Here is a 57,671-nt window from a genome sequence, read left to right as displayed (position 1 = left end):
AAAGATTTCTTCCCATTCCTAAATAGGAGTTAAACGCACCGGGATAAACAAAAGCGACTTTACCCACTTTTCCTAACCGTTTAGGGGTAAAATAACTTCCTTGGGGACTTTTCCACGGCTTTCCTGTGTGAAAGGCTTTATCAATTCCTTTTTTAGCCTGTTTAATTTCCTTTTGCAAAGCTTCTTTGTTATTCCCAACAATTGCTAGAACATAAGGAGACTGAGAATTCTGTTGAAACTGAATAAAATTCTCTTTGGCAAGATGGGGTAAGGAGAAACTGTTTTCAATACTATGGGTTAAGTTATCAAGCTGACTTTGTAAAGATGAACTATCATTTCCAGCGAGGGGAAATAGATAAAATGGTGCATAGGGTAAATAGCCATTATTGGGTGTACTTTGAGGAGTTGCTTCCGATAAAATTAAATGACTATAAGTATTATTTTGATTGACTAAATTAAGCGCAGCATAGCGTTTTTCTTGTCCTTTTTCAAGAAACCAAGGAAGTGATACATCAGGTAGATAAAAAGAACTATTTTGCCATTCTTGAGTAAGATTAGAAGTTAACAGTTGAGCGGAAGCAGGAAGATAACGATTTTTTAAGCAAAGTGCTGTTTTAATTAAGCTAATTAAATCTTCAGTTATCCCTAAGTTATTATTATTCTCTTGGACTGTTCCAACTGCACAAGTTAGGTTATTATGATTAGCATAATAAGCTTCTAATAACCCTTGATCTATCTCTCTTGAGGAAACAGCTAAATAACCAATATTTGAGGGGTGAATCTTAGCATTTTTAAATGCTTGCTGACAACTTTGTTTAATCGCAACTGATGGAGAAGATAAGGGGTTAACTATTTTACTAAAGCTATCAATAATCCCGTAAAAAAGCGTACTATTATTGTTTTGGATTGTTTCATAATCTTTGAGGATTAAAGCTCCGCCAATAATAGACTCAGAATCCGTATTAAGCGCACTAATAATGACTGTATCAACTTCTTTGGCAGTTAAGAGAATTTGGGCTAATTCGAGAGACTTTAATAAAGAATCAGATACTTGGGTTAATTGAAAGGGAACAATGGAACAATTCCATAATCTTTCCAATTGATAACTAATATTTTTAAGCTCAGTTTCTTGATTGTTGCTAATATTATTAGCAGTAATTAAAGCGACTTTTTTTCCTATCTTACAAGTACAATCTTTTAACCCTTGATCAGACATCTTTGATAGGATAGACCAAGAATGATCACTGATCGGTTTGTTAGAATAATCAAGGGAGTTTCCTTGATAAATTAAAGCTGATAGTTGTTGACTGGTTAACAGTTGATTAAAGAAGCCACTTATTCCAGCGATCGCTAATTTGGAAGGTTTCATAATATCTCCTGTGAAAATGTAAATAGGGTATCAATTGAGAAAAAATTACAAGCAAACAGTATTCGATGAATTCACCGTATTGTTAAGAAACAAAACATTAAGACAAGAACTCAAAGTAACCTCCATATTAGTTGCTTCTAAATAAATTTTCCCTTGAGAATGATAAGCAAGTGCATTAGCAATTACCTTAGTATCACTATGTTCATTAATGGATAATTTTATCCAAAATTCTTGATTAAAAGGGAGGGAACTAAACTGCTCAAGCTCATTTAGTTTTAGGGGTAAACTACCCGAATTGTAGTGTTTTCTGACCCAAACTAAAAGACATTGAAACAAGAGATCAGCCGTATAAGAATTAAAGGATTGAACGCTAAACTGTCCTTGATCTTGTGTAGAAATTTTAGGTAAGTAACAGTTAAAAAGAAGTTCGTTGTTATTAATTTCTAAGATTTTCTTAATTCCTTGAAATCTGGGCTGATGAAAAAGAACTCCTGCTTGATAGGGTTGTAAATTAAGGAAAGATTCCGTGACAGGCTGAATACTTTCCTCAAGTTTTCTCTCAGCTATTACTTGTTTAGTAATATTAATAATCGCCCGATAATGATAAAGGGGAATTCCTTTAGCGGTTTCACTCCAAATTAAGGCTTCAAATTTAATTTCATCTTCTGTTTTCTCAACTTCAGTCAGATCCAAACAATACAAATTAGCTAAACTTTTATCAAAGACAACTCCTTTAAGCACCTGATAGTTATGACAACTTAAAAAACGATATCCTTGATAAAGTTGTTCGCAACTATTAGTGATCCATGCTAACGCACACATCGCAGGTAAAACTGCATTTCCCCCAATGACATGATCATAAACGAAAGGGTTTCCTCGTAACGTCAACCGACGATATAAACGGTAACTATGCTTTTGCGGTGTAACCAGTTTAGGAGAAGGAGAAATAGGGTTGCTCATGACAATAATCTGAGGGGTTTTAGCTTGAGTTTGGGTTAATTCTTCCGCTAACATTTGCGCCCCTGTTTGTTGAGGAATAACCTTAATATTTTGCTGCTCAAACAACTGTTTAAGCTGTGGTGTCACCATTCCCCCATCCCAAGGACCCCACCCAATAGAAACAACATGACATTTAGGATATTTTTGTTGAAGTAAATAAGCATATTTGTTCAAAATTTCGTTAGCTAAAGAATAGTCAGATTGACCGATATTGCCATAAAATGAAACAAAAGAAGAAAATAAGGCAATAAATTTTAATCGGTTAACTTCTAGGGAACCTAATAAACTATTTAACCCATCAATTTTGACACTATAAACCTTATCGAAATCCTGTTCAGTTTTGTTTTCAATTAATTTATCTGCTAACGTTCCCGCACCATGAATAATGCCCGTAATCTCTCCCCAACGTTGAATAATCGGTCTTAAAGTTGCTTTTAGTTGCTGTGAATCGGTAACATTAACACTGCAATACTCGGCTTTTCCTCCTACTTTTTCAATCTCTGATAAGGTTTGCTTAATTTCACGACTTTGACAGAGTTGTTGATACAGTGCTTGAACTTTTTTCGGAGTTGGTTTTTCATTTTGAGTTGTTAAATGTTGCATAATTTGCTTTTTTAACTGAGACTCATCTTGACAAGAAAGACTCCATTCAGGTTCAGGATATAAAATTTGCGAACGACCTAATAAAATAAATTTACAATGATATTGTTGCGCCAAATAGATAACGCATTGAGCCGTAATTCCTCGGCCACCACCACTGACAATAACCACCGAAGATGAATTAAGTTGAGTATCATTAATCATGGGTAACATACCGTGTTAGTTGATAGTTGATAGTTGATAGTTAATAGTTAGTATAGATTAGCTAAAAATCAGAATTTATACCGTAATTTATTTGAATAAATATAATTCTGTAGGGGCGCAATGCTCGCGCCCAGCTAATTTTATTCTAACTATTAACTTTTCCCTAATTACTGCTCAAAGAAGCTAATTCACAAGTCAAAGTCATTCGACCTTTTGGGGTATAACCCACCTCTTGAATTAAGCTATTAGGATCATGCAATTCAGCTAAAACAATTTGAGCCGTTGTCATTTCATCTAAGTCGGGACTAATATCTAGAGCGCGACAGAAGACCGATTCCCACTCTAGATTTAAGGTTTTCGTTAAGCCAAATAAACCGCCACTAATAGGGCTAAATTCTCGTTTTCCACTGAGACCAAATTCTCCATCTAAACGGGTTAAGCTGAGAAAACAACTGCGTCCTTGACTGGCCGCTTGCGTCAGAGAAGATTTAAGATGTTTGGCTAGTAAAAACACTTGTTTAACAATCGCTTGATCAGAATTAATTGAAGTCTCTTGATCTTGATTAAACCCCTGAAGGAGAGGATGTAAATGAATAAATGTGCCGATCAGTCCACAAGTTTTAAATATATCTCCCAATTGTGATTGTAAATGTTCTTCACTTAAATGATTGAGAACAAAATGTCGAACCCCCGCAGGAAGAGAAGAACAAGCAGGAATAAGGAATTGAGGGAAACTGAGAACCACAACTTGCCAGCCTTGGTTTAGCAAACTTTGAGCAACTTGGGCAGTAGTAGATGAACCATCATCGGTCACCAAACAGGTTTGATCAGGGGTTGAGGGAAAATCCCAATAATCTGGTGCAGCAAGGGGCTTCAGTTTCATTTGATAACGTCCAATATCACCGTGTTTTCGATGGTTAGACTGGGTAGAGGTAACAACTAAGCTATTTTTTTTTCTGTCACCATCATTTTCTCCCTCAAGTACTGAACAATGTGGGCTAGGGTACGTTTTTCTGCTAACGCTTCAGGGCTAAGTTTGGGCAACCCAGAGAAAGCTTCTTGCAGACTTCCCATGATTTCTACCCGTTTGATCGAGTCAATGCCTAAATCTGCCTCTAAATCCATTTCTAATGCCAACATTTCCGTAGGATAGCCTGTTTTTTCACTGACAACCTCTAATAAGGCTTGACTCAGTGCATCATCTTGAATGGAGTCTAAAGAAGGTTCGCTCACTCCTGACACAGGTTCAGGTGTAGAGATGGGTGCAATGGGTTGACGAGGTTCTAAATAGTTGACAATGGGGGAAATGTGAACGGGTTCAGGTTCGGGAGTCGGTAAGGGTTGAGGTGCAATGTTTAAAGGTTGAGGTTCTAGAGTTCGTAAGGGCTGAGGTTCAGACTTAAAAGGGGTAGGATCAGGAAAACTAACAGAGGAAACCTCTGAATTTGGCCGATCAAATTTTGAATTCTCCGAAGAAGCAGCAGGAGTAGAGAGTTCGTCAATTTGAGCAACTACTGTCATCTCTTTTTGTTTGAATAACTGCAACACTGATTGAAAACTCTGGGATTGATGTTTAATGTACTCTTCGTGAACCTTGGCAAGACTCTGTTGATATTGGTAGAATGCTTGTAAAATAGGGTTGATGTTGTTAGAAATAGCGTTGTTCATAGTCATGGTTACAGTTTGATCTTGAGAAACAATAGATAAATTGAGTGTTGGAATTTCCTCTGAAAGAGGCTGAGAATCAGAAGGATAAGGGTTGACGGAAGGAATAGAGGCTAAAATTTCCTCGTTTTCCGACCCTTTCACTTCCTCACACTTAGATTCAACCGTTTGGGAATCAACTGACGGTTCTATTTCCGCAGGTGAATCAGGTTGTAATGCAGCTCCGATCAAAGCTTTGGTTTTATCGCTGATGTAGTTGGTTGCATTCAGCTTAAGGGTCATACCTTTGCGTTTGCTTGAGGAAGTCTTCACCGTCAAAGCTGCATTTTCCAGATCGTTTAACGGTAAACCTAAAACTCGAAGCTGCATTACTCCTTGTGACAGTTGAATATCACTGTCCTTTTGCCGACTGGGGTTGAGCGCAATGGCCAGATGAGGGCGATCGCCTAATATCTGTTTAACTAAGTTAGTGAGAATTTGGCGCGGTCCAATTTCCACAAAGCAATATCCGCCTTGAGCATAAATATTTTCAATTTGTTGGACAAACTGAACCGAATTCAACAACTGAGCTTCTAAAAGCTGACGCATCCCTGATAAATCTTTGGGATAAGGGGCCGCCGTCACATTAGCATAAACCGGAAGTTGGGGCGCATGAAACGTCACTTGATCCAACGCTTTCCCAAAGGGTTGACTAGCATGACGTACTAGAGAAGTATGAAAAGCAGCAGACACGGGTAAAGGCGTAACCTGATAGCCTTGAGAGCTTAAAATCTTCTCAATAGTGGCAATTTCTGAGGCTAATCCCGATAATACCACCTGTTCAGGTGCATTATAGTTAGCAATCTGCACATTGGCCATTCCTTCAACCCATTGCGCTATCTGAGATACTTTCCCCGTCACCGCTAACATCGCCCCTTGAGGGGTGGCTCCTTTCGGTGCGGCCATGGCCTGGCCTCTAGCTTGGATCAAGTAATAATAATCGTCGTCTGTGAAAACGCCCGCGGACCAGAGTGCGGTTAATTCCCCAAAACTGTGACCGGCCACAAAATTTGGCTTAAATCCCGTCTTTTGCAACGTTTTATACAGTCCTACACTGAAAGCCCCGATCGCAGGTTGAGCATTTTCCGTCCGTTGCAGTAAAGAGGTTTGCCGTTTTTCGTCCACCTCGTTAAAGGTAGGAATCGGAAATACTCCTGCTGAAAGGGGCGTTAAACCCGCTTTAGCTCTCAATATGTCCAATTTTTGATAAGCGGTTTGGATTTCTGGCAAATTTAGGGCAATTTCTCGACCCATATTCAGGTATTGAGAACCTTGGCCGGGGAACAATGCTACGACTTTTCCCTCCAGTAATAACCCCGTCTTACGGTAATAAATACCTTGGGGATGTTCCCATGCCTCTGCTTGAGGCTGTTTTTGCAACTGTTTAACGGCTGCTTGCAGTAATTTAATAGCTTCCGCCAAGGAAGTCGCAACAAAGCCCACTCTAGCAACCTTTAAGGGAAGTTGAGCCGATTTGCTTTGATTTTGTAGTTCAATATAAACTTGTGACCCTTGGGGAGATTGCAACTGTTCTAGAGCTTTTTGACAAGTTTGTCTTAATTCTTCAGGATTTTGACCCCAGAGTAAAATTGATTGGGGACGGTGATGAATTCGATTTTCTCCTTGGGGTAATTTGGGCGTATATTCTTCTAACACCACATGATAATCAGTTCCCCCAAAACCAAAGGAACTAACCCCGGCTCGTCTCGGTGTCTCTCCTTTGGACAACCAAGGACGGGTTTCAGTATTGAGATAAAAAGGCGAGTCTTCAATCTTAAATTTAGGGTTGGGTTCGGTAATGTTAATGGTAGCAGGAAGAATTTTATGATGTAAGGCCAAAGTCGTTTTAATTAAACTTGCAGCACCCGCCGCCGCCTTGGTATGACCAATTTGAGATTTGACACTACCCAGAGCAATCGTTTGCTTTTCTGCGTTATTTTCGCTAAAAACCTCATTCAGGGCTGTAAATTCACAAAAATCTCCTGCTGGTGTTCCAGTACCATGGGCCTCAACTAACCCCAAGGTAGCGGGAGAAAATCCCGCCTCTTGATAGGCACGCCGTAAGGCTCTAACTTGACCTTCAGGACGCGGTGCATAGATACTTTTAAAACGACCATCACTAGCAGTCCCGATGCCTTTAATTACTGCATAGATGCGATCTCCGTCTCGTTCTGCATCCTCAAGCCGTTTAATCACCAGCATTCCCAATCCTTCCCCTACCATCATGCCATCGGAGGTAGCATCAAAGGGATTGAGACAATCTTTCTTAGAAAAAGCTGGAGTTTTGCTAAAACACATATAATTAAGGATGGAATTATCCGTGTCAAAGCCCCCTGTAAGCATCATGTCACAACGGCCTTCAATTAATTCACTGATCGCCATTTTTAAAGCACTTAAGGAACTCGCACAGGCTGCATCCACCACACAATTAGTTCCTCCTAAATCAAAGCGATTAGTAATACGACCTGCTACGACGTTTGGTAACATACCGGGGAAAGAATTTTCTTGCCAAGGCACATAGGCCGCCTTCATATTTTCGATAATTTTGTCGGTTTGTTCTTGAGATAAACCACTTTTTTGGCAAATTTTCTTCCAGAGAGGATATTGCAGACGACTGGTTAAGGGAGTAATGCTTTTCCAGAGTCCGCTTCCTCCTAAAATAACCCCTGTTGTTTCTCGATTAAACTCTTTTCCTTGGTTATAACCCGCATCTTCTAAAGCTTGTTTAGCCATCACTAAACCAAGTAAATGAGCCGAATCTAAAGCTTCTAACGTATCAGGTGGCAGACCAAATTCTAAGGGGTCAAAATCAATTTTAGGCAAAAAGCCCCCCCATTTACCATAGGTCTTATCTGGTGCTTTCGGGTCTGGATCATAGTAATCTTCTAAATTCCAGGCACTTTCTGGCACTTCAGTGATTCCATTCACTTTACCGAGAATATTTTGCCAATATTCCTGTAAATTCTTGGCTTTAGCAAATAAGGCCGACATTCCAATAATAGCGATCGGTGTTTTTTGTAAAGCAGTTAGGCTAGAGGTTGAGGATTGAGCAGACATTGTAGGTGTGTTCTCCAATCAATAATATAGCAGTCTGTAGAGACAACGAATAGTTCTTAAAGAATGAACAAAGAATTGTTTGATTCCCTTTAGCTTCAGTTTAGGCAGAGTTCCACGTTTATACAATGGATGATCTACTCTCACAAATGGATGATTTTTAGTAAGCGTTCGGGGGGAGAAAAAATCTGGTAACTAGGGCTTGCTGAATAAATCTAAAAACCTTGTTGGATAATATTTTTAGGCTTTTTTGAAATCAAAAAGTACCGGCCATTGGAGTGATCGGGGGGGAAATTTAGGGACTTTTTCCCTGAAAATGAGGTAATTGACCCCCTGAAAATGGGTAAAACCCTGCACCCTACACCCCACACCCCCCCCCAGGAAAAACTTTTTTAGCAACCCCTAACTAGAGTAGTCCATCACGCTCTTGGTAACGCCAATTCAAGCCTGAATTGCATCCCTGTCTGATCTACCTTTGGGGAATACCTCATTCGGAGTACGATAGTCAAGACATTTTCGAGGTAGTACTTTTGCCAAAATATTCTCCTGACTTAATCAAACGGATTTAATATGAGTCAATGCCACGGGCTGCTTGACACCCCCCCCTGAACGGTTACGAATCAGCAACGCCAATAGGCTCTAATTCCTCAAGAAGAATGAGATAATCTTGTCCGATTTTTTGAATGGTCGTAGGAAGATGGAAATTACGAGAATATTCAATTCTTATCTCTAACTGACCATCTATGATTAGGAAAAAGAATTCAATCAATGTGGTACGTTTTTGATCCAGTGGCGATAAACGACAATCGCGCTCGCCATAAACAAACTCAAACAAGTCAGAGAGAGGAACCGAACGATTTCCCAGATAATTAGCCCTTACTGGGGTTAAATTACTATCAGGATAGAGATATTCAGGTAAAGACTCACCTATCCAATCATAAGTTACGCCATTCATTGGTAAGCTTTCAAACTGCTCATTGATGGTACTGATAGTTTTTTGCCAAGTCGTAGAAGTGGATAAATTAATGCCTATGGGAAAATTTACAGCATAATTGCCCATACTTTCCATAAAAGACTGACCTTCGCCTAAATCTCGCCCATGACTACGATGACTGATAACCACCTGTTTGCGTTGACTCCAATCACCTAATAAACGGTATAAAGGAGCAAGGAGAATAGGATAAAAGTTAGACTGATAATAAGCCTTGCCTTGGCTTAATAACTGTTTAGTTTGCGCTTTACTTAGGACAAATCGCGCACTTTCGGCAGAAGCTTCAATATTTGGGCCTTTGACATGATCGACGGGGACTTCAAAGCGACTCTCTGCATCGGGAAATTGTTCCTTCCAATAATTCAAGTGTTCGTTCATTGTTCCTTTTTTCTCCTCATCCCTCAAGACTTGCACAAAATCTAAGTAAGACTGAGGATTAGGGTTAGGAAAAGTCGGATCACTTCCTACCAATAATTGATGATAGGCACTCCAAAGTTCCTTAAACAAGATGGTTGCACTTAACATATCGGCAATGATGTGGTGAGCGACCATCGTAATATCGTAGCAATAGGGACTAACTTTAACAACAAGAGTGGCAGTGAGTGGCCAACGGTCAATCTGGATTGTTTTAGCTAAATCTGACATTTGAGCTTTGATTTTAGCATTACGTTCTGCTTCTGTTAAGTGGCTTCCATCCCAATACTCTGCTAGGATAGGTTGAGGATCATTGATCAAGTATTGCTGCCATTTACCTTGATTTTGTAGGCAAACCGTCCGAAAAGCTTCATGACGTTGCACCAAAAGATTAGCGGCTTGATTGAAAATATCAAGATTCAAAGACTGATGATAGAGAAAACGAGTATAACCCAACCATTGATAGGGAGGTTCAAAATAGTTGACTAACCAACTTTGTGCCGGTCCAAGGGGTATAAGAGAAGGAGTAGGGGGAGCAGCGGGAGCAGCGGGAGCAGGAAGTAATTCGGCGGCTAATGCTTTACGGTCTAACTTTCCGTTATGATTCTTAGCAAGTTGTGGAAACCAAGCGAATCGTTGAGGAATCATGTAATGGGGGAGTTTCTGCTCTAAATGTGCTTTGAGAACTCGGTTTTTGATTTTATCCCCCGATAAACAAGCAATTAATCGTTTTTGTCCTTCACCGTAATCAATAGCTAAAACGGCGGCCTCGCGGACATTGGGATGAGTGGTTAAGATGCTCTCAATTTCCCCTAATTCAATGCGAAAACCCCGAATTTTGACCATATTATCGATACGTCCATGATATTCCAGCGTACCATCGGGTAATTCCTTGACTAGATCACCTGTCCGATAAATATAGTCACCAGAGACATCAGAAAAAGGATTAGAACAGAACGCTTTAGCGGTTTTTTCAGGATCTTTGAGGTATCCTAATGCTAATTGTACGCCACCAAGCCAAAGTTCTCCCATTTCCCCTTGTTTAACCGGTTGCATCTGATCATCCAACACTTTGAGATAGACATTATCGATCGCTTTTCCGATGGGAATTTGGCTGCTGGTGCGTTCGTCAGGACGTTCTGTAATAATATGGTAAGTCACATCAATTGAGGCTTCTGTCGGTCCATAAAGATTGGCTAAACCTGTCTTTAATCCATAACAATCAAGCCATTTTTGGATAAAAGACATGGGTAAGGCTTCCCCACTAAAGATTAACCAGCGTAGATCAGGAAATGTCCAAGATTCGTTTTCAATCGCACTGATAAATTCCCCAAAGAGGGAGGGAACAAAGTGCATTACATTAATTTTAGTCTTTTTAATCCATGCAGCAAATTCCCAAGGATTTAAGACTACTTCGCGTTTGACGGGACATATTGTTGCACCTTCCATTAACGTCCAGAAAATTTCCCATACGGAAATATCGAAGCAAAAAGAGGTGCGTTGTGCAACGCGATCGCCTGTTTTCAGGGAAAATGTCTTTTGCATCCATTCTAGACGATTCATATAACCGCGATGGTTTAACATTACCCCTTTTGGCCGTCCTGTTGATCCAGACGTATAAAGAATTACCATTAAATCCTCAGGACGATTACAAAGATTTATGGATTCTTTACTGTGTTTTTGCCAGATAGAAGTGGTAATCTGAGTTAAATCATTAATTTTGTTTAATCTTTCTCCTTCATCTAAAAAGAGGACGGTTTGCAAGGGTAAAGGTTCTGTCACACAGGAAATTAACTGTTCACTTACTTGATGTTCGGTAAGTAAAATCTCGATAGTGGCATGATCAAGAATATAACGCAATCTTTCGACGGGATAATCGGGATCTAAGGGTACATAACAGCCACCTGCTTTAAGAATTCCCAAAATACCAATAATCATGCCTGGATTTCGTTCCGTCATAATTCCTACTCTGGTATTGGGGTTAACACCTTGAGTCTGTAAATAAGCAGCAACTTGATTAGAAAGATGGTCTAATTGTTGATAAGTTAGGGGACAAGTCTCATCTAAAACAGCGATCGCATCAGGGGTTAATTGTGCTTGTTTAATAATTTTATAGTAGGGAATTTCGGGGGAAAAAGCCATAAGAATAATCCTCTATTAGATGTTAGGTGGTAGGGGCGCAAGGCTTGCGCCCATTGGTCTTTTAAAAGGTAGCCATTAAGGACTGATAACGAACCTTCGCTGATTGAGGTATAGCCGGACAAAAAAAGTTCAGGATATCATAAATATTTGTGGATTCCTACCTACCGCAGGAATGACATATTTTTCTTCGTCCTAACATTAATTTGTCGGGCTATATTTTACGAATAGCTGTTGACGATTGAAGGTTGAGATGGGGCTAAAATAGCAGCCATTTCTTGCAAGGTACGACAATTTAAAAGGTCTTGGCGATATTGTTTGCCATAAATCCCTTCTAGCTTGGTAACAAGGCGAATGCGTTCTAAAGAATCTAGTCCTAAATCTGCCTCCAAATCATCACTTATTTCGTCTTCTTCAATTGTCCAATGACAAATTTCGGAAGTTATTTGTCGTAGCATTTCTTCAATCTCTGTATTAAGAGAAATAGAGGAAGAATGAGAAATAATAACTTGATCTTGGACGGGTAAATTGGCTAGTTCTTCAATTTGGCTGACATAGGCTGTCATTAATTGATCTATTAGCAATAAGTCAAAGTGATGGTAATCGTAACTTGCAAATAAATGAAGACGATTATTAAATATTTCTTGCAAAATATCAATTGTTCCAGTTGCGTTCATTCCTCCTGCTTGATAGTCAGTAATTGATAAAGCATCATACTGAGGTTGCAGGTGAGTTTGTCCCGTATAAGGAAGGTATAAATTAGACTTTAAAGCCTCCTGTATTAAAGAAAGACTATGAGGGGGAATTTTACCCTTTTCTAGGGTAATATTGTCTCGAAAAATTGTTCCCATTTGACGAGTTTGCGCCCGATCTAAACCGGTGCCAATATGTTGTTGTACAGTTTGCTGAATTTGGCTTAAAAAGGTCGGCCAATCTTGCTCAGATTGAGGTTTAGCAAAACTTAATGCAAGATTTTGAGCAAAACTACTAACCACACCTGTTGCATCTACTTCGGGGTAAATTCGTCCACTGGTGGGAATCGAAATTCCGATATTTTCAGCTTTTGAATCTATTTGTGACATAGTTTTTATAAATGCACCTAATAATAGTGCATTCATCGGGACTCGCCATTGACGGGTTTTGTCGATTAATTGAGAGGTAGTTTCTGCTGAAAGTAGATACTTTTGATTGTAAAAGAGAGGAGATTTTTGAGCATTTTTCTGCTGTTTAGGTTGCCAACGATAGGACATTCCAGACACAGCATTATTGTATTCTGCTAAGGCTCGATCTTCCTCAATATCTTGCCAATCGTTCATTAATTGAACCTGTTTTCGATAATCTTCTACAGTCAATGTAGGGGGAAGATTTGGCGTTTCTTTAGCAACTATAGCCCGGTAAATTTCCAAGAATTCCCGCATCATGACATGGTTACTTAACCCATCCGAAATTAAGTGTTCATTCCCTAAAAATAATTGATGAATTTGATCAGATAATTTAAGAACAGAAAATCCATGCAACGGCCATTGCGTTAAGGACCAGTTATAGTTTAACCAATGATAGATTTCTTCTTCAATTTTCTCCCCTTGTTCCTCAGGAGTTAAAGTGGTGAAATCTTTAACAAGAATTTCAGGAGGAATGGGATTTTCTAGCACTTCTAATTGATAGTCTGCAAAGCAGGTTGCATCTTCTGGAATCTGAAATTGCGCCCGTAACATGGGATGTCGATTAATTAACAGTTTCCATGCTTGTTGAGCAATATTTAAGTCAAATTCTCCTGCAATTTTAACCTTAGTAAATAAACTATTAGAATTGAGACTCCAATAACTCATTAACAAGGGAATTTGACTATGGAGAATAGGAACCAGATTCGAGGGTTGTGGTTTGAGGTTTTTGGTTTGTGGTTTAGGGTTAGAGATTTGAGGTTTGGGGGATGAAGTATGAGATTGAATAATGGTTAATAATTCCTGAAGATTGGAGACTTGCATTAAATGGCGTAGGGAAAAGGTTTCACTAAATTGACTACGTTGCTCTTCAGGAATTAATGATAGTAACCCGTTCATTAATTGGGTCATCATAATAGAATCTAACCCTAAATCTGCTTCTAAGGAAACATTCAAACTCAATTGCTGAGGATTTAAACCCGTAATTTGACTTATTAAGGCAATTAATTGACTTTCTAAGCTTTCAGCCTTGGTTTCGTTTTGTTTTTGGGTTGGGCGCAAGCCTGGCGCCACTAGAGTTTCTCGTTCTTGACTTTGGTGTAAGTCTTGCCCTTCTACGGTTTCTGTCCCTTGGGTTGGGCGTAAACCAGGCGCCTCTACGGTTAACCAGTAGGGTTGTTTTTGGAAAGCATAAGTAGGTAAAGGAAGACGAAGACGAGCATAATCTTTATCAAAGCCATTCCAATCAATATTAACCCCAGAAACGGCTAATTTCGCCACACTTTGTAATAAAATTTGCCAATCATCCTGTCCTCGTTGTAGGGAAGATAACCACAGATAATCAGGGTTTGCTAAGGTTTTTTGACCCAATCTCGTTAAAATCGGATGAGAGCCGATTTCAATAAATAGATTATAACCTTGGCTGGCTAAGGTTTCTATTGCTGGGGCAAATTGGACGCATTGACGCACTTGTTGACACCAATAGTCCTCTGTTACTGCTTGGCTGATTTCTTCACCTGTTACGGTGGAAATCCAATCTAATTGGGGTGTTTTATAGCTAATTTTAGCAGCGATCACTTTAAATTCTGCTAATATCGGTTGCATCATCCCGGAATGAAAAGCATGAGATACCTTAAGCAGACGCACTTCAATGCTTTGTGATTCTAAATCTGCTTTAATCTGATTAATTGCTTCCTGATCACCCGAAATAACAATATTTTCCGAACTATTGATAGTTGCAATCTCAACTTGATCCCCATAAGGAGAAATAACAGATTTTACTGTTTCAATAGGGGCAAATATGGCTGCCATTGCGCCTTTTTGGGGTAAAGACTGCATTAAGCGTCCTCTTTCGGCAATTAACTTGATTCCCTCTTCGAGAGAATAAACCCCTGCAACACAAGCGGACACATATTCCCCCACACTATGACCTAAAACCCCATCAGGTTTAATGCCCCAAGACTGCCATAATTTATATAATGCGTATTCAATGGCGAATAAGGCGGGTTGAGTATAAGCAGTTTGGTCTAATAAGCTAGAATCACTGTATAAAACCTCTAATAAGGACTTTTCTAGGTAAGGTTGCAATAAGCGATCGCATTCCTCTAAGGCGTGACGAAAGGTGGGTTGAGTTTCATACAGTTGTCGTCCCATGTCTGCATACTGAGAACCTTGTCCTGTAAACAAGAAAGCAATCTTATTTTGACGACTTTTTGCAACTGCTTGGCTTAAAACATTCAAACAAGGTTGTTTTTGCGTAAATGCTGTTAAAGAGTCCTTGGCTTCAAGGGTTGATTTTGCCAAAATTGCCAGACGATGGTTAAATTGTCCTCGTCCCGTGTTGGCACTAAAAGCTAAGTCTGCTAGGTTTAATTGAGGATTTTTCTCTAAATAGTTGACCCATTTTTGCGCTAAATCATCTAAAGCATCGTCGCTTTTCGCTGATAGAGTGAGTAAATGAGCAGGACGATCCACTTCAGAAGGATTAAAGCTTAATTGAGGCGGTTCTTCGATGATAATGTGGGCATTTGTGCCACTTAATCCAAATGCACTAATTCCAGCCCTTCTAGGTTCTTCTGTTCGCTGCCAAGGCAGAGAAGCGGTAGGAATTTTGAGAGCGGTTGCAGCAGCCGCTAAATCAGGATTAAGTTCTTTAAAATGAAGATGGGGGGGGATTTCTTGATTTTTTAGGGATAAAATGACTTTTAATAGGCTGGCCATCCCTGCTGCAATTTCTAGGTGGCCGATATTCGTTTTTACTGAACCTACCATTAAGGGGTTATCAGTGGAACGATCTTTGCATAGGATATTGTTAATCCCCCGTACTTCAATAGGGTCGCCTAAGGCTGTTCCTGTCCCGTGTGCTTCTAAATAGCTAATTTGTTCGGGTTTTACTTTTGCATTCTCCAATGCTTGACGAATAACTGCCATTTGCGCTGATCCATTGGGAACCGTTAAACCACTACTGGGGCCATCTTGATTGACCGCCGAGCCTCTAATTACCCCTAAAATGTTATCTCCATCGCTTATAGCATCAGAAAAGCGTTTTAAGACCACCATTCCACAGCCTTCCCCTCTCACATAGCCATTTGCATCTTTATCAAAGGTTTTACAACGACCATCAGGGGACAAAGCGCGGGTTTTAGAAAGATATAACGTCACCTCCGGGGATAGCATTAAACTAACTCCCCCTGCTAAAGCTAAATTTGACTCTCTGTTGCGTAAGCTTTGACAAGCCAGATGTACCGTGACTAAAGAGGTAGAACAGGCGGTATCAATGGCTAAACTGGGTCCTTGTAGCCCTAAAAAATAGGATAAGCGACCTGAAGCGAAACAAAACGCATTTCCTGATCCCGTATAAGCATCAATGGGAATTTGTTGCTTAATTTGCCGTTTTGCGTAATCATCCAAGCCAATGCCCACAAATACGCCTGTTTGCGTCCCTGTCAGCTTCTGAGGTGCAATTCCGGCATTTTCTAACGCTTCCCAACTTACCTCTAATAATAATCGTTGTTGAGGGTCTAGTGCGATCGCCTCCCGGGGAGTCATCCCGAAAAATTGCGGATCAAATTGATCTACTGCGTCAAGAAACCCGCCATAACGAGCATAAGTTTTGTTAGGAAGATCGGGATTTTCGTCATAATAAGCCTCCGCATCCCATCTTTGGCTAGGAACAGGGACAATTGCTTCTTTTCCCCTTGATAATAGCTCCCAAAACGCCTCTGGACTATTTGCACCCCCCGGAAAACGACACCCCATGCCAATAATAGCGATCGGTTCATTTTTTTGCCGTTCTAAGGCTTCAATCTTGTTACGAGCTTCTTTAAGCGCAATAACTGCTTTTTGTAACGGCGTTAATTCTGTTTTCTGGTGATGAGAACCCATGATGTTAAAATGCTCCTTAGATATTAGGTGTGAGGTTGTTAGGTATTCAGATAACTGATAACTGTTAAAGTAATGCTTCTAATTCCGCCAATTCCTGTTCCATCAAAGCTTCTGTTTCTGCTTCTGAAAGTGACTCCAATTCAGCAAGGGCTTGGTTGAGTACTACAACATCCGTTGACTCGGTTTCCGAAGAAATCTGAGAATTTTCTGAATTATCTTGCCAAGCAAATACTTCTTGGACAAAATACTGCACCACATCACCAATAGTGGGATACTCAAAAGCAAAGGTAGAAGGTAAAGAGACAGAAAATAAGCCTTCTAGACGATGTTTCAGTTCTACGGACATTAAAGAATCCATTCCCATCTCAAAGAACCCTTGATCAGTATCTGGTAAAGTATCTCCGTGAATTCCTAAGACTTGCGCTACTTCTTGCTGTAAACGAGTGGTTAATAGGGTGACTCGTCGGTGAGGAGGGTTTTTTTGGATGGTTTGGGGGAAATTCTCGACCGTTTGCACAAAATTATCCTTATCTTGCTTGAATAACGCTTCTAAGAAAGCCACCCGTCCTTTTGCTGCAACAATCGTTTTAAACTTAGACCAATCAATCTCTGCTACCATTGTTTGAGTAACATTACCATTGATTAGAGCATCTAAAGTATCTAGGGCTAAATTAGGTTGTAATGGATTGATTCCCAGGCGTTTTAAGCCTTCTTCATAGCCTTGCGTGGCCATTCCCCCTTGAGCCCAAGGTCCCCAGTTAATGCTTAACCCTGTGAGTCCAGACTCCCGACGGTAGTGCATTAAACCATCTAAGAAATGGTTGGCAGCAGCATAGTGAATTTGACCTCGTGATCCGATTAAAGCAGACATGGAAGAGAAACAAACAAAGAAATCTAAGGATAAATCTTGAGAAAGTTGGTGTAAATTCCACGCTCCTGCTGCTTTAGGATTAAATACGCTCTCAAAACAATGGAAATCCATCTTGTCAATGGTGCGATCGCTCAAAACCCCTGCTGCGTGAATAATACCCTGTAAGGGAGGACAATTTTCTTGAATTTGGTGAAAAAGTTGACGGGTTTGTTGATGATCACTGACATCAGCGGCAATTACTTGAATAGTAGCCCCTTTATCCTCTAAAGCTTTGATTTTTACCTGTTTATCCGTTGAATGGTCAGCTAAGGCTCGCCGACTGGTTAAGATTAAATGATTGGCACCTTTTTCAATTAACCAATCTGCTAAACTTAATCCTAAAGAGCCTAAGCCACCAGTAATGAGATAACTGGCTTCTGTCTTCTTAAAATTGATGTTTGAGCTTTTTATTGCTTTATTAGGTACTAAACGGGCAACATATCGTTGATGATCCCGAAAAGCGATGCGATCTTCTCCTAGATTTTCTGTTATTTCAGCAATAATTGCTTGAGACGATGGTTGTTTTTCTTCTAAATCAATCAATCCTCCCCATAAATTAGGATATTCAAGGGCAATGACTTGACCCATTCCCCATAAGGACGTTTGCGCTATTTTAAGCGGTTTAACAGCATCATTCACCGGTTGTGCTTGTTGTGTTATGACCCAAAGTTTAGGGGGTTCTTTAGTTTTAAATTGAGCTAAAGCTTGTGTTAGATACAATAAACTGGCATAAGAACGAGTTTGAGAGGGTTGGGAGTTAATATCGCTGTCTAACCCCCATAAATAGACCACTTTGGTGATTGGTTCAGTTAGATCTTGTAACAACCGTTGAAAATCCTTAACATTATTAGGATTAATTTGATAATGACCTGACACCAACTTCTGATAAGTTTGACCAGAAGACACCAAAACATAAGCATCATTTAGGGTTGTTGCTAAGGCTTTACCGACTACTTGATTATCATTAAAAATTAACCACCGTTCTCCTTGAGAAGGCTTATTTTTTAAGTTTAAAGGACTGAGTTGCCATTCCACTTTGTAACAGTTTTTACTCACATCCTGTAGGATAGGCATCTGGCCTGCTATTGTTGTATCTTCTCCCACCAATAACTGTAATAATTGCGGTAAAAACTGCTTGACTTCAGGTGATAATTGATCACTTTGATTTAACTGTTCCGTTAGTTGTTCAGTTTTGCCTTCAACTAATAAATTAAGTAAACTAGAAGCAGACGAAACAGACTTAAATTGAGGTTTAGCATCACTTACCCAATAAGATTCATGTTGCCAAGGATAAAGCGGTAACTTAACAAACTGACAATTTTCGGGATATAATTTTTCCCAATTAATCGAATGTCCCCAAGTGTAGAGCTTTCCTAAAGAATTTAATAGCGTTCCCCGTTCAGAATGTTCTCGTCTTAGAGAGGGTAAAACAAATCCCTCAGTATCTTGTTCTCGTAAGGTACTTTTAATATATCCCAATAAAACAGGATGGGGGCTGATTTCAACAAAGATAGTATGACGAGATTTAATCATTGCTTCAATAGCAGGGTTAAAACGTACCGTCTGACGCATATTTTGTCCCCAATAAGCGGCATTAAATAATGTCCCCTCTTGTTGATCACCTGTTACGGTTGAGAAAATTGGTATGGTGCTTTTTTGAGGCTGAAGCTCTCCTAATTTTTTAACTAAATTATCCGCAAAAGTAGTCATTTGTTGACTATGAAAAGCATAATTAACAGGTAGTTCTTTGGAAAAAATATCGGGACGGTTTTGGGACAATTCAGCAATTAATTGATCGATCGATTGAGACTCCCCAGATACAACCGTTGAATAGGGACTATTAATGGCAGCAATTTCTAATTTATTTTCCCAAGCAGCCATTAAATTTTCTACCTCATTAACAGGTAATTCAATCGCAAGCATTTTTCCATTTCCTGTTGCTTGCTGCATCAACTGTCCGCGCTGACAAATCAAATGAATGGCTTCCTCAAGAGTTAGAATTCCCGCAAAATGGGCGGCTGCAACTTCTCCCAAGCTGTGACCAACCACAGATTTAGGATTAATCCCCCAAGATTGCCATAATTTAGCTAATCCAACTTGTAAAGCGAATAAAGCAGGTTGAGAAACTTCTGTTTCTTGTAAACGAGATTGAGCTTCAGACGCATTAAATTCCGCTAATAATGACCAGTTAGCATACTTTTGAATCAAAGTATCACATTGTTTAATAACAGAGCGAAAAACCGGTTCTGTTGCTAATAATTCCCGTCCCATTGCCCACCATTGAGGTCCTTGGCCAGAAAAGACAAAAGCAATGTTTGTTTTACGTTTTGAAGGCTTAGATTGAGTCGATAAATCAATCGTTTCTAACTCTTTTAAACCCTTCAATAATTCCTCATGAGAATGAACCACAACCGCCTGACGATGAGCATGATGAGTCCGTCTTGCACTAGCACTATAGCAAAGATTCTGGACAAATTCAGCGGTTAAAGCTTGATCTTTCAGGAAATCTTCATAATTTTGAGCTAAATCTCTAACCGCTTCTTGACTATGGGCAGATAAAGGGAGTAAATGAGGGAAAGTTAAGGAAATTGGTTCTGGGTGAGATAAATTAGCTTCTTCTAAGATAAGATGAGCGTTTGTTCCCGAAAATCCAAAAGAACTAATTCCCCCCTTGGCGGTTGTTTCCTGTTGTGGCCAGGTAATTAAAGATGATTGAAGCTTAAGGGGTAACTTATCAAAGGGAATATAAGGATTCGGCTTGTTAAAATGCAGACTGGGCGGAATTTGCTTGTTTTTCAGGGAAAGTGCCATCTTAATCACACTGGCAATTCCTGCCGCTGCTTCGAGATGTCCTATATTACTTTTTACCGATCCCACCAAACAAGGATTATCCTTGTCTCGTCCTTCTTCTAACACAGCTCCCAAGGCCATCGCTTCGATGGGATCGCCTAAAGATGTTCCCGTCCCGTGTAATTCCACATAATTAAGCTCTTTTGGCTCAATTTCGGCATTTTTCAAGGCTGATCGAATCAAGCTTTCTTGTGCCGGTCCATAGGGAACCGTTAACCCCTTGCTGCGTCCATCATGATTAATAGCAGTTCCTCTAATTAACGCATAAATGGAATCCTTATCTGCGATCGCTTGAGCCAACGGTTTGAGAATAATACAACCGACTCCCTCACTTCGCACATATCCATTGGCGCTTTCATCAAAGGTTTTGCAACGTCCATCAGGAGACAAGGCTTTCAATTTGCTTAACGCAATATGACCAATAGGGGATAAAATCAGGTTAACCCCTGCTGCGATCGCCATTGAAGACTCATCATTCCATAAACTTTGACAAGCGAGATGCACTGCGACCAAAGAGGAAGAACAAGCCGTATCTACCGCTAAACTAGGACCTTTTAAGTTAAAAAGATAGGAAAGACGACCGGCTGCGATATTTGTGCAGTTTCCTGTTAAATCATAGCCTTGGGGATGGTGGCTATATCCTGCATGAATGCGACTATAATCGTTTGTGGCAATTCCCACAAATACACCTGTTTTCGATCCTGCCAATTGTTCCCGTGTTATTCCTGCATCTTCAATGGTTTCCCAAGCTACTTCTAAGAGTAAGCGTTGCTGAGGGTCCATTAATAAGGCTTCTCTAGGAGAAATCCCGAAAAAATTAGGATCAAACCCATCAACTTGCGATAAAAATCCCCCATGACGAGAATTCATTTTCCCCTGTGTTTCGGGATTCTCATCATAATATTCATCAATATTCCAGCGCTCCTTAGGAATTTCGGTGATGCCGTCAATTCCCTTTGATAATAATTGCCAGAATTCATGATAATTATTCGCTTTAGGAAAACGACAGCCAATTCCAATAATTGCAATAGGTTTCATAGTTGAGATATCCGTAATTAATAGACAGTAATTGCGTAGGGTTAAAGGTAAAAGATGCTATCTTGTGATTTTTGATGTTATCTTTTACCTATGCCTAAGTGATTAACCCAAATTTAGACAATAATAGGTATTTTTTCGGGCGATCTTTTTACTTCTTTTTTTACCCAAGGATTTAGTTGAGGACGATAACGATAGTTGGTAAATTCTTGGCGAGTTTGTTCAATTTGGCTATTATCAGAAAGCTTACGAGTCAAATATTTATAGACCATTTCCGTAATGGCAGATTGAACTGCGCCATTAAGATGTCCAAACAGATAGGACAGATTTTTTGGATTGAGAAAAGCTGAAAAACCAAATCCTTTCCAGAGGAACTTTGCATACCAAACTGCTGTATAAAAACTGGTCGCTTTAATTCCAGCGAAAACATTGCACCGTCTTGGTTCAAATTTAGTGTTTTCGATAAAGTCATCGAAGTGTTTGAGGGTATGATAACCCCAGATTAATTGATCAGTACGATGAGCATCCATAAAACCAATATTTTTATTCTGCTCAACTAATTGGTTAAATTGTTCATAGAGATGATGCCAATATCCTTTTATATCCGCTTGAACTTTTGGCACATAACGGGAAATAAAGCCAGTATCTAAATGCCATTTGCCGACATAAAGGGGAATTTGAATCCCAAACCACCACATATATTCGGCATAAATACGCCAACTCATGATACTAGCATGACCTAATTGTTTATCATGGTGTTCAATGAGATGATTATTCAATCGAGTATAGGTAAGGTTAAAGTCATTGTAAGCAGCCCGTTTTTCTTCTGTATCCGCTTCTCCTGCAAGTTGAGAACGAATAATTTCCGTGATACTTTCAATCGCAAAAGCAATCATACTTGTTCCCAAAGAGTAAAAGGGATCAAAAATACAAGCAGCATCTCCAACTACATACCAATTATCTTGAGAAAACATCGTTTTGCTAGTATGGGAAACTCTAGGAAGATAATGAAAATCGACATTTTCGCCAGAGGTGACTAAGCGATAAAGTAGATTGTGATTGGCTTTTAGGAAAGCATAAAACTTCTCTTGAGTATTAATTTGGTCGTTGGCGATAACACTGCGATGTTGAGCAATTCCAATAGAGATTTCTTGGGAGTCTTTTTCTGTGGGAATCATCCATAACCAATGACCATGACCAAACCAATGATTGGTTGCATAGTAATGGCTACAAGTTGCTCCATAAGGGTCATAACCATCATGAAAAATGGTGCGATCTATATTTTTAACCCGTACCCAAGCCGATCCCGTATCAACTCCAAATAAATTATCTGCACCTACAATAACGTTATCAGTTTTATGGCCAATAATAAACTTACGTCCTGCTGCATCAACAAGGTGTTTTGCTCTCAGTTCGTGATAATTTCCGTCAATCATTTTAACTTTGACGGTGTGCATCTCATCAGTAGGAGTAATGTCCACATCAACCACACGCCCTTGATAGAAACTTGCTCCCATTTTCTTATTCATTTTGAGCAAATCCCGTTCAAACTTTGCCCGATTCATTTGAAACGTGCCAAGGGGAAATTGTCGATTCGCCCAAATATGATAATAATCATCAATGGTGTCAGTTTTATCTGCATCTTTTGCCCAATGAAAATTAAGAGCATATTTAGGGGGATGATTTTCGATCATATATTCGTATAACCCCAATTCTTTGCAAACAAATAAGGTGGCAATTTCCACCATTGATTCGCCAATTTTGAGGTCTTTATTAGTTCTTTCTTCTGGACGAGGATCGATCAGTGCAATTTTAATGTTGGGAACATTTAGAAGTAAGTGTCTTGCTTGACAGACCCCAGCAAAACCTGCTCCCATAATCACAACATCATACTCATTAGTGTTAGTAGCAACCATTGTTCAAATTCTCCTGATACGAAATGAAATAAGTAATTTAGCAAAGACTCGATGAATTTCCAAACGATTAAACAGTAACTGTAATTTTTTGAGAAGCTAAAGGTGCTGTTTCTTGTTCCCACGAATTAAGTTCTGGCTGATAGTGATAGGTGGTAAACTCTTGACGCATTTCCGCAATTTTGCGATTGGAGGGAATTCCTTTGGTGAAATGTTTATAAACTCTTTCTGCGATGTCCGCTTGTATTACCCCTTGTAAGTGCTTCAGTAAGTAGAAAAGATTCTTCGGTTTAACAAAAGCAGTGACTCCAAACCCTTTCCAGAGAAAATTAGCATACCAAATGGCTGTATAAAAATTAGTGGTTTTCATACAAGCAAAAACATTACACCGTCTGGGTTCAAGTTTGGCATTTTCAACAAAATCATCAAAATGTTTTAAGGTATGATAATCACCCCAAAGTTGATCTCCTCGATGACAATCCATAAACCCTAAATTTTTGCCCTGAGCGATGACTTCGTTAAATTGCTGATAAAGATGTTCACAATACCCCATTTGATGTTCTTTTAAACCAGGAGTATATCGGGTGAGAAAATCTAAATCTAAAAACCATTTTCCCGTGTACATCGGAACTTGGACACCAAACCACCAGATATAATCATGATAGATCCGCCAACTCATAATACTGGCATCTCCTAACTGTTGATCATGATGTTTGATTAGATGGTTATTAAACCGCGTGTAAGTTAGGATAAAATCATTGTACGCCGCTTGTTTTTTCTCGCCAATAGCTTCTCCTACTAATTTACTGCGAATAATTTCTGTCGTACATTCAATTTGATAGGAAATCATGCTAGATCCCAAAGAATAAAAAGGATCAAAAATACAAGCTGCATCTCCAATTACATACCAATTATCGGCTGAAAACATGGTTTTGCTTGTATGAGAAGGTCGCGGTAAATAATGGAAATCAATATTTTCACCACTATTAACTAAACGATAAAGAATTTCATGATTGGCTTTTAAGAAAGCATAGAATTTCTCTTTTGTATTAATTTGCTTATCAGCGATCGCTGAACGATGATAAGCAATGCCAATGGAAATTTCTTGACTATCCTTCTCGGTAGGAATCATCCATAACCAATGACCATGACCGAACCAATGATTGGTTGCATAGTAATGGCTACAAGTTGTACCATAAGGATCATAACCATCGTGAAAAATGGTGCGATCAATATTGTTAACTCTAACCCAAACAGAACCGGTATCAAGTCCAAAAAGATTATCTGCTCCAAATAGGAGATTATCGGTTTTTTGACCAATAATAAACTTCCGTCCTGCGGCATCAATAACGTGCTTTGCTTTGAGAGTTATCTGTTCATTTTCGACTTTAGCGATAACGGTTTTGAGTTCATCTTTTGAGGTTAAATCAACATCTACAACTCGACCTTGATAAAAAGTTGCTCCCATCGCTTTATTCATTTTTAGGAGATCCCGTTCAAATTTTGCCCGGTTCATTTGAAAGGAAGCCAAAGGCGGTTGACGATTATTCCAAATATGATAATAATCATCAGTGGTAGTCGTTTTGTCCTTCTTTTTCGGCCAATGGAAGTTTAGTCCAAATTTGGGAGGATGATTTTCGATCATATATTCGTATAACCCCAATTCTTTGCAAACAAATAGGGTGGCAATTTCCACCATTGATTCGCCAATTTTGAGGTCTTTATTAGTTCTTTCTTCTGGACGAGGATCGATCAGTGCAATTTTAATGTTGGGAACATTTAGAAGTAAGTGTCTTGCTTGACAGACCCCGGCGAAACCTGCTCCCATAATCACAACATCATAAACTTTTGTGTCAGTCGTAACCATTGGTGAAATTCTCCTAAAATGTGATGAGGAATAGAGTGAATAAGAAAGAATACAAGAAAAAGTTAAAGATATAATTCCCCTAATCGGGTTGCTAATTCAGCAATGGTGGGATAGTTAAAAATGACCACAGGATTTAATTCCTTTCCGAGCCATTTTTCTAAGCGTCCTAATAAAACTAACGCTTTTCGTGAGTCGAGTTCATAATTATCAAAAGGTTCTTCAATATCAATGTCATCAAGGTCAACATCGAGTTGTTGAGCAAACTGATCAACGAGCCAGTTTTGAATGTCTTCAACGGTACAAGGAGATTGAACAGTTGTCATCATGGGTTAAGTTCCTTTAACGTGAAAAAAGTGTTGTAGCAACCTAAGATTGCTTAACTTATATTCCTAGTTTATTCCTCTACCCATTGATCAGCCATGTTTTATTTTTCGCCAAAACTGGATTTTTTTTATTCCTATTTTTTATGGCCAAATTTAGTACATTTTTACCATATAAATATAATCGAAAAACCTAGCAGACAATACAAAATATTATCCATTAAATTTCAACTCCTTTTTTCTTACAATAAAAGGTAACAAAGTTAAGTTGCTAGTTACTAGGTAAAAATTATGATAGAGACTCATGTTCTTAACCCATCTGTTACAGAGATTTATTCCACTACTCAACCGATTGAAACCGCTCATAAATCTCCGCAAATGCTCCAAGAATTATTAACTTCAGCCGTTGTACAGCTTGAAACAGAACTGCAAGATAAGCTAGAAAAACTGTTATCTAAACAGGAGTATCAACTGTTGGAAGTTGGTGAGAAGATTAATGCCTTGACACAGGAATTAGAGCAAGCAATTTCTGAATTTCTCCACATTGCCCAACAAGCAAATAAAACCTGTAGCTCTCTCCAGTTTTTAGGTGAATCTGTTCAAAAAAAACCTAATAATTTACCCAATAAAGGAAGCAAAGATACCGTTAGAGTGGTTTATAGTCATGCCGCCAAATTACCGCTTCCTGTGGTAGAAAAATATGGCTTAGGGTTTATCCTAAAAGATAAAATGGTTGATTTATCCCAACTAGGTATTACCCTTTCACTCTCTCGTCAATCTCCTTATCTTTCTGCCATCAAACAGGGATAATTTAAGCACTACTAAGGTGGGCATTGCCCACCTCAATCATGATTATGTAAGGTGTAAAGTTTAAATACTTAGAACCTAAAACCTAAAACTCAGCCATCATTTAAGCTACTTGAGTTTGATATTTTTCTCGCCAACGTTTAGGAGATACTTTATGTAACTGACTAAAGCGACGGGAAAAATAATAGGGGTCAGTAAACCCAACGGTGGCGGCAATTTTGGTAATTGACTCATGGGTTTTCAGTAACAAGGATTGGGCTTCTAGCATTCTTCGTTCCACAATCCAATGAATAATCGTTTTGCCGGTGCGACGCTTAACTAAATTGGTTAAATAAGCAGGAGAATAACCAGCCGATCCAGCCACATCATTGAGGGTAATGGGTTGACTATAATTTGCCTCAATAAACTCAAAAACTGGTTTTAATTGAGAACTATCAGGGTAGAAAGAAGCCAAAGAATCAAAGAAATTCGGTTGAGGGTTAGAAGAACGCTGTATCAACGATTGAGGAGCTTGTTTTGAGTTAACAGAAGGATGAATTCTGCAAGCGTAGCCATCTTTTTCAGATTCTAGAAAATTTAAAGAACGAGCTACTATGCTTATATAATCCTGATCTCCATATTTGAGAAAGTTAACCGTAATATCGAGGGATTGATGATCCTCATAATAAGGATGGTGTGTGATCAAACGTCCAAAACCTCGACGTTGAATTAATTTCCAGTATCTGGACCAATCTGAGTTTAAAAAATCTTGAGCAGCTTCTTCTATAGTCAAATTAGATAACTGTTCTCTGGAATGTCCCAATAAAGCACAAGCCGCATCATTGTAATGCTTAATCCGTCCTTGGGAATCGATCCACAATACAGATTCAGGGATTTGATTGATTAAATATTGAATAACAGATATGGATTCAGCTATTTCTTGCTGAGGGACGGAATTAAGAAAGTTAGTCGTAGAATGAGAGAAGTTAAGGGAGTTAAGAGGGTTACAGTTTGGAGTTAAAAGCATGAGACTGTTCCTATAATTTTCAAAATAGATAATTTTTTGACAAAAGATGGTTTTCACTCCATCACAGACAAAACTGATTTCCTGATCTTCTTAATTCTTGATAAGGAAATTACAGCACTTGGCTGATCGCTCAAGTACAACTACTAGGGTTGAAGTGCTTATACAGTAAGCCTTTCGGTGATTGCATGGGATGTTCCGTCTCGGAAAGTGTTGTATTGAGCTTGTCTTTGATCTACAAGCGGAGATGCGTCTTTCCGCAAATTTTTAAAACCCACATTCCGCACTTCAAATTATAGTAAGTAGTCATGCAAGGCGTTGCTGATTTGAGATATGAATCTTCTTGGGCGGAATTTCTTAAAACCTAGACCCGAACTAACTTTTGCATCGGTGTCATCAACGCCCTATTTTACGTCCTCTGTAGGTAATGCGCGTGGCGGTGGCTGCCCCAGGACTACCCGCCTGACGGGACAGTATAAGCTGCCCGCGCATTTAAATTGCTTGTTGAGATGAGGCACTCTTGCACTCTTGCACTCTTGCAAGAGGCAAAAGTAAAGGGATTAGGGGAGATTTAGCTAATCTAAGGATAGGCGGTTAAGATGCGTCTTAGCTTACTACTACTTGAGAAAGTGGACTCAAGACGGAACATGGCTGAAAATCCATAACTGTCTCCGGGATTACGTCAGGACGATGGAAGGTCATCTAACGGCGGCGAGCGCGGGAGTTTTAGACAGCCAATCGGTCAAAACCGCCACGATGATTAATCAAGAGGTGGGTTATGATGCGGGGAAACGGATTAAAGGAAGAAAGAGATTCACATTAGTCGATACCTTCGGGCTGTTAATCGCAGTCAAAGTCGTCTTCTGCCAAAGATTCTCCATTTTGCTGAGGACTTTCCTATTTTAAACTAGATATAGATGATGTCTAGATAGATTGAACTTAAAAAAACTTAATCATCAAATCTAAAATTAATCTATCTAAATCTCTAATCTTCAGCAATTTAGAAATATGCTGAGCAGCAAAAACCACAAAAGGTTTTTCAGAATCTCTCTATTTTGAATTAGGAAAAAACTCATGTCTATGCGTCATTTTGCTTTATTACTCGGACTCGGACTGACAATGATCAGCACAGTCATGCTACCGTCTCCTTCCGTACAAGCTGAACCTGTCATTTATATCGAAACAGGTGGAAAAGAAAGTCTTAGCTTTGATCCCGATGGATTAGCCGTCTTAGAAAGTATTGGTTTATCTTTGGCATCGGTTGAGAATACTGATACTCCCGCACAGGGATACGATTATGCTTTTAATATTCTTCCTCCTAGTTCTGATCCCAATATACGAGGAACTGACTGGGTATTTAGTTACGATCAAGAAACAGGCAATTATGAAGTGATTAGTGGAACAACTGAATTTACGGGAAGTATATTTTTTAACGTTGATCAAAATAAGTTGAGTCTTCCCTCGGTTTTAGAAATAGGAAATTTTTCCGCATCCTTCCAAACAAACACTAATCCAGATATTCCCTTACCCTTTTTGGTTTTTATAACCGATACGCTCAATACAGGTCTTAAAGTTCTCAGTCCGATCGAACCCGGATTACCTAATGTTGACCTCAATAATAATACTTGGTCACTGGAACCTGTTCCTTTTCTTTTCACTAAAGAATTTAGTGATTTTTTAGTAAAAGCTGGAGCGACTCAATCGGTGGAAGGGCTACAAATTGCTATCGGTAGAGCAGATCGTTCATTTGTGCCTTTATCGACTCAAAGTGTCCCTGAACCAAGCAGTATATTAGGATTATTAATGGTTGTATTAGCTGCAGGTTATTCTAAATTTTTATGTATTAAATAAAACTACTATAGCAATTCCCATAGTTGTGAGGTGCAAAGTCTTAGGTTTTGAGAATTCAGGAGCCAGGAGTTAAGATTTTAATGTACCTCATGAGATTGGGAAACGCTATAATTTTTTACTAAATCATTTAACTAGACTCCTCAACAAAAACAAAGAATTGACAAATTGTGCCAAAGATTCTCCATTTTGCTGAGGACTTTCCTATTTTAAACTAGATATAAGTGGGTGGGTGGAATTAAATATAAGATGAACGTAGGTTGGGTTGAAGCATGAAACCCAACGCCCGATTATGTTACGCTACCGCTAACCCATCCTACAAATAATTGTGCCTCCCTACTTAGATGATGTCTAGATAGATTGAACTTAAAAAAACTTAATCATCAAATCTAAAATTAATCTATCTAAATCTCTAATCTTCAGCAATTTAGAAGTATGCTGATCAGCAAAAACCACAAAAGGTTTTTCAGAATCTCTCTATTTTGAATTAGGAAAAAACTCATGTCTATGCGTCATTTTGCTTTATTGCTTGGGCTAACTACCGCTGGAACAGCCACTTTATTAGCTCCCCTTCCCACTCGTGCTGCTAGTTGTGAAACAGGTGATTTATTTGATTTTAGTTCCATCCAATTTATTGCAACTCGGCCTATTGCTTCTAATAACTGTTTGCGGTTATTTGGAAAACGAACAGACCCGACTCCTCAAGGATTTGTGGGCTATGGCGCCGGTCACACTGAAACCGCTTTAAATTCACCCGGAAATCCAGCCCCCTATTATGCTGCGGGGATTGATTTTAGTCCCGAAAATTTGGTTAATCCTTTAGGAGCAACCCGATCCGCCACATTGTTAAATAATATTACAGGATTTTCTAACTTTGCGACTTTCCTCACCAATAACAGTATTAATGTCGATCGTATTGGGTTTAGTTTTGGTCCTAAAAACGGGGATTTTACCAAGAGTTGGAATTTAGGAAATGATATTAATGGAGAGAACTATTTTTCCTCTCCTACGTCTTCTCTAGAAGAACGCATTTATGCCGCTAATTCTAAGGAAGTGGAAAGCTTTTTATTGTTGGACAACACTAAAATTCTTAGCTTTGGTTATAGCGATATTTATTCATTCTTAGAATATGGTGCAACCACCGCTCCTGATGATGACTCTGAAGCGATTATTAGTGATCCCTTTAGTGTTTCTAAGGTAGCTGGCCTGCTCGGAGAATTTGACGGATTAGCCAATGCTTTCTTAGCCGATGTGGGTTCTAATAAAGTACAATTAGTCAGTGAAGATGCCGCCGTTGTCCCAGATGACGTTTTTATCGATCCCTCAATTGGCCCATTAAATCCCGTGGTTTCTATTCAATTTCCCCTGCAACTGAGAATTGTTTCGACTCCCGACCCCTCTGTTACCCTTGGCTTAATGAGTTTAGGCATTATTGCCGTGGGGTGTCGTTTGAAAAATAAAATTCGGAAAGAATAAGACAGCAGTTGTAGATAAGCTGAGACCCATCCCCGTCTTCACGTTAAATTCTTTAATGAATAGACTTATGCCAGATAGCCATCCTATGTCACCCCCTATGTCGGAAGATCCCCTAAAAATCACTGCCACCTCTTCTGAACCTCAAAAACACTCAAAACGCCGTTTCCAAGGGGCTCGGCGATGGTATCTTGGGGGACTTTTATTGTTAGGAGTCGGTTATGGGATTGGGTCAATCAGTCAACCAACTCAACCAATCGCCCCTTCTGTTGCTGAAAATGAACATTTTCTCCCCGTTGAAATCGACCAGCTAGTACAGGTCAATGCTTATCAACAGTCTCGAACTTACACTGGGGAAATTGTCGCTCAAAACACCAGTGATTTAGGGTTTGAACGAGGAGGAACAATGACTCAACTGCTGGTGACAGAAGGACAATGGGTGAATCAAGGAACGCCCCTTGCTCGTTTAGATGACCGTCAATTAATCGCCCAAACACAAGACTTATTAGCCCAAAAACAACAGGCTTTAGCACAATTAAAAGAAATGGAGGCGGGTTCTCGTGCTGAAACCATTGCCGCAGCCCAAGCAAATTTGGCTCAAGAAAAAGCTCAACTACAAGAGATGGAAGTGGGACCTCGCACTGAAACCATTGCGGCAGCCCAAGCGCGTTTGAAAACCCTCCAAGCACAATTAGCTTTGGCTCGTAGTAAACGGGAGCGACGACAGAATCTTTATACGCAAGGGGCTATTTCTCTTGAACAGTTTGACGAAGTCGTCACAGATATGGATAGTCAACAGGCAAGGGTTAATGAAGCCCAGAGCCAATTAGATGAGCTATTAGCAGGAACACGCCCTGAAATCTTAACTCAACAGCAAGCAAGGGTTAAACAGGCTCAAAGTCAACTGGATGAGTTGTTAGCAGGGACTCGCAGGGAAGTGATTGAAGCCCAAAAAGCAGCTATTAAACAGCTAGATAGTCGTTTAGCTAGTATTGAACTTGATTTAGAAAAGACCGTTCTTAAAGCCCCTTTTTCGGGCAAAATTCAAAAACGTTATCTCGATCAAGGAACGGCGGTACAAGCGGGTCAAGGGGTGGTGCGTTTGGTGCAATTAGACGGCGTTAAAGCCCATATTGGTGTTCCTACGTCCCTGACTTCTGAGATTAAGATCGGACAATCACAAACCCTAAAAATTGACCAAAAATCTTATTCAGCGACCGTTAAGGCAATTTTACCTGAACTAGATGCTGCTAGTCGTACCGTGACGGTGGTTTTTCAAGTTAAAGGAGCAGGAAGTAGCGGCGAGGCTACCTCACCGCTGCTAACCACTGGACAAATTGTCACCTGGAAATGGCAACAAAACATTAATACTTCGGGTTATTGGCTACCTAGTACCGCTCTTGTTAAGGGAATTCGAGGATTATGGTCGATTTATGTCCTAGGAGATGGGAATGCAGCCCAAGGATTTGTCGTAGAACGTCGGGATGTGGAGGTTTTATACACCGATGGGGAGCGAGTTCTCGTGCGAGGAACATTAGACGGAACCGAAAAAGTGATTAGTAATGGCACAAATCGCATTATTTCGGGGCAAAAGGTAAAAATCAGTAAACAGTAAACAGTGAGCAGTTATCAGTTAACAGTGAACAGTGAACAGTAAACAGTGAGCAGTTATCAATGAAAAGCTGAACACCTATTACTTATTACTTATTACTTAAGTGGGTGGGTGGAATTAAATATAAGATGAACGTAGGTTGGGCTTCGGCCGTGAGATCAGCCGAACGGTTGAAGCATGAAACCCAACCCCCGATTATGTTAAGCTACCGCTAACCCATCCTACAAATAATTGTGCCTCCCTACTTATTACTTTCTCCCCCGAACTTCATAATTCTCAATTCTTAATTCATCATTCTCCTATGTCTTCTATCTTTTATAAAAACGTCCGATTATTAGTTTTAACTATTTTAGCGATCGCAGTTTGGGGCTTATCTTCCTTTTTCAGTTTACCTCGTATGGAAGATCCCGAATTAACCCCTCGTTTTGCGGTCATTAACACCCAATTTCCTGGCGCAACCCCTGAACGAGTAGAAACGCTAGTTACTGATAAATTAGAACAAGCTTTACTAGAAGTCGAAGAAATTAAAAATATTGATTCTACCTCTCAGCTTGGCTTCTCCAGCATTACCATTGAATTAAATGACCAAATTACCGATGTTGATCCCGTTTGGTCACAAATTCGTGATAAAGTCAATGATGCTGTTTCTCAATTACCATCGGGAACTTCTCTCCCTGAATTTGAAGAATCAAAACCGAAAGCCAACGCCTTAATTGTTGCTTTAACTTGGCAATTATCAAGCCCTCCGAATTATGGCATTTTGAGCCGTTGGGCGCAAGAATTAGAAGATGATTTACGGTTAATTGAAGGAACAGAAAAAGTTGAATTATTTGGCAATCCTACGGAGGAAATTCGAGTTGAAGTTTCTCCCCAACAATTAACCCATTTAGGATTAACCATACAGTCCCTATCTCAACAAATCTTAGAAAGTGATGCCAAAGTTGCTGCCGGCCAATTACGAAGCGAACAAAGTAGCTTATTGCTGGAAATTGAAGGAGAATTAGATTCTTTAGACCGTTTAAATCGTTTATCAATTAAATCAGGTTCGTCTAGTCAAGTAGTGCGATTAGGTGATATTGCAAATATTAGTAAAGGAATTGAAGATCCCCCCAGAGAAGTCGCGATGATTAAGGGAAAACGGGCGATCGCAATTGCTGCTTTTGTGGAATCTGATAGACGCTTAGATTCTTGGATGACAGTCGCCAAGGCTAAGTTAGAAAGATTTGAAAAAAACCTTCCTCAAGGAATTGGCCTACACATTATCTTTAATCAAAGTCGTTATGTGCAGCAACAACTAGACTCGGTTTTATCAAACCTGATCATGGGTGCTGTCTTAGTTTTTGGGATCACCTTTGTGATCATGGGCTGGAAATCATCTTTAATCGTGGGAACATCACTTCCTTTATCAGTTTTGATGGTTTTTGGCAGTATGAAGGTGTTAGGCATTCCCCTACATCAAATTTCGGTAACAGGACTAATCATTGCTTTGGGATTATTAATTGATAATGCGATTATTGTGGTTGATGAGGTGCAAATGGCTTTAAAAGAAGAAGAAGGTATATCACCGCTCAAAGCCGTTGCTACTACCGTACATCATATTTTTATTCCCTTACTCGCTTCTACCTTTACCAGTGTTATCGCTTTTTTGCCCATTGCTACCGCTTCAGGAGCAACTGGAGAATTTACCGGAACGATTGGAGTAACCGTAATTTTAGCCCTAATTAGCTCGTTTATTCTATCTGTCACCGTGATTCCCGCCTTAGCGGGAAGATTACATCATTGGCAACCAACCCCCACAAATGGATATTGGTGGCAAAGCGGATTTACCCATTCTCGTTTAACCTATCTTTATAAGTGGAGTTTAGATCGCACTTTTCAACGTCCCTTATTAGCGATCGCCCTTATTCTTATTCTTCCCTTATGGGGTTTTATTAGCTTTCCTACCCTACAACAACAGTTTTTCCCCCCCACCGATCGCGAACAATTTCATTTAACCTTTGAATTACCCATCAGTGTGTCTTTACCCGAAACCCAGTCTCAAGTGATGCAAGCCCGAAAGTTAATCTTACAGCATCCTGAAATTCAAGACGTTCAATGGTTTATTGGGAAAAGTGCGCCCTCTTTTTACTACAATGTCTTACAAAATCGAGAACAATCTCCTAATTATGCTCAAGGAATTGTTCAACTTCAGAAAAACGTCAAGTCGGGTGCGTTAATTCGCACCTTACAGCAAGAATTAGATCAAGCCTTTCCCCAAGCGCAAATTATTGTCCGACAATTAGAACAGGGTCCTCCTTTTGATGCACCGATTGAATTACGCTTATATGGGTCAGATTTAGCCCAATTACAGGCTTTAGGCGATCAAGTTCGCGCCGAATTAGCTAAAACCCCTGATATTATCCATACTCGCGCCACTTTAAGCGAAAGTTTGCCCAAATTAGCTGTCAATCTTAATGAAGAAAAGCTACGTTTAGCAGGGTTAGATAAAAGAGCCGTTGCTCGTCAATTAGACACCAGTTTAGAGGGAACAGTCGGAGGCTCGATTTTAGAAGGAACAAAAGAACTACCTGTGAGAGTTCGGACTTCTAATAGTCAACGGAGCAATCTAGCTGAAATTAGCTCATTAAACCTCTTATCTTCAGGAAATTCTGCAACTTCATCGACAATTGTTCCCTTATCAGCGGTGGGAAATGTGGAAATTGTCCCCGATATTGTTGCTATTTCACGTCGTAATGGCCAAAGGATGAATACCATACAGGGTTTTATTCCGGCTGGTGTATTACCGGAACAAGTACTCTCTGAGTTTGAAAAACGATTAGAAATGAGTAATTTTCAGTTACCCTATGGTTATTCATGGGATTTTGGCGGAGAACAAGGAGAACGTCAGGATGCTTTAAGTAATTTGATTGCAACTCTTGGGGTTTTAGCGATCGTTATGGTGGCCAGTTTAGTCCTCACTTTTAATTCTTTCCGTATGGCTAGTATTATTATCATAGTTGCCATTTTATCTTTAGGACTAGGCTTAGGATCATTGGCCTTGTTTAATTATCCTTTTGGGTTTACAGCGATTTTAGGGATCATTGGACTGTTAGGAATCTGTGTTAATGATTCAATCGTAATTCTTGACGCTTTGCGTCATGATGCTCAAGCCAGCCTTGGTTCACGTCGAGCAACTCGAAATGTGGTTATGCGAGCTACTCGTCATGTGGTAGCAACCACCTTAACCACGATTATCGGGTTTATCCCTTTATTATTTGATCCCAGTGGTTTTTGGCCACCTCTTGCGATTAGTATTGTTGGTGGGTTAGGTGGCGCCACTTTAATAGCGTTATATTTTGTTCCTTCCGTATATGTACTCTTATGTCGTAAAAATCTTGCACAGAGTGCTAAACCGCAGTAACGGTATGATTATCGCAGTCATCGAAAATTTGGGTCTGAAACCCCGTCGTTCTACGACGGCTTTACTGTTAAATATTAGAACATTTACGAAATATATGCTAGAATGTGAGACATGGAAAAAGCCTATTCGTTTCGATTTTACCCCACACCCGAACAAGAGTCGCTATTGCGGCGCACTTTGGGCTGTGTAAGATTGGTTTACAATAAAGCTCTCCACGAACGAACACAAGCTTGGTATGAAAGACAAGAAAGAGTAGGCTACGCTCAAACTTCTTCAATGTTGACCGATTGGAAAAAACAAGAAGAATTAGACTTTTTAAACGAAGTTAGCTGTGTACCTTTACCACAAGGGTTAAGACACCTACAAACAGCTTTCACTAATTTCTTTGCTGGTCGTACTAAGTAGGGTCTGCTGAAAAAGTTTTTCCTGGGGGTAGGAGTCAGGAGTCAGGAGTCAGGAGTCGGTCGTTTCAGGCTTTGTTGCCCTTGTTTTTTGTACCAAGCGATGTACCACAAGAAGGATAATGCAAGGTTTTTGAAAGTCCCAATCCTATTTTCTTGCACTAACATCGGACTTTAACAGGTCAAAAGCCTTATTTTAAAAGGGTTTTACCATTATTCAGCAAGCCCTAAGTATCCTAACTTTAAGAAAAAACATCAGGGAGGAAGTGCCGAATTTACCAAATCTGCTTTTAAATTCAAAGACAGACAAATCTATTTAGCTAAATGCACAGAACCTTTACCTATTCGATGGTCAAGACAAATACCAGACGGATGTGAACCAAGTACAGTAACAGTCAGATTACATCCCTCAGGACGTTGGCATATTTCAATAAGATTTGATGACCCAACGATTAAGCCATTACCCCCAACCGATAAAGCCATCGGAATTGACTTAGGAATTAGTAGCCTCGTGATTACCAGCGATGGCGATAAAGTGTCTAATCCCAAGCATTTTAAAAAGCATTATCGGAGACTGCGAAGAGCATCGAAAAATCTTTCTCGAAAACAGAAAGGCTCAAAGAATCGAGAAAAAGCGAGAATCAAAGTAGCCAAGATTCACGCTCAAATCACCGATAGCAGAAAAGACCATTTACATAAGCTAACCACTCAATTAGTTCGTGAAAACCAAACGATTGTGGTTGAGAATTTAGCCGTGAAGAATATGGTCAAAAACCCGAAATTATCTCAGGCAATATCTGATGTAAGCTGGGGAGAAATAACCCGACAATTAGCCTATAAATGCCGTTGGTATGGGAGAAATTACATCGAAATAGATAGATGGTTTCCTAGTGGGACTTAAACGCCAAATAAAGATCAAATCGAGTATAATCGTTAAAGAGTAAGCACTTTACGTTGAAAGATCAGCGATGAAAGAGACAACCCCAGCCGCGATGCCCCCATGCTTTGACCGATGGTGTCGGCGGTTTGACAATTGCTTCAAAAACGAAGCGCAAAAAAACGGCTTCAGACAATATTTAGGAGGATTATTAGGGGAAAGTGAGAGGAAAAACCTCACTCAAATGGCCAATAATGCCGTCGGAGTAGTTTATAACCGATTACATCACTTTTTGACCGAATCTCCCTGGTCAGACCGTCAGGTGAATGAATGTCGGTTGCAAGTGATGAACCAATGCCGCCAGACGCAAATCCCCCGAGGATTTTCCCTGATTGTCGATGACTCAGGACATCGAAAAAGTGGCAATCTGACCGCCGGAGTTGGCAGGCAGTACCTAGGAGAAATTGGCAAGACAGACAACGGAATAGTCGCCGTCACTACCCATCTCTACGACGGCAAAAAAAGTGTCCCCCTAGACATTGAAATTTATCAACCGGCTAGTTCCTTAGCCGAGGGGAAAGAAGACAAAGAATTTAAGAAGAAACCAGAGATAGCGATAGATTTAATTGACCGGAGCTTAACCAGAGGCTATCGACCGAAAATCGTCTTAATAGATGCTGGTTATGGCAACAACACAAATTTTCTCAAAGCCCTGGAAGAAAGAAAGCTAAAATACTTAGGAGGATTGGCAAAAAATCGAAAAGTAATTATTGAAAAAGAAGGGGGTGTGGAAGAAACAATCCAGCTTGAGCAACTAGCAAAAAGCCTATCAGAAAAGGATTGGGAGAAAATCACCCTAAATCTAGATAAAGAAAAAACGGTTTGGGTAGCGGTATTCAGAGCGAAAATATCTCAACTAGAAGGAGAAAGGAACTTGGCGATCGTCATGAATGCAAGTTCAATGGAAAAAGCCACAGAGGTGGACTATTTCATCACCAATGTAGTTGAGGCAGATACAGTAACAGCTTCGTGGATAGTGAGGACTTACACCGAAAGAAATTGGGTGGAAGTATTCTACCGAGAAGCCAAAGGATGGTTAGGGTTAAGGGAATATCAAGTCAGGGATAAACGAAGCTTACTTCGTCATTTTATCCTGGTGTTTTGTGCCTATACATTTATCCTGTGGCATAAGTTAACTGGGGGATTGCAAAGGCAGTGGGCGAATCGACCTTTAAACACTTTTGTGGAAGCCTTGGAAGCTTTTCGGACAGCGATGTCTTTCCGTTTCTTTGAGTGGCTGACCGAGAATCGGGATGTGTTTGCCGCTTACAAAGCCAGTTTAGGCTTTGTTTGGGCTTGAAATTTGTTTAAGTCCCACTAGCTCTAAAAGGTGTAGTAATTGCGGGTATATTGCCCTTGAAAATGCCGTTAAATGTTCGAGAATGGGACTGTCCAGACTGTGGGACTCACCATGACCGAGATATTAACGCCAGTAAAAATATTTTGGCCGCAGGGCTTGCGGTGTCAGTCTGTAGAGCGACCATAAGACCAGAACAGAGTAAATCTGTTAAGGCAGGTGCGAAAAATCCTTCGGGACCCCAAGCAGAAACCCAAATCGTGAGGTTTGGGAATCGCCGTCCGTTTTACGGCGGCGAGGATGTCAATTTGTCCTGCCATCAAGAGTGAGGAAGAGTCTTAACTCATCGTCCGCTCATTTTTGGGAGCAAGATGGGGTCGAAGAGGTGGAAAGGCGTTGTCAAATTGAAAGATGATCCGAATCAGCACCGGAACTGAAATTACTTTGATAGCAAGGATTGCATTGCATCTTTCATATTCTGATCTGACAACGCCAACTACTGAGCGTTCGACAAAAGCTCACGCCGAAGTCTCACACCGAAGTCTCACGCCGAGGTCCGAACGGGTGTGGGGTTTTAAGCTAAGAGGCATTTTAATCGCCTATCCGATTAGCTGAATCTCTCCCCATCCCTTTACTGTTGCCTCTTGTTTCATCTAAACAAGCAATTTAACTGCGCGGGCAGCCCCGGATCTTACCTAGGGTCTGCTGAAAAAGTTTTTCCTGGGGGTAGGAGTCAGGAGTCAGGAGTCAGGAGTCGGTCGTTTCAGGCTTTGTTGCCCTTGTTTTTTGTACCAAGCGATGTACCACAAGAAGGATAATGCAAGGTTTTTGAAAGTCCCAATCCTATTTTCTTGCACTAACATCGGACTTTAACAGGTCAAAAGCCTTATTTTAAAAGGGTTTTACCATTATTCAGCAAGCCCTACCTAAAATGTCGAATGAATGCCCCCGCTAGATTTTTCGACAAGATACTCACCTTTGCGGGGGATGAAATCCGACCAGAATATCAATGACCCTGAGCGAAGCCGAAGGGTCAACCCCAGAGCATCGGTTTAATTCCACCATCTGTGGGTAAACTCTGTTATCGAAAAAATCGGGTCTAAAACCTCGCCTTAAGGCGAAAAGTTTTGGGAGCGGGGCATAAATCCCCGTTACAAAAACGGCCGACCGCCCCCTGCCGACCGCCCCCTGCCTTCGTTAATCCCACATTCCGCACCCTCAACTGTCACATAAGCTGTCCCCCTCCAGAGACTTGAGTAAAAATACCTAGCTGGTGAAGGTTTTCTCGGTGGCCGCTAGGGGGGTCTTGAGACCCCTAATTATGAAAAAATAGGAATTGTTGGAAAACTGAGGCGAGTGGACTGTTCGACCATGAATCAATCAACAGAAATTGAAGTCAAAAATCTAGACCATCTGGGATTAGTAGCCGGAATTATCGATGAAATAGGAATCGTTGAAATTATCAACGAACAAGTCTCAATTGAGCGAGGAGAAATTGTCACAGCGGGGCAAGTCGTGAAAGCAATTATCCTGAATGGATTGGGATTTGTCTCCCGAGCCTTGTATTTATTTCCTCAATTTTTTGAAGATAAAGCAACCGAACATCTGCTGGGAGAGGGCATCGAACCCAAGCACTTGAATGATGATAAAATTGGTCGAGTAATGGACAAACTTTATCAACTTAATGTTTCGGTCATTTTCCTACTCATCAGTTTAGCCGCCGTGAAAAAATTTGGTGTAGCAACCGAGAACTCCCATTTAGATTCGACTTCTCTATCAGTAGAAGGAGAATATAAAAAGGAATACCCAACAGTAGAAATCCTGAAATCAGGAGCAGTGGGAGAAGAAATTGAAACCAGACAACAGCCAATAAAAATTACCTACGGATACTCCCGCGACCGACGACCTGACTTAAAACAATTTATGATTGACTTAATCGTAAGTGGGGATGGAGATGTACCTTTATTCCTGAAAGTAGGGGACGGAAATGAAGCGGACAAAGCGGTTTTTGGTCAAATCGCCCGAGAATTTAAAAAACAAGTTGACTTTGACAGTTTAATAGTCGGCGATAGCGCCCTCTATAGCAAAGAGAATTTAAAACTAATGAAAGAAATGCGTTGGTTGTCTCGAGTACCATTAAGCATTAAAGAGGCTCAAGAGTTAGTCGATAGCATCTCAGAAAAAGAGTTAACCGATTCAGAAATACCGGGTTATTCCTGGCGGGAAACAAGCTCTAACTATGGGGGGATAGAACAAAGATGGTTGCTAGTTGAAAGTCAAGCTAGACAAGAATCAGACTTGAAAAAATTAGAGAAAAAAATCGAGCAGGAAAAGAATTCTGCCCAAGAAAAAATCCGGCAACTATCCCGAAGAGAATTTGAGAATAGAGCGGTGGCGTTGGCGATAGCCAAAGGATTATCTGACTCCTTAAAATCTCATCAGTTAACGGAGATTAAAGTCAATCTCATTCCGCCTGAGTCCCAGGGGTCAAAACTCAAATCAAAAGACGATTTACCCTCTCAAAGCTATCAAGTTCAAGCCAAATTAGAGTTGAATTTGACCGCCATTGAGAGGCTAAAGAAACGAGCAGGACGATTCGTTTTAGCAACTAACGATTTGGAGAAACAACGATTAAGCAGTGAGGATATACTCAAAAAATATAAAGGGCAACAAGCTCCGGAAAGAGGATTTTCTTTTCTCAAAGACCCCTGCTTTTTTGCCCACAGTGTCTTTCTCAAATCTCCCCATAGAATCGAGGTCATGGCCATGCTCATGGGCTTGTGCCTGCTGGTTTATACTATTGGTCAAAGACAACTTCGTTTAAGTTTAAAACAGCAGGAGACGGGACTGAAAAATCCGTTGGGTAAGTTAACTGACCGACCGACGTTACGCTGGATATTTCAGTGCTTTCAAGGGATTCATCTCCTACGTATTCAAGACAATCAAAAGATTAGCAACTTAACGGATGAGAGGCGCAACATTTTGAGATTTTTTCCCAAACCTTGCCAGGAATATTATCTCTTATCTTGACCAGATGGATTGACTTCAAGGGGTGACAAAACTTAAGCACTACTCGAACATCTCGACGCTAGATGTTAAGTCTGATTGCCCAGCCATTCTCAACAAGCACTGTTTATTGAGAATGACCGGGGGAACTCTGAAATTTTCGGCTTAGTTGCCGGCAGCTTGCCGCCAACTCACTCCTCTAGATAAGTATTTTGACTCGCGCCCCTTCCTCTTTTGAGACGTTGTGACACTTAGGGTGCGGAATGTGGGGTTAATGATGTCTGCCATCCCCAAGCTCAAATTATCTGGCAATTAGCGATTAATTAGGCTACTATAACTAATATCCCCCCCCATTGGCCTCGATTTAGAACTGGCTTTTATCCGTCCCCACCTTATCATCGATTTTTTTCCAGAATCTTATGTCTGAAACTATCACTCCCGCCATTAGCGATCGCATCTGTAAACACAGGAACAAAGATCACGGTGATGCCGTGCTTTTCTACTTAGGTCTATCGGCGGTATTATTAAGCTTACATCTACCGGCAGCGGCGCAAAATTGTCGGCCACTTTCTCTATTAGGCGGTGAAGGTAGTGAAGTTACGAAAACTGTCTCACAACCCACTGTTCCAGGGCCTTTCGGTGTCACCATAACTCGTAATAATTGGAATACCGATTGGGCAGTGCCGGGGGGTAGAAGTTTTCAGAGGTTTATCGTTACGGTTTCTGTCCCCCGGGCTGCCTCCTTTGATATCCGGCTGTTTCTCAAGTATAGCGATCAAACTAACGAGGAATTTTTTAATACTAATGGAGTACGAATCGAACCCGATAAACCCTTAACAATTACTGCCACAGTACGGGCAAATGATCAACCTTTTTTAGTCAATCTTTTTGTCAATGGTATTCAGCACATCGGTAATACCTACACCGCTTCTGTTGTCGGTTGTGAACGATAAAATATATAGGGTGTGCTGAAAAAGTTTTTCCCGGGGGCAGGGTGTGGGGTTTTAAGCTAAGAGGCATTTTAATCGCCTCTCCTTAGATTAGCTGAATCTCTCCCAATCCCTTTACTGTTGCCTCTTGTTTCATCTCAACAGGCAATTTATACTAAATCCAGTTATTAAAGACTGATTCTCTATTCCTCCTTTTGCCTCTTGCCTCTTGCCTATCCTCATAAGTAGCCTATACTCAACGGATTTAGTATTAAATGCGCGGGCAGCCCCGGGATCTTACTCTCTACCCCGATTGACCTTCAGTGGGACAATTAGGGTTTGCGGCAAAAAGCTTTTCGGTGGTGGCAGGGTGTGGGGTGTGGGGTGTGGGGTGTGGGGTTTTATCGATTTTCAGGTGGTCAACTACCTAATTTTCTGGGAAAAAGTCCAGGAATTTTCCCCCCGATCCCCGCAATGGCTGGCACTTTTTGAGGGGAAAAAAGTCCAAAAGTCTTATCCAACAAGGTTTTTAGATTTATTCAGCAGACCCCAATTAGATCGATGCACAATTAAGGATTTTTGTCAAGAAAATAATATTAAACTTATTATTGATGTCTGCCATGCCCACGCCCAAATTATCTGGCAATTAGCGATTAATTAAGCTACCCTAACTAATATCCCCCCCATTGGCCTCGATTTAGAACTGGCTTTTATCCGTCCCCACCTTATTATCGATTTTTTTCGGGAATATTATGTCTGAAACTATCACTCCCGCCCTTAGCGATCGCATCTGTAAACACATGAACAAAGATCACGGTGATGCCGTGCTTTTCTACGCTCAAGTTTACGGTAATATTACCGATGCAGAAACCGCTCAAATGCTCTCCATAGATCCCCAAGGCATGGATTTAGCCGTAGAAAAATTAGGGGAGAGTCAAACAATTAGAATACCTTTTGAGCGCACCCTAGAATCAGCCAAGGATGCCCATAATATCCTCGTTGAGATGCTAAAAGTTAATCAAACTACCCCTTGACAAAGCCCGATTTTGCGACTATCACCGAAAAAGACCAACCTAGAGAAGTAGCCCATGAATCAGGTTAATAGTACGGGAATAAAAATACCCAAGTCTGGCTGGCGTTTACTGCCTTTTTTAGTCTTGGGTGTGCTAGTTTTTGCCTTTAATTCCTCCCTAGAATTAAATTATCTAGTTAAGGGTTATATTACTCTCTTGGAATTACAGACAGGCATCGTGGTTTTATACTTTCTTTTGGCTAAATTAGGGAAATCTCAAAAATTATGAGAAATAGAACTATAGCGGCTTTACTAGCCTTTTTTCTTGGTTATCTTGGCATCCATAAGTTTTATCTAGGGGAGAATTTGGCAGGTGTTCTCTATCTACTTTTCTTCTGGACTTTTATCCCCGGCATCATTGCTTTTTTTGAATTTATTGGTTTAATCATCATGTCAGATCAAGCTTTTGATGCTAAATACAATCCTAACTATCTCCCCAGCAGTACAGAGCGAGGACTGCCGGAATCAGGTCAGCAAAAAACCGCTACTTTACTCCAGCTTAAAAAACTTTACGATCAGGGAATTATTACTGCTGAAGAATACGAAGAAAAACGCAGAAAATATTTAGATTCTCTTTAAAAAAATATGTCTAATCTCTCTCCTCGCCCTCCCGAATCTTCCGAGTGGATCTGGCTATCCTTAGTCCCAGTTTTCGGTGGGCTTGCCATTGCTAATGCTGGCAAAAAAACTAATAACCAAAGCTGGTTATCCGTCGGCATTGCTTTGACAATTATCTCCCTTATTTTCCTTACACAAGAGTCTTTTATCGTAATTTGGTTTGCCCAAATCGGCCTGGGTTTATACATCCGTCAACAGCTTAATTCCCATCCAATAGCTTCGGCAAATAGAACCGATTCCAGACAGTCATCCTCTCCTCTCGAAAAAATTGATATTAACAGCTGTTCCACCAACGATCTGGTTTATAAATTAGGGTTGCCGATTGTCTATGCCAATGATATCGTTTCTGTCCGTAATGAAGGACATATTTTTACCCATTTAGAAGAATTACACTTCCTGGCTGGTTTACCAGAAAATTATCTCAAAAAATTGGAACCTTTGATTATCTTTGCCTACGATATTCGCCAAGAAGTTGACGTTTCTTGGCGTTGTTTAAACTACTACTCCGTTGCGGAATTAGTCAATCTCGGTCTTGACTTTTCCCTGGCTGATAAAATTGTCGCCGAAAGAGAAAAAAACGGTGTCTATCGTTCGGCGATCGAAGTGAGAAACCGGACAGGTATTCCCTTAAAATCCTATCAGCAATTGCTCTAATTGGCGTGATTCTAGTTATAGCTTAAATTGCTTTTCTATCAAAGACACGATCCAACTTCTAGGTAAAAAACGGGGCAGATTGACGATAATTTTATTACTGAACTTCCCCTGTATAAATATACTAGCTATGGCTCAAAGTCTTACAGAGCCTGAGTTAAAGCAATGTAATACTAATAAACTACTGGGTACAAACTCCTGAAATCCTTACGCAGACAGGGTTTGAGGCAAAATTTTTCAAATTTGACCCTTCGACCATTATAGCTTGTTTCCGGGCAGAAAACCATCAAAAACATGGCTACAGAGGGAATCGCTGACTCTAGAGATTAATGACCCCATCTGTTACAATAAGGTTAGCGATCACTATACAGCCAACTCTACGGAATCGCTCTACTCTAGATACAGTCAACGGTACAGCCATTTTCAAAGGGAAAATGTACCCAGTAGCGTCTTTTCAATTTTTTCTGAGAAGCTCCAGGCAGTAAGGGTTTTGTTAATTTTTTAGTATTTCTGTATGGGGGAAGTCCAGTTATTAGCAAATTTACCGGCTAAGCTAAACGGCGCTTAACCTGCATGATCCAACAGCTATAACCCTTTTGGAGTCTATATCGGTGATCCGAAGTAAAAGCCGTTTAGCTTACCACGTTGGGGCGCTTGTTTGCCAAGGCAGTTAAAGCCTCTTGTACTACCACTTCCGCCGAATCTAACCGGCCGTTTTTGCCCATAAAGGCACTGGGAAATCGGGCCACCTCAAAAAAATTCGATTCCGTCGGACCGGGGCAAAGAGCAAGGATTTCAACGCCTTTGTCTTTATTTTCTGCCCAGAGAGACTCGCTAAAACTGAGGACAAAAGCTTTTGTCGCCGCATAGACGGAAAGATAGGGCAGCGGTTGAAACCCAGCAATGGAAGCAACATTGATAATTGCCCCCCCAGCACCAGCAAGCATCGGACGGAGAAAATAGTGGCTTAATTCCACCAATACCAGATTATTTAACTGGATCATTTCTAACTGTCGGGCTAAATCCTGCTCGCTAAAAGCACCATAATCACCAAAACCGGCATTATTGACCAGTAAATCAACGTTGATTCCTTTTTGGTTCATCGTATCATATACAAGCTTTCCCGCCCCGGCAACGGTCAGATCTTGAACGATAACTGTCACTTTTACCCCGTATTGTTCCTCTAATTCCGCTGCTAATTGTTCTAGTTTATCTCTGGATCTAGCGACTAAAATTAGCTCCATTTGCCGTTGGGCAAGTTGACGGGCAAAGACGACACCGATACCAGTGGAAGCACCGGTAATGAGGGCTGTTTTCATAGAAGATCAATCAAAAATAGCTTTTTTGCTGGAATTGTACCACAATTACCCTTCCATTTACAGTTCTTAACTTGGCGGGGAAGGCATTTTTTCAACTCAGAATATATGTTAGGCTAGAAATAGAACAAAGGTCGAGGGAGGTGCAGAAATGACAGTTATAAGCTTCACTGATCAAGATATTGCCAAGTATACCGCCGCTGATATTGCGTCTTTGGCCGAACGACTAGAAAAAGATGAGTATAGTAACCCCTTCGAGGCTTTGCGGGATTGGCATCTGCTGCGAGCGATCGCTTTTCAAAGGCAGGAATTAGCCGAATCTTATCTTTATCTGTTGGATCTAGAAGCCTACGATGAGGCTTAAAGTGGCTTAGTTAAACAAAACTTAACACAAATTACTGGGGGTGTGAGACTAGCACACCCATTATTTTTGATTATGATATTCTCCGGCTGAAAAAAGCCCCTAGCTTTTTGCCCCTTCTTTCCCTACTATCAATAACAAAGTATTTTTAGGCGATCGACTAAATTATGGGCAAACAATACAACGTTTATGGGATCGGTAACGCGCTCGTCGATATGGAATTTCAAGTCTCTCCTGAATTACTGCAAGAATTGGGCATCGATAAAGGAGTGATGACGCTGGTGGACGAAAATCGTCAAACCCAGTTGATGGAAAAATTGGCTCTTGATTGTAAACGCAGCGGTGGCGGATCGGCGGCGAATACCCTAGTAGCGATCGCTCAGTTGGGGGGTAGAGGTTTCTATTCCTGTAAAGTGGGCAATGACGAATTGGGCAAGTTTTATCTGCAAGATCTGCGCGCCTGTGGTTTGCATACCAATGAACACGGCGGCGAAAAAGAGGTGGGAATCACGGGAAAATGTCTAGTTTTTGTGACTCCCGATGCCGATCGCACCATGAATACTTTTCTCGGCATCACCGGGGAAATTTCCGAACGGGAATTAGTCCCTTCAGCGATCGTTAATGCCGATTATCTCTATCTCGAAGGTTATCTCGTCACCTCTCCCACTGCCAAAGCTGCCGCTATTAAAGGGCGAGAAATTGCTCAGGCTGCTGGAGTCAAAACCGCTTTATCCCTGTCGGATCCCAATATGGCGATCTTCTTCCGGGAGGGATTACTGGAAATGATCGGAACGGGGTTAGATTTCGTTTTCGCTAATGAGTCGGAAGCTTTGACTATTTCCGGCAGCGAGGAAATTGAGTCAGCGATCGCCTATTTTAAAACCATTGCCAAAGGATTCGCTATCACCCGGGGTGCCAATGGTTCTTTGATCTATGATGGCGAAAATCTCCTGGAAATTGACCCCCATCCCGTACAGGCGATCGATACCGTCGGTGCGGGGGATATGTATGCAGGTGCGTTTCTCTACGGTATTACCCACGGTATGGGTTACAAAGGAGCGGGAAATCTCGCTTCTCTAGCGGCTGCCCGGGTGGTTTCTACTTTTGGGGCGCGTTTACAAACCGAGGAAATTCAATCCCTGCGCGATTTGATCGTTTTGGGATAGGTTTTGTCAGTGATCGGAAGTCAGTAGTCAGGTTTGGTAATGATTTGGTAGTAGTGGCGTAGCCCTCTTGCTTACCTGGTATGAATTGTGTAAAATATTTATGAATAAAAATAATTGCAACCCGCTCAGTCTTTAAACCTCTAGCTTGATCATGACTTTTCTGATAAATATCTTTTTCTGGCTCCTGTCTGGCTTACTCAAATAAGTAGTCATGCAAAATTAATTACCCAAATAAAAAATTAAGAAGTATAATACATAAAAAAACGAAGCAGCAGGAAAATACAATGAGATTGATTAGAGACCTAAACCCCGAGAGCCAGAAAATGCTAGAGAGAATTTATCGAGCTAGTAAACATCATCAAGTAAGAGAGCGAGCGAAATGTATACTCTTAAGTTTTCAGGGAACCACGATAGAAGAATTGAGCGGAATATTTGGAGTTACGAGAAAGACCATCTATAATTGGTTGACGGCCTGGGAAGATAGAAAACTAATTGGTTTTTATAATCGTCGAGGAAGAGGGAGAAAACCTAAATTGACAGAAGCACAAGGTCAACAAGTTATTGACTGGGTAAAAGAAGAACCGAAAAGCTTAAAAAAAATCCAGATAAAAATTGTAGAAGAAGGGAAATTAACCGTAAGCAAAGACACGATAAAAAGACTCATAAAAAAAATCAACATGAGGTGGAAAAGGGTGAGAAGAGGGGTCGCCAAAACCCCTGATGAGTGGGAGCTTGAGGTCAAACTACCTATTTTAGAAGAACTAAAAAAACAGGAAAAAAGAGGAGAGATTGAGATAGGATATTTGGATGAAATGGGAGGGGATTCAAAGCCTTGTATTCCTGACGCTTGGCAAGAAGAAAAAACCACGATAAAGTTACCACCAATTGAAGGTAAAAGACTAAATATTTTAGGAATAATGAAACGAGATAATCAATTATTTTATGAGACACAGGTCGGAACGGTTACTAGCGAGATAGTTATTAATTTTCTGGATAAATATTGCCAAAATATACAGAAAAAAACTGTCATAATAATTGACCAAGCTTCCATTCATACCAGCGAGGCATTTATGGAGAAACTTGAGGAATGGGAAAAGAAAAACTTGAAAATATTTTGGTTGCCCACTTATTCACCTCATTTAAATTTAATTGAAATATTATGGAGATTTTTAAAATATGAATGGATTGAATTTAGCGCCTATAAAGACCGAAAGAGCCTCCTCGCTTACGTTAAAAAAGTGCTGGACAATTTTGGAGGCGAGTATGTAATTAATTTTGCCTAGGTACTTATCAGTCTAGCACCGAACAAAGTACCCCCTTCACCTCTATTCCCCTGTCCTAATTGTGGTTCTCACCATACTATCAAGAATGGTTCTATTCATAATGGAAAACCCAAACGTCAAGGTAAAGAGTGTGGTCGTCAGTTGGTGATCAATCCCACTAATAAAACCGTCTCTGACGAAACCAAACAATTAATTGATAAACTCTTGCTCGAACGAATTTCCTTGCGAGGAATTGCTAGAGTAACAGGGGTAAGTTGGTCATGGTTACAAAACTATGTCAACAATAAACTGGCGGCTGTCCCCCTTCAAATAAAGGTTTCGGACAAACTAAAAGGTAAATTAGTTAGAGAATGTGATGAGATGTGGTCTTGGGTTTTTTCTAAGACGATAAAGGTTTATATTTGGCGGTTAATTGATAGAAAGACAAGAGAAATTATTGGTTGCTATGCGCGGAGATAGGAGTCGTCAATCAGCTAAAAAACTTTGGGGCCAGTTTACCAGGTGTTTACCGACAATGCGCGGTTGCTTACACAGACTTTTGGGAGTCCTATAAGACAGTAATTCCTAGTAAACGTCATCGGGCAGTAGGTAAAGAAACTGGTCAAACTAATCATATTGCTGAACTTCCCCCGTATAAATATACTAGCTATGGCTCAAAGTCTTACAGAGCCTGAGTTAAAGCAATGTAATACTAATAAACTACTGGGTACAAACTCCTGAAATCCTTACGCAGACAGGGTTTGAGGCAAAATTTTGAAAAATTTTTCAAATTTGACCCTTCGACCATTATAGCTTGTTTCCAGGCAGAAAACCAGCAAAAACATGGCTACAGAGGGAATCGCTGACTCTAGAGATTAATGACACCATCTGTTACAATAAGGTTAGCGATCACTATACAGCCAACTCTACGGAATCGCTCTACTCTAGATACAGTCAACGGTACAGCCATTTTCAAAGGGAAAATGTACCCAGTAGCGTCTTTTCAATTTTTTCTGAGAAGCTCCAGGCAGTAAGGGTTTTGTTAATTTTTTAGTATTTCTGTATGGGGGAAGTCCAGATATTGAAAGATTAAATAATACCTTTCGACAAAGGATTTCTCGGCTGGTGAGAGAGAGTCTATCTTTCTCTAAAAAAATGGAGAATCACGTTGGGGAGCCCTTTGGTATTTTATCCATGACTACAATGCACAGCAAAGCAAAGGATTAAGCCGCCATCACTACTACCGAATCACCACCTGAGTTTTCAGTTCACTGTTTCCTCACACCAGAAGTCTGACGGAGTAGTGGCTTAGATGTGTAATTAATTTTGCTTAGGTACTTACTAAGGCAAAAGGTGGGGAAGTACAAATCAAATCGACACTCTCATCCGGCAACTCCCCCATCAGTGTCAGGCTATTACCCAAATAAGCAGAACCAAGCCGAGTCTCATAATAGGGATTTCGGCTGATTTTGATTAAACCATCGTACTCAGTAACAATTGGCACTACTTTATTTTCTAGCTATTTTTCCTAACTTCTAACCCTGGTTATCGGTCAGGGGTCGATGTTTCTCGACCAAATCGATCGCCTGGGTGACACTTTCCGGGAAAATTACCACTAAACCACCCTCAGAAACCGTACTTAAAGCCTTCTCTAAAGCCTCCGTTTCATCGAGAATAACTTCCGGACGCAAACTGGCATTTTCTTGGCTAATTCCCCTGAGAATTAAATCGGCCACTTCCCCCCGGCGGCGACCGCGAGTATCGTTATCTTCCTTAACAATAATTCGATCGAACATAAGCGCCGATAATTTCCCTAATAAAATTAAATCATCATCGCGTCGATCGCCAGGTCCCCCGACCACGCCGACTTTTTCCCCGGACCAATTGCCGACAAAACCGCCGACGGCTTCGTATCCGGCCGGATTATGGGCATAATCGATTAAAGCGTGATGGTGTCCCAAGTCAAACAGGTTCATCCTGCCGGGGGTCTGGGCCACGGAAGGTTTAAAAGTTCGCACCCCTTGGCGAATTAACTCGATATCGATACCCTGCACAAAAGTCGCTAAACAGGCAGCCAGGGCGTTAGCAATCATAAAAGGAGCCATTCCCTGCATAGTCACGGGAATATTGACCGCTTCCTCGATTCTCAGCGTCCATTCTCCCTCTAGAATCGACAGATAGCCATTCTCATAAATGGCGGCCATGCCACCGCGACGGATATGGTCGTGAATAATCGGGTTATCGGGACTCATGGAAAAATAAGCGACTCTTCCCTTAACTTTTTCGGCCATACCAACGGTCAAAGGGTCATCGGCATTTAAAACCGCGTAACCCTCGGCGCTAACCACCTCGGCCACAACGCTTTTTACTTTCGCCATTTGTTCGATGGTGTCGATATCACCGATACCCAAATGGTCGGCGGCCACATTTAACACCACCCCCACATCACATTGATTAAAAGCTAAACCCGATCGCAGGATACCACCCCGGGCCGTTTCTAACACGGCAATCTCCACCGTGGGATCCTTCAAAATCATACTGGCACTGTAAGGACCGGTGTTATCGCCCTTTTCTACCAGATAATCATCGATATATACGCCGTCCGTCGTGGTAAATCCGACTACTTTCCCCGTTTGTCGGCAAATATGAGAAATTAAGCGGCTAGTGGTGGTTTTGCCGTTAGTTCCCGTAATCGCCAGAATTGGCACGCGACTGGGAGTCCCGGGGGGGAATAACATATCGATAACTGGGGCGGCGATATTGCGAGGTAAACCGCGACTAGGGGCGACGTGCATCCGAAAACCGGGGGCGGCGTTGACTTCTACGATCACCCCGTCCACTTCTTTCAGGGGTTTGCGGATATCATCTGTCACCACATCGATACCGGCAATGTCCAAACCGATTAATTTTGCCACTCTTTGGGCGATCCAGACGTTTTCGGGGTGAATTTCGTCGGTACGATCCACGGCGATGCCGCCGGTGCTTAAATTAGCCGTGGCCCGCAGATAGGCGATCGCTCCTTGGGGTAAAATGCTGGTTAATTCATAGCCCTGTTTTCCTAGCACATTAAGGGCGGTTTTGTCAATGGTTATTTTAGTTAAAACGTTGGCATGACCGTCACCCCGGTTGGGATCCTGATTAGTAATTTCGATTAATTCTTCTATAGTTGAGCGCCCATCACCGACGACGTGAGCGGGGATCCGTTCGGCCACGGCGGCGACTTTGCCATTGATGACTAAAATTCGGTGATCACTGCCTTTATAATACCTTTCTACGATCACGCTGCGGGTTTTCGAGGCGGCACTGGCTAGATCATAAGCTTCCTCTGCTTCCTGTTGAGTTTTAACATCGATGCTGATGCCCCGGCCGTGGTTGCCATCGAGGGGTTTAATGACGATGGGAAACCCTCCCACTTCCTCAATTGCCGCTGACAACTCATCCAAGTATTGAATCACCGTACCCCGGGGGACTGGAATCCCACCATCCTTGAGGATAGTTTTCGTGCCTTCCTTGTCACAGGCCAACTCAACGGCTAAAATCCCCGAAAAACTGCTTAAAGTGGCTTGAATGCGCTTTTGGTGAACGCCATAGCCCAATTGCACCATGGCACGAGCGCTCAGGAGTAACCAGGGGATATTTCTAGCTTGTGCTTCTTTGACGATGGTTTCGGTACTCGGACCAAGGGCAGCATTATTGCATAAATCGCGTAAATCGGCTAAATCCTGGTCGAATTCTTCCTTAGAATAGGTTCCCGTATCGACAAGGGATTGACACAAACGCACGGCAGCCCTACCCGCATAACGTCCCGCTTGCTCGTCAACGTACTCAAATACCACGTTATAGACTCCGGGGGTGGAGGTGGCTCTAGTGCGACCAAACCCGACGGGAGTTCCTGCCAATTCCTGCAATTCTAGGGCGATATGTTCGATAATATGGCCCATATAAGTACCAGTGCGGACTCGTTCAAAGAAACCGCCGCGATAACCAGGGGAGCAGTAATGTTCGACTAAACTAGGGAGAACGTCGATTAGTCCCTCGTAAAAGCCTGGGATTTCATTCGATGGCTTCTCTGCCAGATCTTCGAGATCCAGACGCATAACAATGAGCTTGTCGCGACGAATACTCCAGTAGTTGGGACCGCGCAGGGTTTGGGTTCTGAGAATTTTCATGATATAGCTGATGTTCGCTGTTGAGAAGCACAAAGAAGCCGTTGTTTATTGTCTGGTTTTCCGAGATTAGTAAACTGTTCATAGTGAACAGTTTTTCAGGAGTTTTTTTACCCCAATTTAGCGATCACTTGCTGTTTTTTGAGATGATAGCCATCACCGTAGGCAAGAATATGTACCCGCAGATTATGCAGACTCAGGGGTTCGTTAGCGGTGACGTGATGGTGGTTGGTGTGGGACATTTCCCTAGCATCAATTACCGTCACTGTACCGCAGCCGATTACCGTCATCGTGCCATCCCGTTCAAACATAGCGCAGGTATCCTCATCGATGCCAATTCCTAAACGTTCGGGATAACCGGAGATAGCGCTCATTAACCGAGCCATGCGGTTGCGATTGTGGAAGTGTTGATCGACAATGACTTCAGGAATGAGACCTAATCCCATGGCCATATCCACTAGGGCCCGATTGGGTGCTTCCCCGCTGCTGCCCCCAGCAATCATGTGATGACCCATAACGGCGGCCCCGGCGCTAGTTCCGGCCAGGGTTAATTCTCCCTGTTGCACTCTTTGTCTGATTCTTTCCATCAGGGGAGTATCGGAGAGCAAACCGCATAAACGCAGCTGGTCGCCTCCGGTCATAAATACACCTGTACACTCTTCGATGTAGGCTTGAAATTGGGGGTCTTCTCCCTGTACGCGATCACGAATATCGATAACTTTGACGTATTTTGCCCCCATTTCCTCGAAAATCTTCTGATAGCGATCGCCGATTAAAACCGGTTCTCTGGAAGCGGAGGGAACAATAGCGATCACTGCTTCGCTACCCCCAGCGCGATTCCAAAAGGTATGCAGTATCTCTTTACCGTGGACTTTATCCTCGGCACCTCCAATGACTAAAATCGCCGTTTTGAGAGATATGGGGGTAGGATTTTGGTGGTGTTGGGTTTCTAGCTCGATGATCATGTCACTGAACGAATAGACATTTTTAGGGATGGAAGGTTTTTCGGGAAGATGGACAGGTATCTTGATGTTATTTTCCCTGAACGGTTGACGGAAAAAAATGCGGTTTAGGAATATTTTTCGGGACATCAAGCAATAGTAGAGGCGATTTTAGCAATTTTCTTCGATCCACTGGCAATGACGGACTGTTAGTTAACTTTAAGTCTAGGCTAGACTTCGATCACTCAAGCTAGAGCCAGAAAAACCCCTAGACAGTACAGCATAGTCTATCATGTTATCGAGATAGACTAGCGCCAAATTAGCAAGATTTTAACCGATCGAACCGTGACAAAATGATACATTAAACACTATCCCAGTCTAGGCCTTAATTTTCCCCGTGCAGTTTGACATTATTACTCTCTTTCCCGATTTTTTTACTTCACCGCTGCAGTCGGGGTTGTTGGCAAAAGCTCTCGAACGCGACATCGCTAGGGTAAATTTGGTCAATCTCCGGGATTTTGCCCACGATAAACACCGTCGTGTCGATGATGAACCCTACGGTGGTGGTGTGGGAATGTTACTAAAACCAGAGCCAATTTTTGAGGCGATCGAGTCTTTAGAAATTTTACCACCCCGGGAGATCGTGCTGATGACTCCCCAGGGGGAACCTCTCCATCAAGCTTTACTGAAAACTTGGGCCGGTAGTTATCAGCAGTTAATTCTCATCTGCGGGCATTATGAAGGGGTAGATGAGCGGGTTTGTGAGCATTTGGTGACTAGAGAGGTATCTTTAGGGGATTTTGTCCTAACTTGTGGGGAAATCCCTGCTTTAGCGATTATTAACGGGGTGACGCGGTTGTTACCTGGGACGGTAGGTAAGGCAGAATCGTTGAAATTGGAGAGTTTTGAGGCAGGTTTATTGGATTATCCCCAATATACCCGGCCGCCAGTCTTTCGCGGTTGGCAAGTGCCGCCGGTTTTGCGATCGGGTAATCATCAGGATATCGCTGATTGGCGCTATCAACAACAACTCGATCGCACTAAGGAACGTCGTCCGGATATCTGGCAAAAATGGCTAGAGGAACAGGATTAATCCCCCAAAATGCTGGCTCGCTGCCTACAATTTCAGGTGATTAAGGGCTAAATTCCGTTGTTGGAGAGCGAATTGATGGCTAGGCTCTAGTTGTAGGGTTTGGTTAAAAGAAACCACTGCTTCCGAGAAACATTTTAACTTGTAGAGACAACAACCCCGTTGATACCACGCCTCAGCCTTTTGGGATTGTAACTGTAAAGCCTTATTATAAGCGGCGACCGCTTCACTGAGTCGTTCTAATTCCCGTAAAGCTTCGCCTTTGCTAAACCAAACATTAGCATCGGATTTAATGGCCAGGGCCTGATTATAGGCCGCTAGACCTTCGGCATAACGTTGCATCTGACAGAAAATCATGCCTTTGTAATGCCATGCTTCCAGATAATCTGGCTGCAGTTGAATCGCCTTATCCAAAGATGCGATTGCGGCGCTGATTTGTCGTAAATTAGCTAAAGCGATGCCGCGATAAAACCAAGCCCGAGCATTATTAGTCTCTAATTGAATTACCTGATTAAAAGACCCTAAAGCTTCAGGAAAACGCCCTAATCGTTGCAAGGCCAGACCGCGGTTATACCAAGCATTGACAAAATTGGGCTTTTTCCGCAGGGACTGCTGATACAATTGAACTGCTTCGCAATGCTGCCCCAAATCGAGATGCGCGTTACCGCGATAAAACAACTCCTCGGCTGAAATTTCCTGCACTAAAGCTTGTTGTTGACGCAATTGCAGTAACTCTTTTATGGCATCTAAAACTTCTGCTGCCGAGGGAAAGCGTTGGCGCCAGTCATAACGGGTCATTTTATCGATAATAACTGCTAGATCATCTCTAACATCGGCCTGATCGCGCCAAGCGATTTCTCCGGTTTCGGCATCTTCGGGAAATTGCGTCGGTTTGAGACCAGTCAAGGCTTGAATAGCGATGATTCCCACGGCATAGACATCGCTAGACAATCGCGGTTTATTTTGCGCCTGTTCACTAGGCATATAACCAGGGGTGCCAATCCCAATAGACACACTGGTCTGTTTTGCTTTTAGCCATTGAGTCCCCACTTGTTTGACTCCGCCAAAGTCGATTAAAACTAGCTGGCCCTCTTGGCGACGGATAATATTATGGGGTTTGATATCTCGGTGAATAATGTTATTTTGATGGACAAAAGCGAGAACTTCCAAGATATCTTTTAATAACTGAATTACCTGACTCTCTTCTAAACGCTTACCCTTAGAGATTTCCTGACTAAGATCGTGACCATCGATAAATTCTTGAACGATATAAAAAGACTTATTTTCCTGAAAACTGGCGAAAAATTGCGGTATTTGAGGATGATGGCCGAGTTTTTCTAAAGCTCTGGCCTCACTCTCAAATAATCCTATAGTAACTTCGTTAACCACTTGGGGGATTAACTGTTTGACCACACATTGAGGACGGCCGGGGCGATAGTTATCTTGGGCTAAAAAAGTTTGACCGAAAGCCCCTTGACTTAGAGGTTTAATAACCTGGTAACGTCCCCCGATAATTAGTTTCATGGTAGCCATAGGATTATCTTTACCCTAGAGCAGCTTGACGGGACGGTTAACAGCCAAAGGGGTTAACTTGCTCATGCCCATCTTGCCAGTTAATTGATATATTACCAAAAAATTGGGTTTAAAGCCTCGCCCTTTGAGGGCGACTTGATCTGATGTATGATATTAAGAATAGGGGGCCGGGTAAGCAACCGCTTAAAAAACCCAGTCATCAACCGATGAACGCACCTTGAAAACTAGAGTTATGGGGTTCTCTAGGGGAATGCTCCTAAGTAGGGTCTGCTGAAAAAGTTTTTCCTAGGGGCAGGGTGTAGGGTGTGGGGTGTGGTGCGATTCGTTGGCTAGAAACTAGACAGTAAGACGTTTAGAGGATTAGCCGCTTGGTAAATGTAGTACCTTGATAACTTTATAACCCTACAGGTGCGGGTTAGTAATAACCTTAGTCCTGTCCTCTAGATGCCTAGAGTGACGGCATTTCCTGCTGCTTTAGACTTGGTACATCTGAGGTAGTGAGCGAGGAAAAAAAAGCGGTATCTGATAGCCTAAATCAGAAACCCGTTGAGCCAGAACTTATGGATAGCCCTGGGGCGAAGATACGAATTAACCATCGTCAACACCCACGAGCCAAAAGGCTGACAGGCTCGAAACAAAAGTTAACAGAGTTGGGGCTGATAGCTTACACCACTATCAGTAAGGCATTCCCGTTGCTCTGTTGTGGACAGTATCATCCTAATGGTTCAACCAATGGTTATAGGGAACGAAGTAACCCTGATTGACTCTGCCCGTTCGGGGCAGTAGGAAACCATCCGCAAGTCAATAGAGGGAGAGGATGTCCTTAAAAGCCAAGGCTTTGAGTAATATCAAAGATATGCTGACAAAGGACGGGTAACTAGGAAGTCTAAGCAACAATCAACGGTCATATACGCCCTAAAACCAACAATCTTGTCTGGTGGGGATACAGCCAAGAGGGTTGAATAGACAAGGAAATAATAATTCCCATTATTATTCTACTAATGACAGTAGCCTAGTTACTCAGGAGCCGGATACGGCGAAAGTCGTAAGTCCGGTTTTGAAGCAGGGGGTGGGAAGGCGACTTCCTGCTCTACTGTAACGGGTGTGGGGTTTGACCGATTTTGAGGGGGTCAATTACCTAATTTTCAGGGAAAAAGTCCCTGAATTTACCCCTGATCACTCCCATATCTGGTACTTTTTGAGGGGAAAAAAGTCCAAAAGTCTTATCCAACAAGGTTTTTAGATTTATTCAGCAAACCCTAAGTAGTCGTGCAAAATTAATTTCCTAGTGAAGATAGGCAAGAGGCAAGAGGCAAGAGGTGGTTAGATATGTGTAATTAGGGACTTCCAAAAAATAAACTATTCATG

The 57,671-nt window shown here is 41.3% G+C and carries 33 protein-coding genes and 7 pseudogenes (1 of these 40 running past the window's edge); 23 read left to right on the top strand and 17 right to left on the bottom strand.

Going from position 1 to position 57,671, the window contains the following annotated elements:
• The 10 genes from MAE_RS12140 to MAE_RS12095 form a co-directional block, all read right to left on the bottom strand.
• A protein-coding gene (locus tag MAE_RS12140; RefSeq protein ID WP_012265840.1) for a 3-hydroxyacyl-[acyl-carrier-protein] dehydratase FabA crosses the window boundary here: on the bottom strand, positions 1-1,369 show its beginning. 3,635 nt of this gene lie to the left of the window's left edge; only the first 1,369 of its 5,004 coding nucleotides appear in the window; the start codon lies at positions 1,367-1,369; its stop codon lies beyond the left edge, outside the window.
• A 45-nt stretch (positions 1,370-1,414) separates the two neighbouring features.
• Positions 1,415-3,181 (bottom strand): SDR family NAD(P)-dependent oxidoreductase, encoded by a 1,767-nt coding sequence (locus MAE_RS12135; RefSeq protein ID WP_231859775.1) that lies wholly within the window; start codon positions 3,179-3,181, stop codon positions 1,415-1,417.
• A gap of 154 nt (positions 3,182-3,335) precedes the next feature.
• On the bottom strand, positions 3,336-4,055 hold the full coding sequence (locus tag MAE_RS12130) for a hypothetical protein (RefSeq protein ID WP_012265838.1): 720 nt from the start codon (positions 4,053-4,055) through the stop codon (positions 3,336-3,338).
• A gap of 56 nt (positions 4,056-4,111) precedes the next feature.
• Positions 4,112-7,933, bottom strand: a complete 3,822-nt coding sequence (locus MAE_RS12125; protein WP_012265837.1) for a type I polyketide synthase — start codon at positions 7,931-7,933, stop codon at positions 4,112-4,114.
• A 610-nt stretch (positions 7,934-8,543) separates the two neighbouring features.
• Complete coding sequence (locus tag MAE_RS12120) at positions 8,544-11,477, bottom strand: amino acid adenylation domain-containing protein (RefSeq protein ID WP_012265835.1); 2,934 nt, start codon at positions 11,475-11,477, stop codon at positions 8,544-8,546.
• 218 nt (positions 11,478-11,695) lie between these two features.
• Positions 11,696-16,519, bottom strand: coding sequence for a type I polyketide synthase (locus MAE_RS12115; RefSeq protein ID WP_012265834.1), 4,824 nt, complete (start codon positions 16,517-16,519; stop codon positions 11,696-11,698).
• Positions 16,520-16,583: 64 nt separating this feature from the next.
• Entirely contained in the window at positions 16,584-21,317 is a 4,734-nt protein-coding gene (locus MAE_RS12110; RefSeq protein WP_012265833.1) for a type I polyketide synthase, read from the bottom strand.
• Between the two features lie 113 nt (positions 21,318-21,430).
• Positions 21,431-23,230: an NAD(P)/FAD-dependent oxidoreductase gene (locus tag MAE_RS12105; protein WP_041804082.1), complete on the bottom strand. Its 1,800-nt coding sequence runs from the start codon at positions 23,228-23,230 to the stop codon at positions 21,431-21,433.
• 67 nt (positions 23,231-23,297) lie between these two features.
• Positions 23,298-25,094 carry an NAD(P)/FAD-dependent oxidoreductase gene (locus MAE_RS12100; RefSeq protein WP_012265829.1) on the bottom strand — a complete coding sequence of 599 codons (1,797 nt, stop codon included), beginning with the start codon at positions 25,092-25,094 and terminating at the stop codon, positions 23,298-23,300.
• A gap of 62 nt (positions 25,095-25,156) precedes the next feature.
• A complete protein-coding gene (locus MAE_RS12095; protein WP_012265828.1) occupies positions 25,157-25,417 on the bottom strand; it encodes an acyl carrier protein in 261 nt (86 codons plus the stop codon).
• A 288-nt stretch (positions 25,418-25,705) separates the two neighbouring features.
• Here MAE_RS12095 and MAE_RS12090 point away from each other — a divergent pair, with 288 nt between their 5' ends.
• Positions 25,706-26,224: a hypothetical protein gene (locus MAE_RS12090; RefSeq protein WP_002761905.1), complete on the top strand. Its 519-nt coding sequence runs from the start codon at positions 25,706-25,708 to the stop codon at positions 26,222-26,224.
• Positions 26,225-26,324: 100 nt separating this feature from the next.
• On the opposite strand, the gene MAE_RS12085 is transcribed toward MAE_RS12090, so the two are convergent.
• Positions 26,325-27,227 carry a helix-turn-helix domain-containing protein gene (locus MAE_RS12085; RefSeq protein ID WP_012265827.1) on the bottom strand — a complete coding sequence of 301 codons (903 nt, stop codon included), beginning with the start codon at positions 27,225-27,227 and terminating at the stop codon, positions 26,325-26,327.
• A 618-nt stretch (positions 27,228-27,845) separates the two neighbouring features.
• Between MAE_RS12085 and MAE_RS12080 the strand changes: the two genes are divergently transcribed.
• From MAE_RS12080 to MAE_RS12010, 16 genes and pseudogenes are all read left to right on the top strand, one after another.
• On the top strand, positions 27,846-28,130 hold the full coding sequence (locus MAE_RS12080; protein WP_185237609.1) for a transposase: 285 nt from the start codon (positions 27,846-27,848) through the stop codon (positions 28,128-28,130).
• A 168-nt stretch (positions 28,131-28,298) separates the two neighbouring features.
• Complete coding sequence (locus MAE_RS12075) at positions 28,299-29,075, top strand: PEP-CTERM sorting domain-containing protein (RefSeq protein WP_012265825.1); 777 nt, start codon at positions 28,299-28,301, stop codon at positions 29,073-29,075.
• Positions 29,076-29,573: 498 nt separating this feature from the next.
• Positions 29,574-30,548: a hypothetical protein gene (locus MAE_RS12070; RefSeq protein ID WP_012265824.1), complete on the top strand. Its 975-nt coding sequence runs from the start codon at positions 29,574-29,576 to the stop codon at positions 30,546-30,548.
• A gap of 85 nt (positions 30,549-30,633) precedes the next feature.
• Positions 30,634-32,160 carry an efflux RND transporter periplasmic adaptor subunit gene (locus MAE_RS12065; protein ID WP_012265823.1) on the top strand — a complete coding sequence of 509 codons (1,527 nt, stop codon included), beginning with the start codon at positions 30,634-30,636 and terminating at the stop codon, positions 32,158-32,160.
• 298 nt (positions 32,161-32,458) lie between these two features.
• Positions 32,459-35,557: an efflux RND transporter permease subunit gene (locus MAE_RS12060; protein ID WP_012265822.1), complete on the top strand. Its 3,099-nt coding sequence runs from the start codon at positions 32,459-32,461 to the stop codon at positions 35,555-35,557.
• 111 nt (positions 35,558-35,668) lie between these two features.
• A pseudogene (locus MAE_RS12055) lies at positions 35,669-35,956 on the top strand (helix-turn-helix domain-containing protein); the annotation flags it as partial.
• 231 nt (positions 35,957-36,187) lie between these two features.
• Positions 36,188-36,850 (top strand): annotated as a pseudogene (locus tag MAE_RS12050) (RNA-guided endonuclease InsQ/TnpB family protein); the annotation flags it as partial.
• Between the two features lie 76 nt (positions 36,851-36,926).
• On the top strand, positions 36,927-38,195 hold the full coding sequence (locus MAE_RS12045) for an IS701-like element ISMae34 family transposase (RefSeq protein WP_012264345.1): 1,269 nt from the start codon (positions 36,927-36,929) through the stop codon (positions 38,193-38,195).
• 19 nt (positions 38,196-38,214) lie between these two features.
• Positions 38,215-38,456 (top strand): annotated as a pseudogene (locus MAE_RS29525) (zinc ribbon domain-containing protein); the annotation flags it as partial.
• A gap of 1,107 nt (positions 38,457-39,563) precedes the next feature.
• A complete protein-coding gene (locus MAE_RS12040) occupies positions 39,564-41,222 on the top strand; it encodes an IS1634 family transposase (RefSeq protein WP_012265817.1) in 1,659 nt (552 codons plus the stop codon).
• A 395-nt stretch (positions 41,223-41,617) separates the two neighbouring features.
• Complete coding sequence (locus MAE_RS12035; RefSeq protein WP_012265816.1) at positions 41,618-42,151, top strand: hypothetical protein; 534 nt, start codon at positions 41,618-41,620, stop codon at positions 42,149-42,151.
• Positions 42,152-42,440: 289 nt separating this feature from the next.
• Positions 42,441-42,788: a hypothetical protein gene (locus MAE_RS36420; RefSeq protein WP_012265815.1), complete on the top strand. Its 348-nt coding sequence runs from the start codon at positions 42,441-42,443 to the stop codon at positions 42,786-42,788.
• Between the two features lie 91 nt (positions 42,789-42,879).
• Entirely contained in the window at positions 42,880-43,161 is a 282-nt protein-coding gene (locus tag MAE_RS12025) for a DUF2470 domain-containing protein (RefSeq protein ID WP_002798894.1), read from the top strand.
• A 54-nt stretch (positions 43,162-43,215) separates the two neighbouring features.
• Complete coding sequence (locus MAE_RS12020; protein ID WP_002761887.1) at positions 43,216-43,428, top strand: hypothetical protein; 213 nt, start codon at positions 43,216-43,218, stop codon at positions 43,426-43,428.
• Complete coding sequence (locus MAE_RS12015) at positions 43,425-43,778, top strand: NINE protein (protein ID WP_012265814.1); 354 nt, start codon at positions 43,425-43,427, stop codon at positions 43,776-43,778. The genes MAE_RS12020 and MAE_RS12015 overlap by 4 nt, the downstream gene beginning before the upstream one ends.
• Before the next feature lie 6 nt (positions 43,779-43,784).
• Entirely contained in the window at positions 43,785-44,471 is a 687-nt protein-coding gene (locus MAE_RS12010) for a helix-hairpin-helix domain-containing protein (protein ID WP_002798891.1), read from the top strand.
• Between the two features lie 15 nt (positions 44,472-44,486).
• Here the strand turns inward: MAE_RS12010 and MAE_RS36080 are convergent.
• Positions 44,487-44,585: pseudogene (locus MAE_RS36080) on the bottom strand (oxidoreductase); the annotation flags it as partial.
• Positions 44,586-45,103: 518 nt separating this feature from the next.
• Positions 45,104-45,787, bottom strand: a pseudogene (locus MAE_RS12005) (SDR family NAD(P)-dependent oxidoreductase); the annotation flags it as partial.
• 148 nt (positions 45,788-45,935) lie between these two features.
• On the opposite strand from MAE_RS12005, the gene isiD reads away from it, so the two are divergent.
• The 5 genes and pseudogenes from isiD to MAE_RS32115 all read left to right on the top strand — a co-directional run.
• Complete coding sequence (gene isiD / locus MAE_RS12000) at positions 45,936-46,148, top strand: protein IsiD (protein WP_002796844.1); 213 nt, start codon at positions 45,936-45,938, stop codon at positions 46,146-46,148.
• Between the two features lie 164 nt (positions 46,149-46,312).
• On the top strand, positions 46,313-47,311 hold the full coding sequence (locus MAE_RS11995) for an adenosine kinase (RefSeq protein WP_002761882.1): 999 nt from the start codon (positions 46,313-46,315) through the stop codon (positions 47,309-47,311).
• 284 nt (positions 47,312-47,595) lie between these two features.
• Positions 47,596-48,594 carry an IS630-like element ISMae24 family transposase gene (locus MAE_RS11990; RefSeq protein ID WP_012265275.1) on the top strand — a complete coding sequence of 333 codons (999 nt, stop codon included), beginning with the start codon at positions 47,596-47,598 and terminating at the stop codon, positions 48,592-48,594.
• Between the two features lie 5 nt (positions 48,595-48,599).
• A pseudogene (locus tag MAE_RS29515) lies at positions 48,600-49,204 on the top strand (IS1 family transposase); the annotation flags it as partial.
• A 449-nt stretch (positions 49,205-49,653) separates the two neighbouring features.
• Positions 49,654-49,832: pseudogene (locus MAE_RS32115) on the top strand (IS1 family transposase); the annotation flags it as partial.
• A gap of 71 nt (positions 49,833-49,903) precedes the next feature.
• Here the strand turns inward: MAE_RS32115 and MAE_RS32110 are convergent.
• From MAE_RS32110 to MAE_RS11975, 3 genes are all read right to left on the bottom strand, one after another.
• Positions 49,904-50,077 (bottom strand): hypothetical protein, encoded by a 174-nt coding sequence (locus tag MAE_RS32110; protein ID WP_002798890.1) that lies wholly within the window; start codon positions 50,075-50,077, stop codon positions 49,904-49,906.
• Positions 50,078-50,108: 31 nt separating this feature from the next.
• Entirely contained in the window at positions 50,109-52,742 is a 2,634-nt protein-coding gene (gene cphA / locus MAE_RS11980) for a cyanophycin synthetase (RefSeq protein ID WP_012265809.1), read from the bottom strand.
• Positions 52,743-52,849: 107 nt separating this feature from the next.
• Entirely contained in the window at positions 52,850-53,704 is an 855-nt protein-coding gene (locus MAE_RS11975) for a cyanophycinase (RefSeq protein ID WP_012265808.1), read from the bottom strand.
• A gap of 373 nt (positions 53,705-54,077) precedes the next feature.
• On the opposite strand from MAE_RS11975, the gene trmD reads away from it, so the two are divergent.
• On the top strand, positions 54,078-54,773 hold the full coding sequence (gene trmD, locus MAE_RS11970) for a tRNA (guanosine(37)-N1)-methyltransferase TrmD (protein WP_002798887.1): 696 nt from the start codon (positions 54,078-54,080) through the stop codon (positions 54,771-54,773).
• 24 nt (positions 54,774-54,797) lie between these two features.
• Here trmD and MAE_RS11965 read toward each other — a convergent pair whose 3' ends face one another.
• On the bottom strand, positions 54,798-56,303 hold the full coding sequence (locus MAE_RS11965) for a tetratricopeptide repeat protein (protein WP_231859773.1): 1,506 nt from the start codon (positions 56,301-56,303) through the stop codon (positions 54,798-54,800).
• Positions 56,304-57,671 lie beyond the last annotated feature (1,368 nt).

The sequence above is a fragment of the Microcystis aeruginosa NIES-843 genome (assembly GCF_000010625.1).
In the GTDB taxonomy this organism is placed as follows: Bacteria; Cyanobacteriota; Cyanobacteriia; order Cyanobacteriales; family Microcystaceae; genus Microcystis; species Microcystis aeruginosa.
The sequence above is the reverse complement of the archived record's forward strand: the minus strand, read 5'-3'. Positions and strand labels throughout refer to the sequence as shown.

Excerpts from the sequence above, each read along its gene's own strand:
- MAE_RS12135 (WP_231859775.1), bottom strand. The coding sequence starts at position 3,181 with ATGTTACCCATGATTAATGATACTCAACTTAATTCATCTTCGGTGGTT.
- MAE_RS12130 (WP_012265838.1), bottom strand. The coding sequence starts at position 4,055 with ATGAAACTGAAGCCCCTTGCTGCACCAGATTATTGGGATTTTCCCTCA.
- MAE_RS12125 (WP_012265837.1), bottom strand. The coding sequence starts at position 7,933 with ATGTCTGCTCAATCCTCAACCTCTAGCCTAACTGCTTTACAAAAAACA.
- MAE_RS12120 (WP_012265835.1), bottom strand. The coding sequence starts at position 11,477 with ATGGCTTTTTCCCCCGAAATTCCCTACTATAAAATTATTAAACAAGCA.
- MAE_RS12115 (WP_012265834.1), bottom strand. The coding sequence starts at position 16,519 with ATGGGTTCTCATCACCAGAAAACAGAATTAACGCCGTTACAAAAAGCA.
- MAE_RS12110 (WP_012265833.1), bottom strand. The coding sequence starts at position 21,317 with ATGAAACCTATTGCAATTATTGGAATTGGCTGTCGTTTTCCTAAAGCG.
- MAE_RS12105 (WP_041804082.1), bottom strand. The coding sequence starts at position 23,230 with ATGGTTGCTACTAACACTAATGAGTATGATGTTGTGATTATGGGAGCA.
- MAE_RS12100 (WP_012265829.1), bottom strand. The coding sequence starts at position 25,094 with ATGGTTACGACTGACACAAAAGTTTATGATGTTGTGATTATGGGAGCA.
- MAE_RS12095 (WP_012265828.1), bottom strand. The coding sequence starts at position 25,417 with ATGACAACTGTTCAATCTCCTTGTACCGTTGAAGACATTCAAAACTGG.
- MAE_RS12090 (WP_002761905.1), top strand. The coding sequence starts at position 25,706 with ATGATAGAGACTCATGTTCTTAACCCATCTGTTACAGAGATTTATTCC.
- MAE_RS12085 (WP_012265827.1), bottom strand. The coding sequence starts at position 27,227 with ATGCTTTTAACTCCAAACTGTAACCCTCTTAACTCCCTTAACTTCTCT.
- MAE_RS12075 (WP_012265825.1), top strand. The coding sequence starts at position 28,299 with ATGTCTATGCGTCATTTTGCTTTATTACTCGGACTCGGACTGACAATG.
- MAE_RS12070 (WP_012265824.1), top strand. The coding sequence starts at position 29,574 with ATGTCTATGCGTCATTTTGCTTTATTGCTTGGGCTAACTACCGCTGGA.
- MAE_RS12065 (WP_012265823.1), top strand. The coding sequence starts at position 30,634 with ATGTCACCCCCTATGTCGGAAGATCCCCTAAAAATCACTGCCACCTCT.
- MAE_RS12060 (WP_012265822.1), top strand. The coding sequence starts at position 32,459 with ATGTCTTCTATCTTTTATAAAAACGTCCGATTATTAGTTTTAACTATT.
- MAE_RS12045 (WP_012264345.1), top strand. The coding sequence starts at position 36,927 with ATGAAAGAGACAACCCCAGCCGCGATGCCCCCATGCTTTGACCGATGG.
- MAE_RS12040 (WP_012265817.1), top strand. The coding sequence starts at position 39,564 with ATGAATCAATCAACAGAAATTGAAGTCAAAAATCTAGACCATCTGGGA.
- MAE_RS12035 (WP_012265816.1), top strand. The coding sequence starts at position 41,618 with ATGTCTGAAACTATCACTCCCGCCATTAGCGATCGCATCTGTAAACAC.
- MAE_RS12025 (WP_002798894.1), top strand. The coding sequence starts at position 42,880 with ATGTCTGAAACTATCACTCCCGCCCTTAGCGATCGCATCTGTAAACAC.
- MAE_RS12020 (WP_002761887.1), top strand. The coding sequence starts at position 43,216 with ATGAATCAGGTTAATAGTACGGGAATAAAAATACCCAAGTCTGGCTGG.
- MAE_RS12015 (WP_012265814.1), top strand. The coding sequence starts at position 43,425 with ATGAGAAATAGAACTATAGCGGCTTTACTAGCCTTTTTTCTTGGTTAT.
- MAE_RS12010 (WP_002798891.1), top strand. The coding sequence starts at position 43,785 with ATGTCTAATCTCTCTCCTCGCCCTCCCGAATCTTCCGAGTGGATCTGG.
- isiD (WP_002796844.1), top strand. The coding sequence starts at position 45,936 with ATGACAGTTATAAGCTTCACTGATCAAGATATTGCCAAGTATACCGCC.
- MAE_RS11995 (WP_002761882.1), top strand. The coding sequence starts at position 46,313 with ATGGGCAAACAATACAACGTTTATGGGATCGGTAACGCGCTCGTCGAT.
- MAE_RS11990 (WP_012265275.1), top strand. The coding sequence starts at position 47,596 with ATGAGATTGATTAGAGACCTAAACCCCGAGAGCCAGAAAATGCTAGAG.
- cphA (WP_012265809.1), bottom strand. The coding sequence starts at position 52,742 with ATGAAAATTCTCAGAACCCAAACCCTGCGCGGTCCCAACTACTGGAGT.
- MAE_RS11975 (WP_012265808.1), bottom strand. The coding sequence starts at position 53,704 with ATGATCATCGAGCTAGAAACCCAACACCACCAAAATCCTACCCCCATA.
- MAE_RS11965 (WP_231859773.1), bottom strand. The coding sequence starts at position 56,303 with ATGGCTACCATGAAACTAATTATCGGGGGACGTTACCAGGTTATTAAA.